This window comes from Streptomyces sp. PA03-5A (assembly GCF_033792725.1).
Lineage (GTDB): Bacteria > Actinomycetota > Actinomycetes > Streptomycetales > Streptomycetaceae > Actinacidiphila.
The window spans coordinates 57,672-105,405 of sequence record NZ_JARAVL010000022.1 but is presented as its reverse complement, the minus strand read 5'-3'; the positions used below and the strand labels follow the sequence as shown (position 1 = coordinate 105,405).

The following is a 47,734-nucleotide window of genomic DNA, read 5'->3' as shown; positions in this document are numbered from 1 at the left end:
CCGGCCGGCACGTAATTCCTGCGGGGGGTTCCCCGCAGGACGGTTCCGCCAGGCTCTCCGGGCCAGCCCCGGAGGGAACCGGCAGACGATCAGGAGATAGACGTGATCCAGCAGGAGTCGCGACTGCGTGTCGCCGACAACACGGGCGCGAAGGAGATCCTTTGCATCCGTGTCCTCGGTGGCTCCGGTCGCCGCTACGCAGGAATCGGTGACGTCATCGTCGCCACCGTCAAGGACGCGATCCCCGGTGGCAACGTGAAGAAGGGCGACGTCGTCAAGGCGGTCGTCGTGCGCACCGTCAAGGAGCGCCGCCGTCCCGACGGTTCGTACATCCGCTTCGACGAGAACGCGGCCGTCATCCTCAAGAACGACGGTGACCCCCGCGGCACCCGTATCTTCGGCCCCGTGGGCCGGGAGCTGCGCGAGAAGAAGTTCATGAAGATCATCTCGCTCGCGCCGGAGGTGCTGTAACCGATGAAGATCAAGAAGGGCGACCTGGTCCAGGTCATCACCGGTAAGGACAAGGGCAAGCAGGGCAAGGTCATCGCGGCCTACCCGGCTGAGGACCGTGTCCTGGTCGAGGGTGTCAACCGGGTCAAGAAGCACACCAAGGCCGGCCAGACCGCGCGTGGTTCGAAGACCGGCGGCATCATCACGACGGAGGCTCCCGTCCACGTCTCCAACGTCCAGCTGGTCGTGGAGAAGGACGGCAAGAAGGTCGTGACCCGCGTCGGCTACCGCTTCGACGACGAGGGCAACAAGATCCGCGTTGCCAAGCGGACGGGTGAGGACATCTGATGACTGCCACCACTTCGCCTCGTCTGAAGGCGCGCTACCGCGAGGAGATCGCGGGCAAGATGCGTGACGAGTTCCAGTACGAGAACGTCATGCAGATCCCCGGTCTCACCAAGATCGTGGTCAACATGGGTGTGGGCGACGCCGCCCGCGACTCCAAGCTGATCGAGGGCGCGATCCGCGACCTCACCACGATCACCGGCCAGAAGCCGGCCGTCACCAAGGCCCGGAAGTCCATCGCGCAGTTCAAGCTGCGCGAGGGTCAGCCCATCGGCGCCCACGTCACCCTCCGCGGTGACCGCATGTGGGAGTTCCTGGACCGTCTGCTGTCGCTCGCGCTCCCGCGCATCCGCGACTTCCGCGGTCTGTCGCCGAAGCAGTTCGACGGCCGAGGCAACTACACCTTCGGTCTCACGGAGCAGGTCATGTTCCACGAGATCGACCAGGACAAGATCGACCGCACCCGGGGTATGGACATCACCGTGGTGACCACGGCGACCAACGACGCTGAGGGCCGCGCGCTCCTCCGTCACCTCGGCTTCCCGTTCAAGGAGGCGTGAGCCGTGGCGAAGAAGGCTCTTATCGCGAAGGCCGCCCGCAAGCCCAAGTTCGGCGTGCGTTCCTACACGCGCTGCCAGCGTTGTGGCCGTCCGCACTCCGTGTACCGCAAGTTCGGCCTGTGCCGCGTGTGCCTTCGTGAGATGGCGCACCGCGGTGAGCTGCCGGGCGTGACCAAGAGCTCCTGGTAACCACCAGGGGCTCTCGGTAAGCAGATGAGTGGCGGGAGCCCAGCCCTGCATACCGTAAGGTAGAAGGGTTGGGCGCCCGCCGCCCATGACCGTCTTACTACGCCGTAGGTCCCCGCGCCGCACCCGTCCCCAGTCTGATGGGGGAGAGGGATGGCGCATATAGGAAACCCCGGCGAGAGAGGCCTAAGGCCATCACATGACCATGACTGACCCGATCGCAGACATGCTGACGCGTCTGCGGAACGCGAACTCCGCGTACCACGACGAGGTCACCATGCCGTTCAGCAAGATCAAGTCGCACATCGCGGAGATCCTCCAGCAGGAGGGTTACATCACCGGCTGGAAGGTCGAGGACGCCGAGGTCGGCAAGAACCTCGTTCTCGAGCTGAAGTTCGGTCCGAACCGCGAGCGCTCGATCGCCGGCATCAAGCGCATCAGCAAGCCCGGTCTGCGGGTCTACGCAAAGTCCACCAACCTGCCGAAGGTGCTCGGCGGCCTGGGCGTGGCGATCATCTCCACCTCCCACGGGCTCCTCACCGACAAGCAGGCAAACAAGAAGGGCGTGGGTGGGGAAGTCCTCGCCTACGTCTGGTAGTCGGGAAACGGAGGTATAGCCATGTCGCGTATTGGACGGCTGCCCATCCCGGTTCCCGCCGGCGTGGACGTCACCATCGATGGCCGGACGGTCTCGGTGAAGGGCCCCAAGGGTTCCCTGACCCACACCGTTGCCGCGCCGATCGAGATCGTCAAGGGCGAGGACGGCACCCTGCAGGTGTCGCGTCCGAACGACGAGCGCCTGAACAAGGCCCTGCACGGCCTGTCGCGCACGCTGGTGGCGAACATGATCACCGGCGTGACCGCGGGCTACGTGAAGAAGCTCGAGATCAGCGGTGTCGGTTACCGCGTCCAGGCGAAGGGCTCCAACCTGGAGTTCGCCCTGGGCTACAGCCACCCGATCGTCGTCGAGGCCCCCGAGGGCATCTCCTTCAAGGTCGAGAGCCCCACCAAGTTCTCGGTCGAGGGCATCGACAAGCAGAAGGTCGGCGAGGTCGCCGCGAACATCCGCAAGCTGCGGAAGCCCGACCCGTACAAGGCCAAGGGTGTCAAGTACGAGGGCGAAGTCATCCGCCGCAAGGTCGGAAAGGCTGGTAAGTAAGCCATGGCATACGGTGTGAAGATCGCCAAGGGCGATGCTTACAAGGGCGCCGCCAAGAAGCGCCGCCACATCCGCGTCCGCAAGCGGATCTCGGGCACCGAGGCGCGTCCGCGCCTGGTCGTGACCCGCTCCAACCGCGGTATCACGGCGCAGGTCATCGACGACCTCAAGGGCCACACCGTGGCCTCGGCGTCGCACCTGGACACCTCCATCCGAGGCGTCGAGGGTGACAAGACCGAGCAGGCCAAGAAGGTCGGCCAGCTGGTCGCCGAGCGCGCCAAGGCGGCCGGTGTCGAGACCGTCGTGTTCGACCGTGGTGGCAACCGGTACGCCGGGCGCATCGCCGCCCTTGCCGACGCCGCCCGCGAAGCCGGGCTCGGTTTCTGAGCCGGTTCCGTAGCTAGCGGAAACAGAGAGAGGTAATCCAATGGCTGGACCCCAGCGCCGCGGTGGCGGTGCCGGTGGCGGCGAGCGGCGGGACCGGAAGGGCCGTGACGGCGGCGCAGCTGCCGCCGAGAAGACCGCGTACGTTGAGCGCGTCGTCGCGATCAACCGCGTCGCCAAGGTTGTGAAGGGTGGTCGTCGCTTCAGCTTCACCGCGCTGGTCGTGGTGGGCGACGGTGACGGCACCGTGGGTGTCGGTTACGGCAAGGCCAAGGAGGTGCCGGCCGCCATCGCCAAGGGTGTTGAGGAGGCCAAGAAGCACTTCTTCAAGGTCCCCCGTATCCAGGGCACCATCCCCCACCCCATCCAGGGCGAGAAGGCCGCGGGCGTCGTCCTGCTCAAGCCTGCTTCCCCCGGTACGGGTGTGATCGCCGGTGGTCCGGTGCGCGCCGTTCTGGAGTGCGCCGGCATCCACGACGTCCTGTCGAAGTCGCTCGGCTCCGACAACGCGATCAACATCGTGCACGCCACGGTGGCCGCTCTCCAGGGGCTGCAGCGCCCCGAGGAGATCGCCGCCCGTCGTGGCCTGCCCCTCGAGGACGTGGCCCCCGCGGCTCTGCTCCGGGCGCGTGCTGGGGTGGGTGCGTAATGGCTCGCCTCAAGGTCACGCAGGTCAAGTCGTACATCGGCAGCAAGCAGAACCACCGTGACACCCTGCGTTCGCTCGGCCTGAAGCGGCTGAACGACGTTGTGGTCAAGGAGGACCGCCCGGAGATCCGCGGCATGGTCCAGACCGTCCGCCACCTCGTCACGGTCGAGGAGGTTGACTGACATGGGCACCGACAACACGTCGAACCCGCTGAAGGTCCACAACCTCCGTCCGGCCCCCGGTGCCAAGACCGCCAAGACCCGTGTGGGTCGTGGTGAGGCGTCCAAGGGCAAGACGGCCGGTCGTGGTACCAAGGGCACGAAGGCCCGCTACCAGGTTCCGGCACGCTTCGAGGGTGGGCAGATGCCCCTCCACATGCGTCTGCCGAAGCTCAAGGGCTTCAAGAACCCGTTCCGCACCGAGTTCCAGGTCGTGAACCTGGACAAGCTGACCGCGCTCTACCCCGAGGGTGGCGAGGTCACGGTGGCCGACCTGGTCGCCAAGGGTGCCGTGCGGAAGAACCAGCTCGTCAAGGTGCTGGGCACCGGCGAGGTCTCCGTGGCGCTGCAGGTGACCGTCGACGCGGTCTCCGGCTCCGCCAAGGAGAAGATCACCGCCGCGGGCGGCTCGGTCACCGAGCTCGTCTGAGAGTGATGCCACATCCAGCCGGGGATGTTCCGCACTTTCGTGCGGGGCATCCCCGGTTGGTCATTCCGGGGACGGACGCTCGCCGGTAAGGTGGGCCGGGCTGGTCTTGCGGAGCCTGTGCGCTGACGCGGGTCAGGCAACCCCCATCGTTTTGCAGTTCGACCATTCGTAGCTTTCAACACCGTCACCTCCCGCCGAAGAAGCGGGGGGCGCAGGAGGCACCGTGCTCACCGCGTTCGCCCGGGCGTTCAGGACGCCCGACCTGCGCAAGAAGCTGCTGTTCACGCTGGGCATCATGGTGCTGTTCCGGCTGGGAGCGCACATTCCGATCCCTGGGGTCGACTACCAGGTGGTCAACTCCTGCATCAAGGCGGTCGGCGGGAACCAGGGCCTCTTCGGCCTGGTGAACCTCTTCAGCGGCGGCGCGCTTCTGCAGCTCACGATCTTCGCGCTCGGCATCATGCCGTACATCACCGCGAGCATCATCCTGCAGCTGCTCACCGTGGTCATCCCGCGCCTGGAAGCCCTCAAGAAGGAGGGCCAGGCCGGCCAGACCAAGATCACGCAGTACACGCGCTACCTCACCGTGGCGCTGGCGATCCTGCAGGGCACCGGCCTGGTGGCCACCGCCCGTTCCGGCAGCCTCTTCCAGCAGTGCCCCGACCGCTTCAACATCGTCCCCGACCAGTCGATCTTCACCACGATCACGATGGTCATCACGATGACCGCGGGTACCGCCCTCATCATGTGGCTGGGCGAGCTCATCACCGACCGCGGCATCGGCAACGGCATGTCGATCCTGATGTTCCTGTCGATCGCGGCCGGCTTCCCCGGCGCCCTCTGGGCGATCAAGAAGTCCGGGAAGATCGCGGACGGCTGGGTCGAGTTCGGCGCGGTCATCCTGGTGGGTCTGGCGATGGTCGCCCTCGTCGTCTTCGTCGAGCAGGCGCAGCGCCGCATCCCCGTGCAGTACGCGAAGCGCATGATCGGCCGTCGTTCGTACGGAGGAACGTCCACCTACATCCCGCTGAAGGTGAACCAGGCGGGTGTGATTCCCGTCATCTTCGCGTCATCGCTCCTGTACATCCCGTCACTGGTCGTCCAGTTCAGTGGATCCACGTCTACCTGGGCAAACTGGGTCAGGGACAACCTGGTCAAGGGTGATCACCCGATCTACATCACCGCGTACTTCCTGCTGATTGTCTTCTTTGCCTTCTTCTACGTGGCCATCTCGTTCAACCCCGAAGAAGTCGCGGACAACATGAAGAAGTATGGTGGGTTCATCCCGGGCATCCGGGCTGGTCGTCCCACCGCGGAGTACCTCAGCTACGTGCTCAACCGCATCACGTGGCCGGGCGCGATGTACCTGGGTCTGATCGCCTTGGTGCCCACCGTGGCGCTGGTGCTGTTCAACGCGAACCAGAACTTCCCGTTCGGCGGGACGAGCATCCTGATCATCGTGGGTGTCGGCCTGGAGACCGTGAAGCAGATCGAGAGCCAGCTTCAGCAGCGTAACTACGAAGGGTTCCTCCGCTGATGCGCATCGTCCTCGTCGGGCCCCCCGGGGCCGGCAAGGGTACGCAGGCTGCGTACCTTGCCAGGAACCTGTCGATCCCGCACATCTCCACGGGCGACCTCTTCCGGGCGAACATCAGCCAGGGCACGGAGCTGGGCCGCAAGGCCCAGGAGTACATGGACGCCGGCCGGCTGGTACCCGACGAGATCACCATCGGCATGGCCAAGGACCGCATGCTGCAGCCGGACGCCGGGAACGGCTTCCTGCTCGACGGCTTCCCGCGGAACGTGGGCCAGGCGCAGGCGCTCGACAAGATCCTCGCCGAGGCCGGGATAGCGCTGGACGCGGTGCTGGACCTCGAGGTTCCCGAGGAGGAGGTCGTCAAGCGGATCGCCGGTCGCCGGCTGTGCCGCAAGAACGGCAGCCACGTCTTCCACGTGGTGTACAACCCGCCGGCCGATGAGAACGTCTGCGACGAGTGCGGCGGCGAGCTTTACCAGCGGTCGGACGACACCGAGGAGAAGGTGCGGGTCCGGCTGGAGGAGTACCACAGCAAGACCGAGCCGATCATCGACTACTACAAGCAGCAGGGCCTGGTGCGCACCATCTCGGCCCTGGGCAAGGTCGCCGAGGTGACCAAGCGGGCGATGGACGCGCTGCACGACAAGAAGGACTCGGGCGACAGCGCCGCCTGAGCACATGCGTGACCGGTACGGCCGCGGTGTCCCCCAGGACCCCGCGGCCGTACCGTTGAGGTATCCGGTGGGACGAAGGAAGGCCAGGACCGATGGTGGAGATCAAGAGCCCCGAGCAGATCGCGAAGATGCGCGCGGCCGGCCTGGTCGTCGCCGCGATCCACGAGGCCACCCGTGAGGCGGCCGTCCCGGGGGCCACCACCAAGGACCTGGACGACGTGGCCCGCAAGGTCCTCGCCGACCACGGGGCCAAGCCGAACTTCCTGGGGTACGGTGGTTTCCCCGCCACCATCTGCACCTCCGTGAACGACGTCGTCGTCCACGGCATCCCGGACACCGCGACCGTCCTGAAGGACGGCGACGTCATCTCGATCGACTGCGGCGCGATCGTCGACGGCTGGCACGGCGACGCCGCGTACACGGCGTTCGTGGGCAGCGGCCACGCTCCGGAACTGGTGGAGCTCAGCCGGGTGACCGAGGAGTCCATGTGGGCCGGCATCGCCGCCTTCCGCAAGGGTGACCGTCTGGTCGACATCTCCCGTGCCATCGAGACGTACATCCGCAGGCAGCCGAAGCCCGGCGGCGGCAAGTACGGGATCATCGAGGAGTACGGCGGCCACGGCATCGGTTCGCAGATGCACATGGACCCCCACCTGCTGAACTACGTGTCCCGCAAGCGCGGCAAGGGCCCCCGCCTGGTGCCCGGCATGTGCCTGGCCATCGAGCCGATGGTCAGCCTCGGCACCCCGCTCACCCACGTCCTCGAGGACGAGTGGACGGTCAAGACCGACGACGGCACCTGGTCCTCGCACTGGGAGCACTCCGTCGCGCTCACCGAGGAGGGCCCGCTGGTCCTGACCGCCCGCGACGGCGGCAAGGCCAAGCTGGCGGAGTACGGGATCACGGCCGCGCCGGACCCGCTCGCCTGAGCGCCCCGCCCGCCGCGCTTACCGATCATCTTTCGCGGGCATACACCCCGGATTCGTCTTTCCAGATCGGCTGACGTAGACTGTCACGTCGGCCCGCGTATGCCTTCAGGCATGCCAAAAGCCGACCAAGGTAGCCGATCCCGAAAGCAGGACATGGCCAAGAAGCAAGGCGCCATCGAAATCGAGGGCACCGTGATCGAGTCTCTGCCGAACGCTATGTTCAAGGTGGAGCTGCAGAACGGTCACAAGGTCCTCGCGCACATCAGTGGCAAGATGCGCATGCACTACATCCGCATCCTTCCCGATGACCGGGTCGTTGTGGAGTTGTCCCCTTACGACCTCACGCGCGGACGGATCGTCTACCGCTACAAGTAGATCTCAAGACCCGGAGAACCTGACATCCCATGAAGGTCAAGCCGAGCGTCAAGAAGATCTGCGACAAGTGCAAGGTGATCCGCCGTCACGGCCGGGTCATGGTCATCTGCGACAACCTGCGCCACAAGCAGCGCCAGGGCTGACGCACGCCGACCTGCACCTCGCAGTTCTTCGCGCGACGCGAAACACATGTACATACGCAGCGCCCGTCCGGCCGGAACGCTCCGGCTGACGGCACCTCCGGCGGGGGCCGGAGACCTGATCCGTACCTGGTACGGCGGTCAGGAACGGCGCTGTGGAAGACCCCCGGACACCAACAGGAGCCATTGAATGGCACGCGTTTCAGGTGTCGACATCCCGCGCGAGAAGCGTGTGGAGGTCGCCCTCACCTACGTCTTCGGCATCGGCCGCACCCTGGCCAAGGAGACCCTCGCCGCCACCGGCGTGAACCCGGACACCCGGGTCCGCGACCTGGACGAAGAGGACCTGGTCAAGATCCGCGAGTACGTGGACGCCAACATCAAGACCGAGGGTGACCTCCGTCGCGAGATCCAGGCGGACATCCGTCGCAAGGTCGAGATCGGCTGCTACCAGGGCCTGCGCCACCGTCGCGGCCTGCCGGTCCACGGCCAGCGGACCCACACCAACGCCCGCACCCGCAAGGGCCCGCGTCGCGCCATCGCCGGCAAGAAGAAGCCGGGCAAGAAGTAGTCCTCAGCGGACGCTCGTCAGCGGTCTTCGCTGTAGGACCGACCACCTCCACCGGGAGTAACCACATATGCCTCCGAAGGGCCGTCAGGCCGGCGCCAAGAAGGTGCGCCGCAAGGAGAAGAAGAACGTCGCTCATGGGCACGCCCACATCAAGAGCACGTTCAACAACACCATCGTTTCGATCACGGACCCGTCCGGCAACGTGATCTCCTGGGCCTCTGCCGGCCACGTCGGCTTCAAGGGCTCGCGCAAGTCGACCCCGTTCGCCGCGCAGATGGCCGCCGAGTCGGCCGCGCGCCGCGCGCAGGAGCACGGCATGCGCAAGGTCGATGTGTTCGTCAAGGGCCCCGGCTCCGGCCGTGAGACCGCGATCCGCTCCCTCCAGGCCACCGGCCTCGAGGTCGGCTCGATCCAGGACGTCACTCCGACCCCGCACAACGGATGCCGCCCGCCGAAGCGCCGGCGCGTCTGATCAGCAATCCGCTGAGCAGGTAGGAGACAAACAGGAATGGCGCGTTACACCGGGGCCGACTGCAAGCGTTGCCGTCGGGAGAAGCAGAAGCTCTTCCTCAAGGGGAGCAAGTGCGAGAGCGCGAAGTGCCCGATCGAGATCCGTCCTTACCCCCCGGGTGAGCACGGACGCGGGCGCACCAAGGACAGCGAGTACCTGTTGCAGATGCGCGAGAAGCAGAAGTGCGCGCGCATCTACGGTGTCCTTGAGAAGCAGTTCCGCGGGTACTACGTGGAGGCGAACCGCAGGTCCGGCAAGACCGGTGAGAACCTGCTCCGCATCCTCGAGTCCCGGCTGGACAACGTGGTCTACCGGGCGGGCTTCGCCAAGTCGCGTGATCATGCGCGGCAGCTGGTCCGTCACGGCCACTTCCTCGTGAACGGCGTCAAGACCGACATCCCGTCGGCCCGTGTCGTCGCGAACGACATCGTCGAGGTCCGCGAGTCCTCCCGTAACCTGACGCCCTTCGTGGTGGCCCAGGGGGAGGCCGGCGAGAGGACCGTCCCGGCCTGGCTGGAGGCGATCCCCTCGCGTCTGCGGATCCTCGTGCACAACCTGCCCGAGCGCCCGGTCATCGACACCCAGGTGCAGGAGCAGTTGATCGTCGAGCTCTACTCGAAGTAGCAGCGCTCACGGTCCCGGGCGGTGCGGTGCTCCTGGCGCCGCGCCGCCCGTACCCTTGAAGCCTCGGCATCAAATAGTGGGTGCCGAAGACTGGAGGCATCACCCCATGCTGATCGCTCAGCGCCCTTCGTTGGCCGAAGAGGTCGTCGACGAGTTCCGTTCCCGGTTCGTGATCGAGCCGCTGGAGCCGGGCTTCGGCTACACCCTCGGCAACTCGCTCCGCCGTACGCTCCTCTCCTCGATCCCGGGTGCCGCCGTCACCTCGATCCGGGTCGACGGCGTCCTGCACGAGTTCACCACCGTGCCGGGTGTCAAGGAGGACGTCACCGACCTCATCCTCAACATCAAGCAGCTCGTCGTCTCCTCGGAGCACGACGAGCCCGTCGTGATGTACCTGCGCAAGCAGGGCCCGGGTGTGGTCACCGCCGCCGACATCGCGCCCCCGGCCGGTGTCGAGGTGCACAACCCCGACCTCGTCCTGGCCAGCCTGAACGGCAAGGGCAAGCTGGAGATGGAGCTGACCGTCGAGCGCGGTCGCGGCTACGTCTCGGCCGTCCAGAACAAGCAGCAGGGCCAGGAGATCGGCCGCATCCCGGTCGACTCCATCTACAGCCCGGTGCTCAAGGTCACCTACAAGGTCGAGGCGACCCGTGTCGAGCAGCGCACCGACTTCGACAAGCTGATCGTCGACGTCGAGACCAAGCAGGCCATGCGTCCGCGCGATGCGATGGCCTCGGCCGGCAAGACCCTGGTCGAGCTGTTCGGGCTCGCCCGCGAGCTCAACGTCGACGCCGAGGGCATCGACATGGGCCCGTCCCCCACGGACGCCGCCCTGGCGGCGGACCTCGCGCTCCCGATCGAGGAGCTCGAGCTCACCGTCCGTTCCTACAACTGCCTCAAGCGTGAGGGCATCCACTCCGTGGGTGAGCTCGTGGCACGCTCCGAGGCCGACCTGCTCGACATCCGCAACTTCGGTGCGAAGTCGATCGACGAGGTCAAGGCGAAGCTGGCCGGCATGGGCCTGGCCCTGAAGGACAGCCCGCCCGGATTCGACCCGACCTCCGCCGCCGACACCTTCGGTGCGGACGACGACGTCGACGCCGGTTTCGTGGAGACCGAGCAGTACTGATCTGACTGCCCCCAGGCGTCCGCCTGGGGGGCCTGACACCGGTACCTGACACGGCCGGTGCAGAGATTGAGGAGAAACACCATGCCGAAGCCCGCCAAGGGTGCCCGTCTGGGCGGCAGCGCCGCGCACGAGCGTCTGCTTCTCGCGAACCTCGCGAAGTCGCTGTTCGAGCACGGTCGCATCACCACCACCGAGGCCAAGGCGCGCCGTCTGCGTCCGGTCGCGGAGCGCCTGATCACCAAGGCGAAGAAGGGCGACATCCACAACCGTCGCCTGGTACTGCAGACGATCACGGACAAGGGCATCGTCCACACGCTCTTCACCGAGATCGCCCCGCGGTACGAGAACCGCCCGGGTGGTTACACCCGCATCACCAAGATCGGTAACCGCCGCGGCGACAACGCGCCGATGGCCGTCATCGAGCTGGTGGAGGCGCTGACCGTGGCCCAGCAGGCCACGGGTGAGGCGGAGGCCGCGACCAAGCGCGCGGTCAAGGAGGCCGAGGCCAAGACCGAGGCTCCGGCCGAGGTCGAGGACAAGGCCGAGGCCACCGAGGCTCCGGCCGAGGAGTCCAAGGACGCCTGACGTCCTGACCGGACGGGCCCGCACCCAGATCTCTGGGGGCGGGCCCGTCCGCGTGTTTGAGAGGATCTGCGGGTGAGTGTGGCGAGCGATGAGGTGGAGCCCGGGTACGTCCGGGTGCGGCTGGACCTGGCGTACGACGGGGCCGAGTTCTCCGGCTGGGCGAAGCAGCGAAACCGGCGGACCGTGCAGGGGGAGCTGGAGTCGGCCCTGCGGACGGTGCTGCGGCTGCCCGAGCCGGTCGAGCTGACCGTCGCCGGGCGTACGGACGCGGGTGTGCACGCCCGCGGGCAGGTCGCGCACGTCGACCTGCCGGTGGACGTCTGGGCGGCGGAGGGCGGCAAGCTGCTGCGCCGGCTGGCGGGACGGCTGCCCTGGGACGTACGGGTGTGGAAGGTCTCGCAGGCCCCGGCCGGCTTCAACGCGCGCTTCTCCGCGATCTGGCGCCGCTACGCCTACCGGGTCGGCGACCACCAGGGCGGGGTCGACCCCCTGCTGCGGGGGCACGTGCTGTGGCACGACCGGCCGGTGGACGTCGACCTGATGAACGAGGCGGCGCGCAAGCTCCTCGGCGAGCACGACTTCGCGGCCTACTGCAAGAAGCGGGAGGGCGCGACGACCATCCGCACCCTCCTGGAGCTGCACTGGGAGCGGGACGCCTCCGGGCTGGCGGTGGCGACCGTACGGGCGGACGCCTTCTGCCACAACATGGTGCGCGCCCTGGTCGGGTCGATGCTGCTGGTCGGCGACGGCCACCGGCCGGCCGGTTTCCCCGGGGAGGTGCTGGCGGGACGGGTCCGGCACTCGGCGGTCAACGTGGTGCGGCCGCACGGGCTGACCCTGGAGGAGGTCGGCTACCCGGCGGACGAGCTGCTGGCCGCGCGCAGCCGCGAGGCCCGCAACATGCGTACCCTGCCGCTGCCGCGCGCCTGAGGGGCGGCGCCGCGGCGCACCGGGCCGCCGCCGGCCCGTGCGTTCATCTGCGGCGCCGCAGTGCCGTGACCACCTGGGTGAGGACGTAGCCCGAGCCCAGGGACGTCAGCACCAGCGGGACGGGGCGGAGGCGGTCGTGGAAGGCGCCCCACCAGGAGAAGCAGGCGGCCGGGACGAGCAGCAGCAGGTAGAGCGCGCGCATCGCCCACCAGCGGGCGGGGAGGCGCACCGGCGTGCCCCGCGGGGGGAGCGGCATCGCGCCCGTCTCCGTGGTGAGGGTGTCCCTGACCCCGGAGAGGAAACCGCGCGGGGCGAGCACCCGGGCGCCGGGCACCCCGTCGAGCGCGGCCGGACGCTCCCCGAAGCCCTCCGGCAGCACCGGCAGGCCCAGTGCCGCCACCGTGTCCGCGAGCCGCCGCCCCGGGGCGTCCATGCCGCGCAGCAGCGCCGTGAGGGGCCGTGCGTCGTGGACGCCGTAGGCCGCGGCGAAGGCGGCGGCCGTGGCGCCGGCGGCGTCCAGCGAGGGTACGGGCGCCCCCGGTGCCCACTCGTGCGCGGCGACCTTCCTGCCCCTGGCGTACAGCGTGATCCCGTACCGGTCGCCCGAGCGCTGCAGGACGACCGCGGGCCACTTCTCGCCCGCCGTGAACAGGTCGACCGCGCCCGCCAGACTGCCTTCCCCGGTCAGCTCGACATGGGTGAAGTCCGCCCCCGCCGGGGCCAGCCGCAGCCCGGTCCGGCACAGCAGCGCCGCTTGCGCGACGGCGGTGAGCGGTGCGGAGGCCACCGCCAGGGCGCGCGGCGCCCAGTCGGGGGCGTCGGCCGGTACGGGGACCGCGGGCGGGGTGCCGAAGAACGGCGTGCGGGTGGCGACCTGCATCCGCACCCCGGTGCGGAAGTCCAGGAACTCCTGGCGGGGGTCCGCGCCCAGGTGGGCCCAGGGGAAGCTGGTGGCGTGCACGCCGATGTCGCGGAAGACGCGCAGCGCCTCCTCCCAGCGGCCCGCGCGCATCAGCATCAGCGCCAGGTGGTTGCGGAACCCCGCAGCCTCCGGGTCGCCGGGGTCGTACCAGCCGGACAGCTCCAGGGCGCGGTCCACGGCGGCGGCGATGCGGGCGGGCTCGACGGCGTCCGCGCCGGACGCGTCGTCGGCGGCGGGTCCGCCCGCGACGATCTCGTACTCGACGGCCGCGAGCAGCGGCAATGAGTTGATCTTCGAGCCGGGCAGCGCCTCCTCGGCGGCCTGCTCGGCGAAGTCGAACATCTCGCGGTGGGTCCCGTACCACTTGGCGCACAGGTACTGCAGGGCGGAGGCGTGACAGCCGTAGTGGTGCGGGGCGCGCTCGACGGCCTCGGTCCAGTACGCGTCGAAGATCTCCCGCGAGGACTGCATGCCCCGCGCGTGGGTGAGCGCGACGCGCCACGGCACGGGGTCGGCTGGGTTGAGCTCGGCGGCGGCGCCGATCACCGGCACCGCGTCCTTGAGCAGCGCGAAGAAGGCCTTGAACTGCTCCGGCGAGACCTCGGAGGCACGGGCGCCGCTGCGTATCTCCCAGGCCTGGAGGACGCACAGGTCGGCCTTGACCAGCGCCGCGTCCGGGTCCTCGGGCGCGGCGGCGAGCCAGGCGTCCAGCCACCCGGGGTTGTGGAGCGCGAACTGCGCCAGCTCGCAGACGTAGGTGTCGCGCAGTTCCCACTGGCAGCCCAGCCGGGTCGCGGACAGCAGCTCCCGGGCGGGCCCGTGGTCGCCGGTCCCCGCCGCGGCGAGCGCGCCGCGCAGCGGGACGCCGGGGACGTCCAGGACGACGGCCTCGTCCGGTGGCAGGCCGGCCCCGACGGCGGCGCCGTGGCGGAGCATGCGGGGCAGGGTCAGCAGCGTGCGCAGGGAGGGCATGGGCGGGGTCAGCAGGCCGGCGAGCCGGCCTCGGCGGGGCAGCGGCCGGAGCCGCCGGAGCCGACCCGTCCGAGGACCACGTGGCGCCGCTCCCGGGGGACGCCCGGGACGCCCTGCCGTCCCGGCGGTGCGGTCCATCCCTCGTCCGGGTGGTACGGCTGCAGCGGCCCGTCAGTCATGGCGCGGATTCTATAGAGGAGAAAACCAGTTTGGCGGCGGGCGACCGTGCTACGAGAATCCACGGCATGGGACATGTGGACGTTGCGCATCTGGAGTACTACCTGCCGGACGGCCGGGTGTTGCTGGGCGACGTCTCGTTCCGGGTGGGCGAGGGCGCCGCGGTGGCCCTCGTCGGGGCGAACGGCGCCGGCAAGACGACCCTCCTGCGGCTGATCTCCGGTGAGTTGAAGCCGCACGGCGGCACGGTCACGGTGAGCGGCGGGCTGGGGGTCATGCCGCAGTTCGTCGGCTCGGTGCGGGACGACCGCACCGTGCGGGACCTGCTGGTGTCCGTGGCGACGCCGCGGATCCGCGAGGCAGCCGCCGCGGTCGACGCCGCCGAGCTGGAGATCATGGCGCAGGACGACGAGGCCGCCCAGCTGGCCTACGCGCAGGCGCTCAGCGACTGGGCCGAGGCCCGCGGCTACGAGGCCGAGACGGTCTGGGACATGTGCACCACGGCCGCGCTGGGGGTTCCGTACGAGCGGGCCCAGTGGCGCGAGGTGCGGACGCTGTCGGGCGGCGAGCAGAAGCGGCTGGTGCTGGAGGCGCTGCTGCGCGGCACCGACGAGGTGCTGCTGCTGGACGAGCCGGACAACTACCTCGACGTCCCCGGGAAGCGCTGGCTGGAGGAGCAGCTGCAGCAGACCAGGAAGACGGTGCTGTTCGTCTCCCACGACCGGGAGCTGCTGGCCCGCTCCGCCGAGAAGATCGTCAGCGTGGAGCCGGGACCGGCCGGCTCGGACGTGTGGGTGCACGGCAGCGGCTTCGCCACGTACCACGAGGCGCGGCGCGAACGCTTCGCCCGCTTCGAGGAGCTGCGACGGCGCTGGGAGGAGGAGCATGCCCGGTTGAAGAAGCTCGTGCTGACCCTCCGTCAGCAGGCGGCGATCAGCCCCGACATGGCCTCCCGCTACCGGGCCGCGCAGACCCGGCTGCGGAAGTTCGAGGAGGCGGGGCCGCCGCAGGAGCCGCCGCGCGAGCAGGACATCCGCATGCGGCTGTCCGGCGGGCGCACCGGCATGCGCGCCGTCACCTGCGGGCGGCTGGAGCTGACCGGGCTGATGAAGCCGTTCGACCTGGAGGTCTTCTACGGGGAGCGGGTGGCCGTCCTCGGTTCGAACGGCTCGGGCAAGTCGCACTTCCTGCGGCTGCTGGCCGGCGACCCCGGCGTGCGGCACACGGGGGAGTGGAAGCTGGGTGCGCGGGTCGTGCCGGGGCACTTCGCGCAGACGCACGCGCACCCGGAGCTCGCGGGGCGCACCCTCGTCGACATCCTGTGGACCGAGCACGCGCGCGACCGCGGCAAGGCGATGTCCGCCCTGCGGCGCTACGAGCTCGACCGGCAGGGCGACCAGCGCTTCGACCAGCTGTCGGGCGGGCAGCAGGCGCGCTTCCAGATCCTGCTGCTGGAGCTGGCCGGGGCGACGGCACTGCTGCTGGACGAGCCGACCGACAACCTGGACCTGGAGTCGGCGGAGGCGCTGCAGGAGGGGCTGGAGGCGTTCGACGGGACCGTGCTCGCGGTGACGCACGACCGCTGGTTCGCCCGCAGCTTCGACCGGTACCTGGTCTTCGGTGCGGACGGGGTCGTCCGGGAGGCGCCGGAGCCGGTGTGGGACGAGACACGGGTCGCGCGGGAGCGGTGACCGGGGCCTCGGGGCCGGGGGCCCGGGGCCGGCGCCCCCGAGGCGGGCGGGCGGGGGCGGCCGGTGCGGGCACGCCCCCGCACCGGCTGTTTTGACCCGAACGGGCAGCCGCGGGTATTCTGCAGGTTCGTTATGCGTATTGGCTTGCTCGTTCTCACGTGAGAGGCCGCTACGCCGGTCCACCGGGCCGATGACCAGCGTTCACCTCGCGGTATGCGTCGCCGCAGGGTGACAGGGCTGTCGTGATCGTCCGGGTGGCCTTGTCAGTACCCACTCACTGAAGAAGCGAAGGCTACGACCGTGCGTACGTTCAGCCCCAAGCCCGGCGATGTCCAGCGCCAGTGGCACGTCATTGACGCGCAGGACGTCGTCCTGGGCCGTCTGGCGTCCCAGACCGCGTCCCTCCTGAGGGGCAAGCACAAGCCGATTTATGCGCCCCACGTCGACACCGGTGACTTCGTCATCATCATCAACGCCGACAAGGTGCACCTCTCCGGTAACAAGAAGCAGCAGAAGCTGGCCTACCGCCACTCGGGCTTCCCGGGCGGTCTGCGTTCCGTCCGCTACGACGAGCTGCTCGACAAGAACCCCGAGAAGGCCATCGAGAAGGCCGTCAAGGGCATGCTGCCCAAGAACAGCCTGGGCCGCCAGATGCTCTCCAAGCTGAAGGTGTACGCGGGTGCCGAGCACCCGCACGGTGCCCAGCAGCCGGTTCCGTTCGAGATCAGCCAGGTCGCGCAGGGCTAGTCCCGGCCACCACCGATACACAGAAAGCATCTGAGGAGCATCGTGGCCGAGACCACCCCTGAGACCCCTCTCGTCGAGGACGGCGAGATCGTGGAGACCATCGAGATCCCGGAGGAGTACACCTCCGAGTCCCTCGCCTCCCGCTTCGGCGAGCCCCAGCCGGCCGCCGGCACGGGCCGCCGCAAGGAGTCCGTCGCCCGCGTCCGGATCATCCCGGGCTCCGGCAAGTGGACGATCAACGGTCGCACCCTTGAGGAGTACTTCCCCAACAAGGTGCACCAGCAGGAAGTCAACGAGCCGTTCAAGATCCTTGAGCTCGACGGCCGTTACGACGTCATCGCGCGCATCAACGGCGGCGGCATCTCCGGCCAGGCCGGTGCGCTGCGCCTGGGCGTCGCCCGTGCGCTGAACGAGGCGGACGTCGACAACAACCGCGGCCCGCTCAAGAAGGCCGGCTTCCTGACCCGTGACGCTCGCGAGATCGAGCGCAAGAAGGCCGGTCTGAAGAAGGCCCGCAAGGCGCCGCAGTACAGCAAGCGCTAAGCATCACGCGCGCGCTGCACTGCACGTACGCCCCGGAGGCACTTTGTGCGTCTCCGGGGCGTACGCATTCCGGGGGGTATAGACGTATAACCGGATGGACGCCCGGCGAGTACGGGGCGGAGCACGGCAACATCTCGGAGGTAACGACGTGGGACGACTCTTCGGTACGGACGGTGTGCGCGGTGTCGCGAACGCGGATCTGACGGCTGAGCTGGCGCTCGGACTGTCGGTCGCGGCGGCGCACGTGCTCGCCGAGGCGGGCACGTTCGAGGGCCACAAGCCGGTGGCCGTGGTGGGACGGGATCCGCGTGCGTCCGGAGAGTTCCTGGAGGCCGCGGTGGTGGCCGGGCTCGCCAGCGCCGGCGTCGACGTGCTGCGGGTGGGCGTGCTGCCGACCCCGGCCGTGGCCTACCTCACCGGCGCGCTCGGCGCGGACCTGGGCGTGATGCTCTCCGCGAGCCACAACCCGATGCCCGACAACGGCGTCAAGTTCTTCGCCCGGGGCGGCCACAAGCTCGCGGACGAGCTCGAGGACCGCATCGAGTCCGTCTACGAGGAGCACCGCACCGGCGCCCCCTGGGACCGCCCCACCGGCGCCGGCGTGGGCCGCGTGCGTGAGTACGACCAGGGCTTCGACCAGTACGTCGCCCACCTGATCGGCGTCCTGCCGAACCGCCTGGACGGCCTGAAGATCGTCCTGGACGAGGCCCACGGCGCCGCGGCCCGCGTCTCGCCCGAGGCCTTCGCCCGGGCCGGCGCCGAGGTGGTCACCCTCGGTGCCCAGCCGGACGGCCTCAACATCAACGACGGCTGCGGTTCCACCCACCTGGACCTGATCAAGGCCGCCGTCATCGAACACGGCGCGGACCTCGGCATCGCCCACGACGGCGACGCCGACCGCTGCCTGGCCGTGGACCACCAGGGCAACGAGGTCGACGGCGACCAGATCCTGGCCGTCCTGGCCGTCGCCATGCGCGAGGCGGACCGGCTGCGGAAGAACACCGTCGTCGGCACGGTCATGTCCAACCTGGGGTTCAAGCTCGCCATGGAGCGCGAGGGCATCGAGCTGATCCAGACCGCCGTCGGCGACCGCTACGTGCTGGAGTCGATGAAGGAGCACGGCTACGCGCTCGGCGGCGAGCAGTCCGGCCACGTGATCATCCTCGACCACGCCACCACCGGCGACGGCACCCTCACCGGCCTCATGCTGGCCGCCCGGGTCGTCTCCACCGGCCGTTCGCTGGCCGAGCTGGCCACCGTCATGGAGCGGCTGCCGCAGGTCCTGGTCAACGTCCGGGACGTCGACAGGAGCCGTGTCGGGTCCTCCAGCGAGCTGTCCGCGGCCGTGGCCGAGGCGGAGGCCGAGCTCGGCAGCACCGGCCGCGTGCTGCTGCGCCCCTCCGGCACCGAGCCGGTGGTCCGCGTCATGGTCGAGGCCGCCGACATCGACCACGCCCGCTCGGTGGCCGGCCGGCTCGCCGACGTCGTGAAGTCCGCGCTCGGCTAGACCGAGGACGCGTCCGACACCGTACGCCGCCGCCTGCGCTGCATCGCCCAGAAGCCCTTCTGGGCGAGCAGCGTCAGGACGCCCGCGATGACGATCCCCGCCAGGTTGACGCCCAGTTGCGCCGAGGAGCCCCACAGCTCGCGGTAGTCGCCGTAGGTCAGGGCAAGGGCGGCGTTGGCGGCCGCCGGGACGGTGGTCACCGAGATCGCCACGCCGACCAGGGCGCCGGACTTGGCGGAGGTCAGCGAGAGGATCCCGGCGATCCCGGCGAGGAACGCCACCACGAAGGAACTGGCGTCCGGCTGCCAGATGAAGGCGGTCGACGGATGCGGCGCCGTGAAGTCGGCCACGCCGAAGACGCCCAGGACGTCCATCAGGTAGGCGAAGCCGCCGGTGAGCACCATCGCCACCGGGAAGCCCACCAGCAGCGCCACCAGCGAGCGCCGGGCCAGCCGCCCGTGGCGCTGGACCAGACCGGTGCACACCCCCGCCAGCGGGCCGAACTCCGGGCCGACCACCATCGCGCCGACGATCAGGATCGCGCTGTCGAGCATCACGCCGCAGGCCGCCAGCATCGTGGCCAGGGCCAGGAACGCCAGATAGGTGACGGTGAGGGTGGACTCCTCGTGGGTCGCGTCGGTCAGCGACTCCCACAGCACGGCGTCCGCGCCCTCCCCGGGCGCGTCCTCCTCGGCCTTCTCGGCGCGGGCCGACAGCGACAGGTCGATGTGCTCCACCGCGATCGAGCCCGTGTCGGCGACGCCCATGCGCCGCAGGGCCCGCAGCAGTTCGTCGCCCGCCTCGCGCGCCACGTCGCACATGACGATGTCCCCGCGCGGGTTGCGGGCCGCTCCGGGCAGCACGGCGAGGTGGGTGGCGCCCACGGTCCCCTCGACGAGGGACACGACCTCGTCGGTGCTCCCCTGCGGGACGATCATCCGGAGATGCAGCATGCGGGGCAGGCTACCCGGCGGCCGGTGGACTACAGCTTGCGCAGGGAGAGTTTCTGCACCTTGTGGTCGGGGCCCTTGCGCAGGATCAGGGTCGCGCGGCCGCGGGTGGGCAGCACGTTCTCCAGCAGGTTGGGCTGGTTGATGGCGCGCCAGGTGTGACGGCCGTACTCCATGGCCTCCACCTCGGAGACCTCGGTGTAGCGGTGGAAGTACGACAGCGGGTTCTGGAAGGCGGTCTCGCGCAGCTGGCGGAAGCGCGCCAGGTACCACTGCTCGATGTCCTCGGTGCGCGCGTCCACGTACACGCTGAAGTCGAAGTAGTCGGCGAGCGCGACCCGGGTGCGGCCGTCCTTGCCCGGCAGGGCGGGCTGCAGGACGTTCAGGCCCTCGACGATGAGGATGTCCGGGCGCCGGACGACCAGCTCCTCGTCGGGCACGATGTCGTAGATCAGGTGCGAGTAGACGGGCGCGCGCACCTCGTCCTTGCCGGCCTTCACGTCGGCCACGAAGCGCGTCAGGGCGCGCCGGTCGTACGACTCGGGGAAGCCCTTGCGGGACATCAGCCCGCGACGCTGGAGCTCGGCCTTGGGGAGCAGGAAGCCGTCGGTGGTGACCAGTTCCACCCGCGGGTGCTCCGGCCAGCGGGCGAGCAGCGCCTTCAGGATGCGCGCGGTGGTCGACTTGCCGACCGCGACGCTGCCGGCGACCCCGATGACGAAGGGCGTGCCGGTCTGCGAGCCGTGGCCCTCCCCGGTGTCGTCGAGGAAGGTGTTGACGGCGCCGCGCAGTCCGTGGGTGGCGCCGACGTAGAGGTTGAGCAGCCGCGACAGCGGCAGGTAGACGTCGATCACCTCGTCCAGGTCGATGACGTCGCCGAGACCGCGCAGGCGCTCGACCTCGTCCGCGGTGAGCGGCAGCGGCGTGCGGTCGCGCAGCGCGCTCCACTCGGCCCGCGTCAGGTCGACGTACGGCGTGGGCTCGGCGCGGCGGCGCGTCGGGTGGGGGGAAATCGTCGGCGGCACGGATTCATTGTTGCGCCGCGGTGAACTGCGCTCACGCCGGGGTCGGCCGGGCCGGCGCCGGCGCCGTCGTCAGCGGTATGTCAGCCCGTTGTCAGTGGCGTCCGGGACAGTGGTGCGCAACGGAGCAACACCGAGCGAACCATGACGGGGAGGACATCGCGGATGAGCTACGCGATCCAGGCGGAGGGCCTGGTCAAACGCTTCAAGGAGACCACGGCCCTGGCCGGCGTGGACCTGGCCGCGCGCAGCGGCACGGTGCTCGGCGTGCTCGGCCCCAACGGGGCGGGGAAGACCACGGCGGTGCGCATCCTGGCCACCCTGCTGCGGCCGGACGCCGGCCGGGCGCTCGTCGGCGGCCACGACGTGGTGCGGGAGGCCGGCGCCGTACGCGCGCTCGTCGGGCTCACCGGGCAGTACGCGGCCGTGGACGAGATGCTCACCGGCCACGAGAACCTGCTGATGATCGCCCGGCTGCTGGGCCTGCCGCGCCGTGAGGCCCGCGCCCGGGCGACGCGGCTGCTGGAGGAGTTCCGGCTCGCCGACGCCGGCGGCCGGGCCGCCAAGACGTACTCCGGCGGCATGCGGCGCCGCCTCGACCTTGCCGCCAGCCTGGTCGGCCGGCCGCGGGTGCTCTTCCTCGACGAGCCCACCACCGGCCTGGACCCGCACAGCCGCAACGAGCTGTGGGACATCGTCCGTGGCCTGGTCGGGGACGGTACGACGGTGCTGCTGACCACGCAGTACCTGGAGGAGGCCGACCAGCTCGCCGACGACATCGCGGTCATCGACCGCGGCCGGGTGATCGCCGAGGGCACCCCCGACGGGCTCAAGGAGCAGGTCGGCGGCCAGGTTCTGCAGGTGCGGCCGATGGCCGCGGCGGAGCTGGAGAAGGTCCACGCGATGGTCTCGGTGGTCGCCGGGCCCGGCGCGAAGATCGAGTCCGGCCTGGTCACCGCTGCGGTGAACGACCCGGAGCTGATGCCCGCCGTCGTACGGCGGCTGGACGAGGCCGGGGTGCGGGTGAGCGAGCTCACGCTGCGCCGCTCCAGCCTCGACGAGGTGTTCCTGTCCCTCACCGGGCACCGCGCGGTGAAGGAGACGACGACGGACGAGGACAAGACGGAGGCCCTGGTATGAGCGCCGTGACCGCGGACCTGATGCCGGTCGCCAAGGTCCGGCTCCGCGACGGGCTGCAGCAGACCTGCACCCTCGCCTGGCGCAACCTGGTGCAGATCAAGCACAACCCGATGGAGCTGATGGACCTCAGCGTCCAGCCCGTCATGTTCGTGCTGCTCTTCACCTACGTCTTCGGCGGCCAGATGGCCGGATCGCCCGACGCCTACCTGCAGTACGCGCTGCCCGGGATCATCGTGCAGAACGCCCTCTTCGCGACCATGAACACCGCGATGGGCCTCAACATCGACCTCACCAAGGGCGTCCTGGACCGGTTGCGCTCGCTGCCGATCGCCCGTTCCGCGCCGCTCATGGGGCGGGTCGTGGCGGACCTCGGCAAGCAACTGTGGTCGCTGCTGCTGATGCTGGGCCTGGGCGTGCTCATGGGCTTCGACGTGGACGGCGGCGTGCCCGGCGTACTGGGCGCGGCGGGCCTGCTGCTGGCCTTCGCGGTCGCCATGTCCTGGATGACGCTGCTGATCGGGATGCTGGTCTCCGAGCCGGAGAAGGTGATGACCTTCGGCTTCGTGCTGGTCATGCCGCTCACCTTCACCTCCAGCGCCTTCGTGCGCGCGGACACCATGCCCGGCTGGCTCAGGGCGTGGGCGGACGTGAACCCGGTCACCCGCCTGGCCGACGCCGTACGGGGATTGATGACCGGCTCCGGTGCGGTCGCCGGACCGGTCATGTGGTCGCTGCTGTGGGCCGCGGGGATCGCGGTGGTCTTCGTCCCGCTGGTGATGCGCGCCTACCGCGCGCGCAGCTGAACGCGCTTCCCGGGATGCCCCGGACCGTCCCGGTCCGGGGCCCACCGGCGTCCGCCGTCGGGTTCGACGTCCGCCGTCCGCCGCCTAGAGTTCTTCCCATGTGCGGAATCGTTGGATACGTGGGCGGCCAGTCCGCCCTCGACGTCGTCATCGCGGGTCTGAAGCGCCTGGAGTACCGGGGGTACGACTCGGCGGGCGTCGCCGTCCTCGCCGACGGCGGGCTCGCCGCGGCCAAGAGGGCCGGGAAGCTCGCCAACCTGGAGAAGCTGCTGGACGAGCGTCCGCTGCCGAGCGGCCCCGCCGGGATCGGGCACACCCGCTGGGCCACCCACGGCGGCCCCACGGACGCCAACGCGCACCCGCACCTGGACAACGCGGGCCGGGTCGCCGTCGTCCACAACGGCATCATCGAGAACTTCGCCGCCCTGCGCGCCGAACTCGCCGAGCGCGGCCACGACCTGCTCTCCGAGACCGACACCGAGGTCGTCTCCCACCTCCTCGCCGAGGCCTACTCCTCCACCGGGGACCTCGCCGAGGCCATGCGCCAGGTCTGCGGCCGCCTCGACGGCGCCTTCACCCTGGTGGCCGTCCACGCCGACGAGCCCGACGTCGTGGTCGGCGCCCGCCGCAACTCCCCGCTCGTCGTGGGCGTCGGCGACGGCGAGAACTTCCTCGCCTCCGACGTCGCGGCCTTCATCGCGTACACCCGCGAGGCCATCGAGCTCGGCCAGGACCAGGTCGTGGAGCTGCGCCGCGGGGGCGTCACCGTCACCGACTTCGAGGGCAAGCCCGCCGACGTCCGGCCGTACCACATCGACTGGGACGCCTCCGCCGCCGAGAAGGGCGGCTACGACTACTTCATGCTCAAGGAGATCGCCGAGCAGCCCAAGGCCGTCGCCGACACGCTGCTGGGCCGGATCGACGCGAGCGGACTGCTGACCCTCGACGAGGTACGGATCCCCGCCTCCGTGCTGCGCGAGGTCGACAAGATCGTCATCGTCGCCTGCGGCACCGCCTTCCACGCCGGAATGATCGCCAAGTACGCGATCGAGCACTGGACCCGCATCCCCTGCGAGGTGGAGCTCGCCAGCGAGTTCCGCTACCGCGACCCGATCCTGGCCCCGCGCAGCCTGGTGGTCGCCATCAGCCAGTCCGGCGAGACCATGGACACCCTCATGGCCCTGCGGCACGCCCGCGAGCAGGGCTCCAAGGTGCTGGCCATCTGCAACACCAACGGCTCCACCATCCCGCGCGAGTCCGACGCGGTGCTCTACACCCACGCCGGCCCCGAGGTCGCCGTCGCCTCCACGAAGGCGTTCCTCACCCAGGTCGTCGCCTGCTACCTCGTCGCCCTCTACCTGGGCCAGGTGCGCGGCACGAAGTGGGGCGACGAGATCCTCGCCGTCATCCGCGAGCTCTCCCAGATCTCCCGTCAGGTCGAGCAGGTCCTGGAGACCATGGAGCCGGTCCGCGAACTGGCCCGCTCCCTCAAGGACAAGAACACCGTCCTCTTCCTCGGCCGCCACGTGGGCTACCCCGTCGCCCTGGAGGGCGCGCTCAAGCTCAAGGAACTCGCCTACATGCACGCCGAGGGCTTCGCCGCCGGCGAGCTCAAGCACGGCCCCATCGCGCTGATCGAGGAGGACCTCCCCGTCGTCGTGGTCGTGCCGTCGCCGCGCGGGCGCTCGGTGCTGCACGACAAGATCGTCTCCAACATCCAGGAGATCCGGGCCCGCGGGGCGCGCACCATCGTCATCGCGGAGGAGGGCGACGAGTCCGTCGTCCCCTACGCCGACCACCTGGTGCGGGTGCCGCAGACCCCGACGCTGCTGCAGCCGCTGGTCGCGACGGTGCCGCTGCAGGTCTTCGCGTGCGAACTGGCCACGGCCCGCGGCAACGAGGTCGACCAGCCGCGGAACCTCGCGAAGTCCGTCACGGTCGAGTGAGCACGCCGTGATCATCGGGGTGGGCATCGACGTCGCCGAGATCGACCGCTTCGAGCAGTCCCTGGAGCGCACGCCCGGTCTGGCCGAGCGGCTCTTCCTCCCCGGCGAGCTCCACCTCCCCAGTGGGGCCCGCCGGGGCGGCGCCTCCCTCGCGGCGCGGTTCGCCGCGAAGGAGGCGGTCGCGAAGGCGCTGGGGGCGCCCGGTGGGCTGCACTGGTCGGACGCGGAGGTCGTCACGGAGGATTCGGGGCAGCCGCGGCTCATCGTCCGGGGGACGGTGGCGGCGCGGGCCGAGCAGTTGGGGGTGCGGACGTTCCACGTCTCGCTCAGCCACGACGCGGGGGTCGCGTCCGCGGTGGTCATCGCCGAGGGCTGACCCGGTCCGGCCTACCCCGTGTCGCCGCGTGCGGGGCGTTTGTTCTTGCGGTTTCCCTTGCGGCCGGGTGTCTGTGTGCGGGTTGCCTACGCCTGCGGCGGGCATCCCCCGCCCGCCCTCCCTCCCCCAGCCTTCGGCGGGGGGACCCCCATCCGGCGCGGTCGGTGCGGGTCTCGCAACGTGTGCCTGAGTCGGGGCCGCGCCGGCGCACTCCCCCAGCCTTCGGCCGGGGGCCCCCACAGCGCTCGCGGTTTACCCCGACATCGTTTGGCACCCGGGTCCGCCGCTCGTCTCCCCCAGCCTTCGGCCGGGGGGACCCCCATGGGCGCACCCCGCCGCACCCCCTCCCGTTGTGTGGGCGCATGACGGCCGGTGGGGGTGAGTAAGGCACTTGCGGCAACCCCGGACCGCTCTCTGAACCTCGTCCGGCCGTTAGTCGCCTCGACCGGCAGGAGGGGGTGTGGCGGGGTGCCCCCGCAGGCGACGAGCGGTGGGCGCGGGGCCGGATGTTGTGGGGCAGCGCCGCGAGCGCCGAGGTGGGGGTCCCCCCGGCCGAAGGCTGGGGGCGTGCCCCGGCGCGGCACCGACCCCACGACGACCGCGCGAGGCGGTCACTGACCGCGCCGGATGGGGGTCCCCCCGCCGAAGGCTGGGGGAGGGCGGGAGGGCGGGTGGACGCCTGCCGCAGGCGCAAACAACCCGCACACAAACACCCGGGCAGCCCGGCGCAGCCGCCCGCAGGCGGTACGCACCCGCGCACAGCCACCGGCCGGGCAGAGACGGACCGCGCACGGCGCGCAACCACGGCCCCGCGGTGGGAACATGGCCCCATGCGGGTGGCGTACAGCGTGGAGACCGTACGGGCGGCGGAGCGGGCGCTCATGGCGCGGGTTCCGGAGGGGGCTCTGATGCAGCGGGCGGCGGCCGGGCTGGCGGCCGCGTGCGCGAACGCGCTCGGCACCGGGGGCGGGGTCTACGCGGCCCGCGTCGTCGTGCTGGCCGGGAGCGGGGACAACGGCGGCGACGCGCTGTACGCGGGGGCGCGCCTGGCGCGGCGCGGGGCGGGGGTGACCGCCGTCCTGGTGGCGCCGCAGAAGGCGCACCGCGGTGGCCTGGCGGCCCTGCGCGCCGCGGGCGGCCGTGCGGTCGCCCCGGACGACGTGGACGCGGTGGCCCTGATCCACCGCGCCGACCTCGTGCTGGACGGCATCGTGGGCATCGGGGGCAAGGGCGGGCTGCGCCCCGAGGCGGTGCCGCTGGCGGAGGCCGCGCACGCGTCCCGGGCGGTCGTGGTCGCCGTGGACCTCCCCAGCGGGGTGGACGCCGACAGCGGCGAGGTCCGGGGCGTGGCGGTGCGGGCCGACATGACGGTGACGTTCGGGACGTACAAGCCGGGCCTGTTCGTGGACCCGGCCGCCGAGCACGCCGGCGCCCTGCGCCTGGTGGACATCGGCCTCGGCCCCTGTCTGGACGGCACCGCGCCCGACCTGGAGGCGCTGCAGCACGCCGACGTCGCCGCCCTCCTGCCGGGCCCGGACGCCGAGAGCGACAAGTACCGGCGTGGCGTGATCGGCGTCGTCGCGGGCTCGGAGCGCTACCCCGGGGCCGCCGTGCTCGCGGTGGCGGGGGCGCTGCGGGCGGGCGCGGGGGCCGTGCGGTACGTGGGCCCGGGGGCGCGGGCCGTGCTGGCCCGCTTCCCGGAGACGCTGGTGTCGGCCGGGCCGCCGCACAAGGCCGGCCGGGTGCAGGCCTGGGTGGTGGGCCCCGGGCTGGGCGACGGGCCGGAGGCGCGGCGCTCGGTGGACGACGTGCTCGCCTCGGACGTGCCCGTGCTCGTCGACGCGGACGGCCTGCGGCTGCTGGACCGGGCCGTGGTGCGCTCCCGCGCCGCGGGCACCGTGCTGACCCCGCACGCGGGGGAGGCGGCGGCGCTGCTCGGTGTGGCCCGCGAGGAGGTGGAGGCGGCGCGGCTGGACCATGTACGGAGGCTGGCCGAGGCGTTCGGCGCGACGGCGCTGCTGAAGGGCTCCACGACGCTCGTCGCGTCCCCGGAGCCGGGGGTGCCGGTCCGGGTCAATCCCACGGGGACGTCCTGGCTGGCCACGGCCGGCAGCGGTGACGTGCTCTCCGGTATCACCGGGTCCCTGCTGGCCGCCGGGCTCGCCCCGCGCGACGCGGCTTCCGTCGGCGCCTACCTGCACGGTCTGTCGGCGCGGGTCGCCGCGGGCCCGGTGGGCGCGCCGATCGCCGCGCACGACGTGGCCGCCGCCCTTCCTGACGCCTGGCGCGACATCAGGTCCTGATCCGCCGTCAATCAACTGGGCGAAACGGGTGGAGTCCGCCGACGTGGTGTTCCGCCGGGCGGCCGCACGTCAATTTGTGTGTTCATGGGAACGTATGCCAGAAGCAGGGTCCGGTTGCTCACCGCGGCAGTGGTCGCCCTTGCCGCACTCGGTGCGCACACGACGGCCGCCGCGGACGACGACTGGCCGGTGCCGGTGGACCGGCTCGTCCCCGGGGTCCCCTTCGGCCCTGCCGCCTCCCGGCAGGTGGACACCCCCGACCAGGGTGCGCTGCCCCGCACGATCGGCATGGCGCCGACCGGGCCCACGCGCAGCGCCGTGCTCTCCGAGGACGAGGGCGAGGACTGGGTGGATCCGCAGCTGGTGGAGTTCGTGCCCGCCAAGGACGTCGAGCGGGCGCGTACGTTCCAGCAGGAGCGGGCCGCCGAGGAGGAGGACCAGGACCCGTACTACGAGGAGGACGAGGAGGACGGGTCGAACCCGGAGCCCGCCGAGTACTGCACGTCCTTCACCGGCCCCTACCAGCGCGAGGTCGAGAAGCGGCTGCGGCTGCGTGTGAACGGCAGGCAGTCCGAGGCCGACTGCTCGGAGATCCGCCGTTACCAGAAGTCCAAGGGCATCGTGCCCGCCACCGGCTTCGCGGGCCCCACCACCTGGGGCTACCTCCGTCTCGACGAGGCCACCAGGAAGGGCCCCAACGCCTCCCGCCGGTGCCCGGCGCCGGCCCGGGGCAAGCGCATCGTCTGCATCGACCTCAACCGCCAGCTGTTGTGGGTGCAGAGCAGCAGCACCAAGGTCGTCTTCGGCCCCGTCGCCATCCGCAGCGGCCGCACCGGCTACCTCACCCGTACCGGCCGCTTCTCCGTCTACTGGCGCCACAAGGACCACGTCTCCGACATCTACGACGCCCCGATGCCCTACAGCCAGTTCTTCAGCGGCGGCCAGGCGATGCACGCCACTCCCGGGAGCGTCTACAAGGCGCCCGGATCGCACGGCTGCATCAACCTGTCCAACCGCAACGCGCGCCTGCTGTGGAACGTCCTGAAGATCCAGGAGGCGGTGTACGTGTGGGGCAGGAAGCCCGCCACGTGACGGCGGCACGGGGCCGGCCTGAGACACTGGGCGCGATGGATGAGACGAATCTGCGCGCCCAGGCCACGATCGACCTCGCCGCCCTGCGGTCCAACGTCGCGGCGCTGCGCGCCCGCGCACCCCGCTCCGGGCTGATGGCCGTGGTCAAGGCGGACGCCTACGGCCACGGGATGGTGCCGTGTGCCCGGGCCGCCCTGGAGGCGGGCGCGGGCTGGCTCGGCACGGCGACGCCCGACGAGGCGCTGGCCCTGCGCGCAGCCGGGATCACGGCCCCCGTGCTGTGCTGGCTGTGGACGCCGGGAGGGCCCTGGCGGGCCGCCGTGGAGGCGGACGTCGACGTGACGGTCAGCGCGCCGTGGGCGCTGCGCGAGGTCGCGGAGGCCGCCGCGGCCGCGGGCCGGACCGCGCGCGTCCAGCTGAAGGCCGACACGGGTCTGGGCCGCAACGGCGCCCAGCCCGCGGAGTGGCCCGACCTCGTCGCCGCCGCCCGCGCCGCCGAGACCGAGGGCCTGGTCAAGGTCACCGGGCTGTGGTCGCACTTCGCGTGCGCCGACGAGCCCGGCCACCCCTCCATCGCGGCGCAGCTCGCCGTCTTCCACAGCGCTCTGGAGACCGCGGAGCGCGCCGGGTTGCGCCCCGAGGTCCGGCACATGGCGAACTCCCCGGCCACGCTGACCCTGCCCGAGGCGCACTTCGACCTGGTCAGGACCGGGGTGGCGATGTACGGGATCTCGCCGGTCCCGCAGGTCGGCGGCCCGGCCGACTTCGGGCTGCGCCCGGTGATGACGCTGTCGGCGCGACTGGCCTCGGCCAAGCGCGTCCCCGGCGGCCACGGGGTCTCCTACGGGCACCACTACACGACGCCCGGCGAGACGACCCTCGCCCTGGTGCCCGTCGGGTACGCCGACGGCGTCCCGCGGCACGCCTCGGGCACCGGCCCGGTGCTGGTGGCGGGCAAGTGGCGGACGGTCGCCGGGCGGGTGGCGATGGACCAGTTCGTGGTCGACCTCGGGGGCGACGGGGCCGACGCGGGTGACGAGGCAGTACTGTTCGGCCCTGGTGACCGCGGTGAGCCGACCGCCGAGGACTGGGCACGGGCGGCGGGCACCATCGCATACGAGATCGTCACTCGGATCGGGACCCGGGTGCCGCGCGTCTACGTGGGTACGTAAACGCGTAGCCAAGGGGAAGCAGCGATACGACCATGACCGAGAGCGGTAGGGCAACGGGGGCGGCGATCGAGGCGGTGGCCGAAGCGGCCGCCGCTTCCGGTCGCTGGCAGCGCGCCGGGATCGTCGGCGCGGCCGTGGGCGTCGTCGCGGCGGGTGCCGCCGCGGGGGTGGCGCTGGAGCGGGCCACGGTGGGCCGGGGGATGCGCAAACGCGCCCGGCTCGCCCTCGACCTGGCCGGGCCGTACGGCTCGCTGCGCGGGATGCCGGGCAGGGTCGCCGCGGAGGACGGCACCGAGATCTACTACGAGGTCGAGGAGGCGGACCCGGCGGCGATCGACGCGGCCGCGCCGACGCGACGCTGGCAGTTCTTCCGCCGCAGCGGCCAGGCGCCGCCGCTGACCGTGGTCTTCAGCCACGGGTACTGCCTCAACCAGGACTCCTGGCACTTCCAGCGCGCCGCGCTGCGCGGGGCGATACGCGCCGTCTACTGGGACCAGCGCAGCCACGGCCGCTCCGGCCGGGGCAAGGACCAGGCGGACGGCGAGCCCGCCACGATCGACCAGCTCGGCCGCGACCTGAAGGCGGTGATCGACGCCGCCGCGCCGGAGGGCCCGTTGGTGCTCGTCGGGCACTCCATGGGGGGCATGACGGTCATGGCGTTCGCCGACCAGTTCCCCGAGGTGGTGGCCGAGCGCGTGGCCGGCTTCGCCTTCGTCGGCACGTCCTCCGGCAAGCTGGCCAGCGTGACGCTGGGCCTGCCGGCGGCCGGCGCGCGGGCGCTGCGGGCGCTGGCGCCGGGGGTGCTGCGGATCCTGGGCACCCAGGTCGACCTGGTGGAACGGGGGCGCCGGGCGACGGCCGACCTCTTCGCCGGGATCATCAAGCGCTACTCCTTCGGCTCCGAGGTGGACCCGGGCGTCGCGCGCTTCGCCGAGCGGATGATCGAGTCGACCCCGATCGACGTCGTCGCCGAGTTCTACCCGGCCTTCACCGAGCACGAGAAGAGCGAGGCCCTGGACGTGCTGGACGGCCTGCCCGGGCTCGTACTGGCCGGGGACAAGGACCTGCTGACGCCCAGTGAGCACAGCCGGGCCATCGCCGAGCGCCTGCCGGACACCGAGCTGGTGGTGGTGCCCGGGGCCGGGCACCTGGTGATGCTGGAGCACCCCGAGCTGGTCAACACGCACCTGGCGGCGCTGCTCGCCGAGGCGGCCGACGCCTCGCGCGCAGCGGTCCCGCAGGCGCTGCGCGAACTGGCGGTGCCGCCGCCCGCCGGGCCGGGCAGGGCGGACCGCGTGGTCTCCGGCGGCGCGTAGCATTCGGGCACATGGGCATGGAAGCCATCGGCATGGAAGCGATCCGGGTCACCGTCAAGACCCCCGACCAGATGCGCGAGCTGGGGCGCCGTCTCGCGCCGCTACTGCGCGCCGGCGACCTCGTCGTCCTCAGCGGTGACCTGGGAGCGGGCAAGACCACGCTGACCCGTGGCCTGGGCGAGGGCCTGGGCGTCCGGGGCGCGGTGACGTCGCCGACCTTCGTGATCGCGCGGGTGCACCCCTCGCTGGGCGGCGGCCCCGCCCTGGTGCACGTGGACGCGTACCGGCTGACCGGCGGCCTCGACGAGATGGAGGACCTGGACCTCGACGTCTCGCTGCCGGAGTCGGTGGTCGTGGTCGAGTGGGGCGAGGGCAAGGTCGAGGAGCTCTCCGACGACCGGCTGCAGCTGGTGATCCACCGCGCGGTGGGCGAGGTCGCCGCGAACGGGCAGGAGGACCACGACGTGCGCGAGGTCGTCGTGACCGGGGTCGGCGGGCGCTGGGCCGGTGAGGACCTGGCGGGCCTCGGCGTCTGAGCGCGTAACCGTTCCGACAAGGTGTCGGGAAGATGTTGCGTACGGCACGTCCCCCGTGTTCTGCTGGAGTCCAGGAGTCGGTTAGGGCTGCCTAACCCGACCCCCGTCGGACCCAGGAGGCATCCATGTCGGCCCACACGGCCCCGGAGCCGGAGCCGGGTTACTCGATGCAGGCGCTGCTGGCGGCGGCCGCGGCGGCGAACGCGGTGTGCACCCCGCCGGGGGAGCCCGAGGAGCCGGAACCGGACACGGCGCAGGACGAACCCACGCGGCGCCCCGAGGCGGACGCGGCCTAGGCGCACGCCGCCCAGGCGGAGGCCGGCCGGACCGGTCCGGCCGGGCAGCGGGACACGAGGTGCCCGCCCGCCGGGTGAACCCGGGAGGCGTTCACTCGTCCGGGGGAAATCAGCGCACGACGACGATCTTGGTGTTCACGGTCGCGAACTTCCACAGCGCCGCCCCGTCCTTCCGCTTCTCGCGGATGCCGCCGGTCTGCTGACCCGGGGGCGGGGCGTCGGGCAGGGAGCCGTCCTTCGCCGCGCTGAAGCCGATCACCACGCTGTCCACGGTCGTGAACCGCACCACGTTCTCGACGGCCACGCCGTCGCCGCCGACGCTGGCGGCGCTGCGGGAGGTCACGGAGTAGGTGCCGGGGGCGGGGTCCACGGTGCCGGGGACGACCCCGTACGTGGTGCGCACCTTCCCGTCGTCGCCGACCAGCCACACGCGGTCCGCGCGCAGCGAGTACACGACCCTGCTGCCGGTGCCGGAGGCCGCGGGGAGCTCGTCCGTCCGCTTCGGCGAGGGCGAGGCGGAGGCCGCCAGGGAGGTGTCGCGGCCGCCGGTGTCCGTGGGACGGACGCCCTTGGTCATCTCACTGGCGGAGCTGGAGGCCTGGACGGCGAGCACGCCGACGGCGGCCAGAGCGGCTGCGGTCAGTCCGGTCACGATCGTCCCTGAACCGATCCTTGCCACGGCTTTCCTCCGGAGGTGGGCGTCACGCTGGGTTGACGTTAGCAGCCGGGCCGCACGCCGACGGGAGCGCCGTCCCGGGCCGCGGTGGTGCCCCCGTCCTGGCAGGGCCACCCCGGTGAACGCCGTAGGCTGAACGCGTGCTGCTGCTTGCCTTCGATACCGCAACCCCCGCCGTGACGGTCGCCCTGCACGACGGCCGACGCGTGCTCGCCGAGTCGACGGAGATCGACGCGAGACGGCACGGGGAGCTGCTGATGCCCGCCGTGGACCGTGTGCTGCGGGAGGCGGGGACCGGACTGGGCGACGTGACCGGGATCGTGGTCGGGGTCGGCCCCGGCCCGTACACGGGGCTGCGCGTCGGGCTGGTGACTGCGGTCTCCTTCTCCGACGTGCTCGGCGTCCCCGTCCACGGGATCTGCACCCTCGACGGGCTGGCCTACGCCGCCGGGATCGAGGGGCCGTTCGTCGTGGCGACGGACGCGCGCCGCAAGGAGGTCTACTGGGCCCGGTACGAGGGCCCGCGGGCCCGGGTGACCGACCCGGCCGTGGACCGGCCCGGCGACATCGCCGGCGAGGTCGCCGGGGTGCCCGCGGTCGGCGCGGGCGCCGCCCTCTACCCCGAGGCCTTCACCGACGTCCGCCCGCCCGCCGACCAGTCCGCCGCCGCGCTGGCCGCGCTCGCCGCCGTGAAGCTGGCGGACGGCGAGGACTTCCTCCCCGCGCTGCCGCTCTACCTGCGCCGCCCGGACGCCCAGGTGCCGGCCGGTTACAAGGCGGTCCTGCCGAAGTGACCGCGCTGATGCGCGAGATGCGCTGGTGGGACCTGGACCCGGTGATGGAGCTGGAGCACCGGCTCTTCCCGGACGACGCGTGGTCGCGCGGCATGTTCTGGTCCGAACTGGCCGACGCGCGGCACCCGTCGGCGACCCGGCACTACGTCGTGGCCGAGGACGAGGCCGGGCGGATCATCGGCTACGGGGGCCTGGCCGCCGTCGGCGGCACCGGGGACGTGCAGACCATCGGCGTCGCCCCCGAGCAGTGGGGCACCGGCCTCGGCGCGCTGCTGCTCGGGGAACTGCTGCGCCAGGCCACCGCCTTCGAGTGCCACGAGGTGCTGCTGGAGGTGCGGGTCGACAACGTCCGCGCCCAGCGGCTGTACGCGCGCTTCGGCTTCGAGCCGATCGGCTTCCGCCGCGGCTACTACCAGCCGGGCAACGTCGACGCGCTCGTGATGAGGCTCGGCGAGCTGCCGGCATCCCCTGACGTACCGGGACTACAAGGAACAGAGACCACCCATGGCTGACGAGCCCCTTGTCCTCGGCATCGAGACGTCCTGCGACGAGACCGGTGTCGGCATCGTGCGCGGGCACACCCTGCTGGCCGACGCGATCGCGTCCAGCGTGGACGAGCACGCCCGTTTCGGCGGCGTCGTCCCCGAGGTCGCCAGCCGCGCGCACCTGGAGGCGATGGTCCCCACGATCCAGCGCGCGCTGAAGGAGGCCGGCGTCGCCGCCTCCGACCTCGACGGGATCGCCGTCACCGCCGGCCCCGGACTCGCGGGCGCGTTGCTGGTCGGCGTGTCCGCGGCCAAGGCGTACGCCTACGCGCTCGGCAAGCCGCTGTACGGGGTCAACCACCTGGCCTCCCACATCTGCGTGGACCAGCTGGAGCACGGGCCGCTGCCCGAGCCGACGATGGCGCTGCTGGTGTCCGGCGGCCACTCGTCGCTGCTGCTGGCCCCTGACATCACCGGCGACGTGCGCCCGCTGGGCTCCACCATCGACGACGCGGCGGGCGAGGCCTTCGACAAGGTCGCCCGCGTGCTGGGCCTCGGCTTCCCCGGCGGCCCGGCCATCGACCGCGCGGCCCGCGAGGGCGACCCGGACGCGATCCGCTTCCCCCGCGGCCTGACCGGCTCCCGCGACCCGCTCTACGACTTCTCCTTCTCCGGCCTGAAGACGGCCGTGGCCCGGTGGATCGAGTCCAAGCGCCGGGAGGGCGTGGAGGTGCCGGTCGCGGACGTGTCCGCGTCCTTCCAGGAAGCCGTCGTCGACGTCCTCACCCGCAAGGCGATCCGGGCCTGCAAGGACAACGCCGTCGACCACCTGATGATCGGCGGCGGCGTCGCGGCCAACAGCCGGCTGCGCTCGCTGGCGCAGGAGCGCTGCGAGGACGCGGGCATCGTCCTGCGCGTGCCGCGCCCCAAGCTGTGCACCGACAACGGCGCCATGGTCGCGGCCCTCGGCGCGGAGATGGTGGCCCGCGGCCGGCCGTCCTCCACGTGGGACCTGCCGGCGGACTCCTCGCTGCAGGTGACGGACGTGTCCGTGCCCGGCCACACGCACGACCACGACCACGACCATCTCCACGAGCTCAGCAAGGACAACCTCTACTCGTGACCGTCGCCCTGATGTGGGAGGCCCGCGCCGTCGAAGGGCGCGGGCCCGAGCTGCTGGCGTGGGCCCGCGAACGGACGCTGTCCCCGGCCCCGCTGCGCCGCGAGACCTTCTCCGCCCCCCAGGACCGGGTCCTGGTCATCACCTGGTGGGACGCCCCGTACGACGCGGAGCTGCCCGAGCTGCCCGAGCCCGGCAACGGCCTGGCCCGGCGGGCCGTCCACCGCTGGCGCTTCGAGTCGGTGGGGGACACGGCCTAGCCCCGGGGGGCGGGAGGGCCGGTCGTATGATGAGTCCGGCGTCGATCGCAACCGGGCTTCTGCTCGGCGCCGCCCCCGAGCAGGCGTCCTGCCGGACGACCGGTGTCCGGGAGGCGTTCTCGCAGGTGGCGAAGTAGTGACCGATTCCGGCTGTGCCGTCCTCTTCGATCTCGACGGCGTCCTCCTCGACAGCCGGCGGGCGATGCGACAGGCGATCCTCGACGTCGCCCGCGCCGCCCTGGGCGAGCCCGTCGACGAGAGCCGTCTGCCGGCCGGACTCGACCACCTTCCCCATCACGAACTCCTGGCGCGTCTCGGCGTGACCGACGAGGAGACCGTGTTCGGAGCCTCCTGGGAGGACGCGCTCACCCTCGCCACGTGGGGTGCGTCGCCGTTCCCGGGCGCCGTCGGCGTGCTGCGCGACCTCGCGGCCTCCGGTACGGCGATCGGGGTGGTGACCATGCAGCCCGCGAGCCGGGTGGCGCGGCTCGTCCCCGCGGAGCTGTCCGCGCACTTCGGCGTGGTGGTCGGATGGGGCGACGCGGCGCCCAAGCCCTCCGGGGAGGGGATCCTGCTCGCGCTCGACCGTCTCGGGGTGCCGCCCGGCCGTGCCTGCTTCGTGGGCGACAGCCCTTCCGACGTCGTCGCCGCGGCGTCCGCCGGGATCCCGTCGATCGGCGCGGTCTGGGGGTACACCGGCCCCGCGCTGGGAAGCTGCGACCCCACCGTCCTCGCCGGCGCCCTCACCGACGTGCCGGGCGCCGCGCGGCGCCTGCTGCGGCGGACGTAGCGCCTCAGCCGCGGACCGGGCCGCCCACCAGCATGCTCGGGGCGCCCGCGACACGGGTGAGGAAGACCGTGGCCGCGTGGGGGCCCTGGGGCTTGACGCGGCGGCGCACCTCCTCCGGCTCGACGGCCGAGCCGCGCTTCTTGACGGTCAGCACGCCGACCTCGCGTTCGCGCAGCAGGGCCTTGAGCCGCTTGAGGTTGAAAGGCAGCACGTCGGTGATCTCGTAGGCGGTCGCGTACGGCGTCGTGTGCGGCTCGTCCGAGGTGACGTACGCGATGGTCCCGTCGATCAGCCCGCCGCCGACCTGCGCCGCCACGTCGGCCACCATGTGGGCCCGGATGACCGCGCCGTCCGGCTCGTACAGCCAGCGCCCCACGGGGCGCACCTGGGGGTCGGGCAGCCCGGCGGCGGGCAGCGTGGCGCCCGACGGCAGGAGGGTCGCGCGGCGGGCGCCCGGTGTGGTGCCGAACCACAGCACGGCCTCCTTCACGTCGCCGTGGTCGGAGACCCATTCCGCCTCGGCGTCCTCCGGCACGGCCTCGTGCGGGATCCCCGGCGCCACCTTCACGGCGGCCAGCGGCGCCCTCCGCGCCGCCGCCACCGCCCACGACAGCGGCGGGGAGTACGCCTCGGGGTCGAAGATCCTGCCCCGTCCGCCACGCCGGGCGGGGTCGGCGAACACCGCGTCGAAGCCGTCCGTGGCGGTCTGCGTCACATCGGCGCAGCGCACCTCGATCAGGTCGGCCAGCCCCAGCGCCTCGGCGTTCGCCCGCACCACCGCGCAGGTCAGCGGGGAGCGGTCGACCGCCAGCACCTTCACCCCGGCGCGGGCCAGCGGGACGGCGTCCCCGCCGATCCCGCAGCACAGGTCCGCCAGCCGCCGCACCCCGAGCGCGGCGAACCGCTCCGCCCGGTGCCGGGCGACGGAGGCGCGCGTCGACTGCTCGACCCCGTCGGGTGTGAAGTACATCCGGTACGCGTCCTCCCCGAACTTCGCCGCCGCCCGCTGCCGCAGCCGGGCCTGCGTCAGCGCCGCCGCCACCAGCCCGGCGTCGTGCTCCCGCCGCAGCCGTGTCGCGGCCGCCAGTTCGGCGGCGGGGTCGTAGTCCCGCAGGGAGGTCAGCAGCGACTGCCCCTCGTCGGTCAGGAGAGCCGAGAACGCGTCAAGATCCACGCCGTCCATTGTCCCGCGGCACCGGTGCGTGCTGGACTTGCCCGGTACGTGGAGGACGAGGGGGGACGGATGACGGCCGTGCTCAGCACGGAATGGGACTCCTTACGGCAGCGGGCCACGCTGAGCGCCGGAGCACCCGGCGGCGCCGCCCCGGTGGAGCGTGTGGACGCGCGGACCCGGGCGGAACTGCTCGGGCGGCTGCGCTGGGAGGTCCTCCAGGGCGGCGGCCTCTTCCTGGCCTACTCCCAGTTGCTCGACGGCGCCGCCTTCGCCGTGCTGCGGCCCGCCGAACTCCTCGACGAGCTCGCGCTGCGCGCCGTCGGCGGCGGGGCGATGATGCCGATCCGGGTCAACGCCCGCGACGCGGACCTGGCGGGGCAGCTCGTCGCACTCCTCTCCCGCGGCTTCCTCTTCTCCTCCCTGCCGCTCCCCGACGACCGGTGCCTGCGCCTGCAGCACGAGCTCGCCGTCCGCGCCGACCCGGCCGCCGCCGCCGCGAGGCTCGCGGCGGAGGGTCCGGCCGCCACGGCGGACCGGCTGCTCGCGGCGACCGGGGTCCTCGGCACCCCGTTGCGGCGGCGCATGGTCACCCGCTGGGACGACTGGCTGCAGGCGGCAGGACGCGGCCAGCTGGAGGTCAGCCCGCTGCGGCCGGCCGACTACGGGGCCGCGTACGCCGTGCAGCCCCCGCCCCCGCCCGGGGCGCTCGCCGGTGACGCGGGACGGGCCGTGCTGGCCGCGTGGACCGGCGGGGAGCTCGACGTGGACGGCATGCCCCACCGCAGCCGCGTGCACGAGCGGCTGGACGCCTTGCTGCACGACCCCGACCCGGACGTGCGGGCCGACGGGCGGACGCTGCGCGACGCCTTCGACGAGACGTACTACCGGGCGATCGCCGCCGGTGAGGGGTGCGCGCTCGGGGTGAGCGCCACCCGGCACGGCGTACCGCGGGCGGAGGCCGAGGCGCTGGGGGAGCGGACCCAGGTGGTGGCCTGGCCGACCCGCTTCGAGCTGCGGCTCGGGCTGCTGACCGCGGCGCAGTGGCAGCGCTTCACCGACGACGCCGCGGACGCCCTCGCGGCGTGGTGGGAGCGGCAGGACCTCGCCGCGCTCCAGGAGGTCGGCGACCTGCTCGGCGGACGGACCAAGGAGCCCCCGGAAGGCCGCGGGGACGAGGTGCCGGTGACCCGCGTGCGGCGCGTCGCGCGGGCGGTCCGCGGGCTCGGCGCCGAGTCCCTGGCGGCGGGCGGGCTGAGCGCCGCCGCGGGGGTGCTCGGCCAGGGGGCGCTCGGTTCGTTCGCGGCCGGCGCGGCCGGTGCCCTGACGCCCGTGCTCGTCGCCGCCGTGACCGCGGGGCTGCCGCGCCTGCGGGACTACCGGGGCCGGTACGACGTGATGGAGTTCCCGGCGACCCCGCGGGGGGCGGTCTGATGGACGGCGAGGCGGCACGTACCGGGAGCCGCAAGGCGTACGGCGACGCCGAGGGCGGGCGGTGGTGCGAGGTCCACCTCGACACCTACCGGCTGCCGTCCGGGGCGGAGGTCGAGCTGCACCGGGTCCGGGTCGGCGGCGGTCGCACAGGTGTCGTGGTCCTCGCCCGGCGGGGTGAGGACGTGCTGATGGTCCGTCAGTGGCGGCCTGCGGTGGGACGCTGGGCCTGGGAGCTGCCGCGCGGCTTCGGCGAGGCCGACCCCGCCGCCGACGCGCTGCGCGAGCTCGCCGAGGAGACCGGGCTGGTGGGCTCGGCGGCGACGGTGGTGGCGGTCCTGGACGTCGACTCCGGGCTGCTGGAGAGCCAGGTGGCCGTCGTCGAGGTGGCCGTCGCCGGGGACGCCGTGGCCGGGCCCGGTGCCGCCGGGGACGGCGAGGTCGCCGAGGCGCGCTGGTGGGGCCCGGACGACATCGCGGGGGCGGTCCGCTCGGGCGAGCTGCGCGACGGGTTCACCCTTGCCGCGCTCGGCGCGTGGAGCGCCGTCCGCCGGTGAGCGGCACGGGCGCGCCGGGCCCGGAACCGCGCGTCCGGGCACCCCGTTCCCCCGGGGGAGCGCGGATCGTGCGGCGCGGCGTTGGCACTCCGCTTGACCGAGTGCTAAGCGCGTCCTAATCTCGGACCTGGCACTCAGCCATGCCGAGTGCCAGAACAAACGCGACGGGCAGGTCCGGCACCCGCGACGACGGGCCTACCAGGTCGCCACCCCAGACAGACACTCCCGTGAGCCCTTTGAAGGGGGAGGTCGGATCGTGACGACCACCAGCACCAAGGTTGCCATCAAGCCGCTCGAGGACCGCATCGTGGTCCAGCCGCTGGATGCCGAGCAGACCACCGCCTCCGGCCTGGTCATCCCGGACACCGCCAAGGAGAAGCCCCAGGAGGGCGTCGTCCTGGCCGTCGGCCCGGGTCGCTTCGAGGACGGCAACCGCATCCCGCTCGACGTCAAGGTCGGCGACATCGTGCTGTACAGCAAGTACGGCGGCACCGAGGTCAAGTACAGCGGCGAGGAGTACCTCGTCCTCTCGGCTCGCGACGTCCTCGCGATCGTCGAGAAGTAAATCCGGCGCCGCTCGTAACCGAGAAATGCCGTGACCACGCCCCGGGCACACCGAGTCCTCGCACGGACCGGGGACCCGGGGCGCGGTCTTTGACGAGAACCCAAAGACGAGGAATTCCGCCGGTATGGCCAAGATCCTGAAGTTCGACGAGGACGCCCGTCGCGCCCTCGAGCGTGGCGTCAACAAGCTCGCCGACACCGTGAAGGTGACGATCGGCCCCAAGGGCCGCAACGTCGTCATCGACAAGAAGTTCGGCGCCCCGACCATCACCAACGACGGTGTGACCATCGCGCGTGAGGTCGAGATCGACGACCCGTACGAGAACCTCGGCGCGCAGCTGGTGAAGGAGGTGGCGACCAAGACCAACGACATCGCGGGTGACGGCACCACCACCGCCACCGTGCTCGCCCAGGCGCTGGTCCGCGAGGGTCTGCGCAACGTCGCCGCCGGCGCCTCCCCGGCCGCCCTGAAGAAGGGCATCGACGCCGCCGTCAAGGCCGTCTCGGACGAGCTGCTCGCGACCGCCCGCCCCATCGAGGGCAAGGACGACGTCGCCGCCGTCGCCGCGCTGTCCGCCCAGGACAAGCAGGTCGGCGAGCTGATCGCCGAGGCGATCGACAAGGTCGGCAAGGACGGTGTCATCACCGTCGAGGAGTCCAACACCTTCGGCCTGGAGCTGGACTTCACCGAGGGCATGGCCTTCGACAAGGGCTACCTGTCGCCGTACTTCGTGACGGACCAGGAGCGCCAGGAGGCCGTCCTGGAGGACCCGTACATCCTCATCACCCAGGGCAAGATCTCCTCCATCCAGGACCTGCTCCCGCTGCTGGAGAAGATCCTGCAGGCCGGTGCCTCCAAGCCGCTGCTGATCATCGCCGAGGACGTCGAGGGCGAGGCCCTGTCGACCCTGGTGGTCAACAAGATCCGCGGCACCTTCAACGCGGTCGCGGTCAAGGCCCCCGGCTTCGGCGACCGCCGCAAGGCCATGCTCGGTGACATCGCCACCCTCACCGGCGGCACCGTCGTCGCCGAGGAGGTCGGCCTCAAGCTCGACCAGGTCGGCCTGGACGTGCTCGGCACCGCCCGCCGCGTGACCGTCACCAAGGACGACACCACCGTCGTCGACGGCGCCGGCGAGTCCTCGGAGATCACCGGCCGGATCAACCAGATCAAGGCCGAGATCGCCTCGACCGACTCCGACTGGGACCGCGAGAAGCTCCAGGAGCGCCTCGCCAAGCTGGCCGGCGGCGTGTGCGTCATCCGCGTCGGCGCGGCCACCGAGGTCGAGCTCAAGGAGAAGAAGCACCGTCTGGAGGACGCCATCTCCGCGACCCGCGCCGCGGTCGAGGAGGGCATCGTCTCCGGTGGTGGCTCCGCGCTCGTCCACGCGGTCAAGGTGCTGGACGACAACCTCGGCAAGACCGGCGACGAGGCCACTGGTGTGGCGGTCGTCCGCCGCGCCGCGGTCGAGCCGCTGCGCTGGATCGCCGAGAACGCCGGCCTGGAGGGCTACGTCATCACCTCCAAGGTCGCCGAGCTGGAGAAGGGCCACGGCTTCAACGCCGCGACCGGCGAGTACGGCGACCTGGTGAAGTCCGGCGTCATCGACCCGGTCAAGGTCACCCGCTCCGCCCTGGAGAACGCCGCCTCCATCGCCTCCCTGCTCCTCACCACCGAGACCCTCGTGGTGGAGAAGAAGGAGGAGGAGCCCGCCGAGGCCGGTCACGGTCACGGCCACGGCCACTCCCACTGAGCTGGACCGCGAAGGCCCCCGTTCCCGGCCGGGAACGGGGGCCTTCGGGCTGTGACGGCCAGGGACGGCCAGGGACGGCCCACGCCGCCTCGACGGCCGGTCTCAGTCGCGGGGGTAGGCCGGACCGAAGCGCCTCCCCGCCTTCGACGAGACGCGGCCGAGCGCCCCGCTCGGCGCCAGCCTGGCCGCCGCCACCGCGACCTTGTAGCGGGGGTCGGGCACGCTGAGGGAGCGGCCGCGGGCCAGGTCGCGCAGGGCCGCGGCGACCACCTTGTCGGCGTCCAGCCACGCCCAGGAGGGGATGCCGCCGGTGTCCATCCCGGCCCGCTGGTGGAACTCGGTGCGGACGAAGCCCGGGCACAGCGCCAGCAGCCGCACCCCGGTGCCCGCCAGGTCGCGGGCCACGCCCTGGGTGAAGCTGACGACCCACGCCTTGCTGGCCCCGTACGTGCCGCGCGGCACGAAGGCCGCCACCGAGGCCACGTTGATCACGAAGCCGCGCCCGCGCTCCCGCATGGCGCCGGTCGCGGCGCCGGTCAGCCGCAGCACCGCCTCGCAGTGCACCTTGAGCATGGTCAGCTCATCGGCCATCGGCACGTCGCCGAAGCCGCCCCGGTTGCCGAAGCCCGCGTTGTTGACCAGCACGTCGACCGGGCGTTCGCGGTCGCGGAGCCGTGCCTCGACCGTCTCGATGCCCTTGTCCGCCGACAGGTCGGCGGGCAGCACCTCGACGGTCACCCCGTACGCGCGCCGCAGGTCCTGCGCGCACTCCTCCAGCCGCTGCTCGTCGCGGGCGACCAGGACGAGGGCGTGACCGTCCCCCGCCAGCCGGCGCGCGAACGCCGCGCCGATCCCCGCGGTGGCTCCCGTGATCAGTGAAGTCGTCATGCCCCGCAGGCTAGTGAGCCCCCGTACGTCCGCGGGCCGCGGCGCGCACGTCCTGCGGGAGCGCGTCCGCCGCCAGCAACCGGGGGAGCAGCGCGGGCTCCAGGGTGACCGCGCGGAAGGTCAGCGCGACGGTGACCTCGTGGTCCGGGCGGTGGACGACCTCGACCCGGTCGCCCGCCCGGACCTCCCCGGGTTCCGCGACCCGGAGGTAGGCACCGGGCAGCGCGGCGCGGGTGAACGTCTTGATCCAGCCGCCCTGTTCCAGCCAGCCCTGGAATGTGGCGCAGGGGATCCGGGGGCAGGACACCTCCAGGACGGCGCCGCCCGGTCCGCCGATCCGCCAGCGTTCCCCGATCAGGGCCTGGTTGACGTCCAGCCCCGAGGTGGTCAGGTTCTCCCCGAACATGCCGTTGCGCAGCGGCAGGTCGAGTTCGCGTTCCCAGGTGTCGAGGTCCTCGCGTGCGTAGGCGTAGACCGCCTGGTCGGTACCGCCGTGGTGCGCCACGTCGTACACCCGGTCGCCGGCGAGGCCGACCGCGCCGGTGCCCTTGGGGCCCGGTGCGGTCACCGCCACCGGGCCCGGCACCGGGAGCTTGTCGATGCCGGTCGTCCCGCTGGTCTTCCACGGGTTCGGACGGGGCCGGCCCACGTTCACCGAGAGCAGCTTCATCCCGTGACCGTACGGCTCCCGCCCTGCACCCGGCGAGGTCTTTTCCGGCGACCGGCACCAGCCGCCACGAGCCCCGCCCTCCGGGCGGACGGCGCTATTCATCAGACACGCCCTAGCCCGCGAGCACCCGGAGCAGCCGGTCGACGTCCGCCTCGGTGTTGTACAGGTGGAAGGCCGCCCGCAGGTTCCCCGCGCGGGCCGAGACGCGGATGCCGGCGGCGGCCAGCCGCTCCGCCGCGTCGCCCAGGCCCGGGACGGCCACGATCGCCGAGGCCTGCGCGCCGGAGGGCACCGGCTTGTGGCCGAGCCCCAGCAGGCCCGCCCGGAAGCGCTCGGCCAGCGCGACGTCGTGGGCGCCGATGGCCTCGACGCCCAGCTCCTCGACGAGCCCCAGCGAGGCCGCCCCGGCCAGGTACGGCAGCAGCGGCGGCATCACGTCGAACCGCCGGGCGGAACGCGCGAGGTGCGCGACCGGCCCGTAGCAGTCGCCCCAGGGGTCCTCGGCCGCGTACCAGCCGGCGAAGTGCGGCGACAGCCCGTCCTCGGCGCCCTCCCGCACGGTCAGGAAGGACACCCCGCGCGGGGCGAGCAGCCACTTGTAGCCGCCGCACACGACGTAGTCGAGGCCGTCCGCGCGCAGCGGGAGCCAGCCGACCGCCTGGGTGGCGTCGACGAGCACGCGCGCCCCGTGCCGCGACGCGGCCTCGCGGACCGCCGCGAGGTCGGCGACCCGGCCGTCCGCGGACTGCACCGCGCTGACCGCGACGAGGCCGGTGGTGGGACGTACGGCGTCGGCGAGCGCCTCCAGGGGCACGGTGCGCATCACGACGTCGGCGCGGGAGGCGAAGGGGTTGACCAGCGAGCTGAAGTCGCCGTCGGCCAGCACGACTTCGGCCCCGGCGGGGAGGGCCGCGGCGATCATGCCGACGTGCGTGGTGACCGAGGAGCCGACCGCGACGCGGTCGGCGGCGACCCCGGTGAGGCGGGCGTAGGCGGCGCGGGCGGCGCCCAGGACGCGCTCGTCGCGCACCCAGTCGTCGGTGCCGTCGGACCAGGCGGCCACGGCGGTGCGCAGCGCCTCGACGGAGCGGAGCGGGCCGATGCCCGAGGAGGCGGTGTTGAGGTAGGTGATCCCGGCGTCCAGCGCGAATTCCCCGGCGATGTCCATGGTTCCTCAGCCTGCGCCCCGGGCTGCCCAAAGTCCATCATCGATCACTGAACGCCACCCCCAAGGAACGCTTGTGCTCGGGGCGTGTTCGAGGCCCGCCACCTCCGTGTGCTGCGCGCCGTGGCCCGTACCGGCTCGCTGTCGGGCGCCGCGCGGGAGGGCTGCACCCAGCCGGCGCTCAGCCAGCAGATGAAGGCGCTGGAGCTCGCCGCGGGCACCCCGCTGCTGGTCCGCGGTGGGCGGACCACCCGGCTGACCGAGGCGGGCGAGGCGCTGACCCGGCACACGAGCGGCATCCTGGCGGGGCTGGCCGCCGCGGAGGAGGAGGTCGCGGCCATCGGGGGCCTGCGCGCCGGGCGGGTGCGGTTGGTGACGTTCCCGAGCGCGGGGCCGTCCCCGGTTCCCACCGCGCCGGCCGCGATGCGCGCCGCGCACCCGGACGTACGGATCACGCCGGCCCAGGCGCAGCCGCCGCGGGCGGTGGAAATGCTGCGTGCCGGTGAGTGCGAACTGGCGCTGGCCTACCGCTACGAGGACGAGGGCGAGGGCGGCGGCGATCGGGCGGCCGCGTGGGAGGGGCTGCTGGTGCGGCCACTGCTGTCCGACCGGCTCTTCGCGGTGCTCCCCGCCAGGCACCCGCTGGCGCGCGGGGGTGGTCCGGTGCGGTTGTCCGACCTCGCGGACGAACCGTGGATCGCGGGCTGCCCGCACTGCCGCCGGCACCTGGTCGAGCTGTGCGGGCGGGAGGGTTTCGAGCCGCGCATCGACTTCGCCACGGACGACTACCCGGCGGCCGGTCGGCCTGGTGGCCTCGGGCATGGACGTCTCGGCGCAGCCGGGCCTCGCGCTGGAGGCGGTACGGCTGCGCGCAGTGGCCGTGCGCGAACTCCGGCCGGCCGTACGCCGTGACGTGGCCGCGGTGACGCTGCCCGACCTGGCCCAGGTGCCGGCCGTCGACATGATGCTGGGGCGGCTGCGTCTCGCGGCTCTGCGCGACCGCCCTTCGGTCTGAGTCCGCGCGCAGGCGGACGTCCGTCGTTGTGGTGAAACGTTTCCTCTGTGGCTGATGTCCGGTGGGTCAGTGACTGCCGGTGGCGTGCGAGCTCATGACCCGGTTGCGGGACCGGCCCATCATCTCCTCGCGCTCGTCCTCGGTGAGTCCGCCCCAGACCCCGTAGGGTTCGCGGACCGTCAGAGCGTGCGTCGCGCATTCGGCGCGGACGGGGCAGCGCATGCACACCTCCTTCGCCGCCGCCTCACGCGCGCTCCGGGCAGCGCCGCGCTCTCCCTCGGGGTGGAAGAACAGGGAGCTGTCGACACCGCGGCAGGCGGCGACGAGCTGCCAGTCCCAGAGGTCGGCGTTCGGGCCCGGGAGGCGGGAGAAGTCTGCCATTGCTCATCTCCTCGAGAGGTGGGCTGCAGGGACACCGTCCAGGCGCGAAGCTCTGGGAGGGTGCTGTCGACGTTACATCTACTGTCGAAGTAGATGTAAATATGATTCATCACAAAATCGCCAACGAACTCCCGCCATGCGGGTAAAAAGCCTCCAAACAGGCAAAATCTGACATTGCCCCCCGGTCGGCGGCTGATGTGTGCTGCAAGCGGGCGCCCGTTGTGCGGGTTTTTGGGGCCCGGCGAACAGCCGCGACCTGCGACGTTGCTGATCCGTGTCGGTCCGCGCACGGAGAGTGCGGGAGTCGGCCGCCAAACTCCGTAACTCTTTCGAGTGAGGGTCGTTGAAGGTGCGGAAGTGGTTGGCGGTCGAACTAATCGGGCAGGCGCCCGAGGCCGTCATCCCCACCGGTGAACGATTCGTACAGCCTGGAGGCTCAACGTGACGCGGATCAGCTGCGGAGGACGGTCATGACTTCCGTTCTCGTCTGCGACGACTCCCCGCTTGCCCGAGAGGCCCTGCGCCGCGCGGTAGCGACCGTGCCCGGCGTGGAGCGTGTGACGACCGCGGCCAACGGCGAGGAAGTCCTCCGCCGCTGGGGCGCCGACCGCTCGGACCTCATTCTCATGGACGTCCGGATGCCCGGCCTCGGCGGTGTCGAGACCGTACGGCGGCTGCTGTCCGCCGACCCCGGCGCCCGCATCATCATGCTCACGGTCGCCGAGGACCTGGACGGGGTGGCCCTCGCGGTCGCCGCAGGTGCCCGCGGGTACCTGCACAAGGACGCCTCGCGCGCCGAGTTGCGGGCCACGGTCACGCAGGCGCTGGCCGACCCGACCTGGCGGCTCGCCCCGCGCCGGCTGCGCTCGGCCGAGATGGGCGCCGCCCCGACCCTGACCGCCCGCGAGATCCAGGTGCTGGAGGGCATGAGCCACGGCCGCTCCAACGCCGAGATCGGCCGCGAGCTCTTCCTCTCCGAGGACACCGTCAAGACGCACGCACGACGCCTGTTCAAGAAGCTCGGCGCCTCGGACCGGGCCCATGCGGTGGCGCTCGGCTTCCGCTGGGGCCTGGTGCGCTGAGGCAGCGGCTTCGAGGGCTGGAGGGGCCGATGAGCTGTGGGGCAGCTGTGCGGCTGCCCCGCTCGTACCGGTTTCCGCGCCGAGGGCGCATGCTTGAGGCATGGACTCTCGGGGACACGGTCGGGCGGGGCGGCGGGTGCATGACATGACTACGGCCGGTGCGGTCCCTCGGAACGCTCCGCACGGCGCGCCGCATAACGCTTCGGAGCACAACCACGGGTGTGAGCCCACGGAGCGGCCCGCGGCGATGCACTATGGACGGATGCGCGACGAGGCCACCGGCAATGAGACAGCCATAGGGGCACTCGTACGTCGAGCCGTGGACGGCGACGAGCAGGCGACGCACGATCTGCTCGCCCATGTGCACCCGCTCGCCGAGCGCTACTGCCGTACGAGGCTGTCGCGGCTGCCGGGTGGCGCGCGCCACTTCGTGGACGACCTCGCGCAAGAGGTCTGCCTCGCGGTGCTGTGCGCCCTGCCCCGCTACCGGGACCAGGGCCGGCCCTTCGAGGCCTTCGTCTTCGGCATCGCCGCGCACAAGGTCGCGGACCTCCAGCGGGCCGCCATGCGCGGTCCGGGCTCGACGGCCGTGCCCTCCGACGAGATGCCCGAGCAGCCGGACGACTCGCTCGGGCCCGAGGAGCGGGCGCTGCTCAGCAGCGACGCGGAGTGGGCGAAGAAGCTGCTCGCCAACCTCCCGGAGCACCAGCGGGAGCTGGTGCTGCTCCGCGTCGCCGTGGGCCTCACGGCGGAGGAGACCGGTCAGGTGCTCGGCATGTCGCCGGGCGCCGTCCGGGTGGCGCAGCACCGCGCGCTGTCCCGGCTGCGGGCGCTGGCGGAGGAAGCCGCCGCGGGTGCTCCCGGTCTGAGCGCCTAGCGCACCCCGCCCCCGGCCCCCACACCAGGGGCGGAATTGGTTTCGCGCGGGAGCCATTAGCATTGAACATCTCGCCGGGCAAGACCATGGGGAAGGTGTCATGACACTGAACGCCGACGGAGTAGCCGAGAAGTTCGGGCTGCTCGGACTCACCTAC

57 protein-coding genes and 1 pseudogene (1 of these 58 running past the window's edge) are annotated in these 47,734 nt (G+C 72.0%); 48 read left to right on the top strand and 10 right to left on the bottom strand.

The window, feature by feature from the left end:
• Positions 1-102: 102 nt before the first annotated feature.
• From rplN to truA, 21 genes are all read left to right on the top strand, one after another.
• Positions 103-471: a 50S ribosomal protein L14 gene (rplN, locus tag PV410_RS26570; protein WP_055718836.1), complete on the top strand. Its 369-nt coding sequence runs from the start codon at positions 103-105 to the stop codon at positions 469-471.
• A gap of 3 nt (positions 472-474) precedes the next feature.
• Entirely contained in the window at positions 475-798 is a 324-nt protein-coding gene (rplX, locus tag PV410_RS26565; RefSeq protein WP_431944472.1) for a 50S ribosomal protein L24, read from the top strand.
• Entirely contained in the window at positions 798-1,355 is a 558-nt protein-coding gene (gene rplE / locus PV410_RS26560; RefSeq protein WP_018558880.1) for a 50S ribosomal protein L5, read from the top strand. Before rplX ends, rplE begins: the two co-directional genes overlap by 1 nt.
• 3 nt (positions 1,356-1,358) lie before the next feature.
• Positions 1,359-1,544, top strand: a complete 186-nt coding sequence (locus PV410_RS26555) for a type Z 30S ribosomal protein S14 (protein ID WP_059127180.1) — start codon at positions 1,359-1,361, stop codon at positions 1,542-1,544.
• A 196-nt stretch (positions 1,545-1,740) separates the two neighbouring features.
• Positions 1,741-2,139, top strand: a complete 399-nt coding sequence (gene rpsH, locus PV410_RS26550; protein ID WP_326572868.1) for a 30S ribosomal protein S8 — start codon at positions 1,741-1,743, stop codon at positions 2,137-2,139.
• 21 nt (positions 2,140-2,160) lie between these two features.
• Complete coding sequence (rplF, locus tag PV410_RS26545) at positions 2,161-2,700, top strand: 50S ribosomal protein L6 (RefSeq protein ID WP_500328147.1); 540 nt, start codon at positions 2,161-2,163, stop codon at positions 2,698-2,700.
• Between the two features lie 3 nt (positions 2,701-2,703).
• On the top strand, positions 2,704-3,087 hold the full coding sequence (rplR, locus tag PV410_RS26540) for a 50S ribosomal protein L18 (protein WP_499513428.1): 384 nt from the start codon (positions 2,704-2,706) through the stop codon (positions 3,085-3,087).
• 40 nt (positions 3,088-3,127) lie between these two features.
• The gene (rpsE, locus tag PV410_RS26535; protein ID WP_319658494.1) at positions 3,128-3,733 is read left to right on the top strand and encodes a 30S ribosomal protein S5; all 606 of its coding nucleotides are present in this window, start codon (positions 3,128-3,130) and stop codon (positions 3,731-3,733) included.
• Positions 3,733-3,915 carry a 50S ribosomal protein L30 gene (gene rpmD, locus PV410_RS26530; RefSeq protein WP_087927574.1) on the top strand — a complete coding sequence of 61 codons (183 nt, stop codon included), beginning with the start codon at positions 3,733-3,735 and terminating at the stop codon, positions 3,913-3,915. Before rpsE ends, rpmD begins: the two co-directional genes overlap by 1 nt.
• A 1-nt stretch (position 3,916) precedes the next feature.
• Entirely contained in the window at positions 3,917-4,381 is a 465-nt protein-coding gene (rplO, locus tag PV410_RS26525; protein ID WP_384295517.1) for a 50S ribosomal protein L15, read from the top strand.
• Between the two features lie 223 nt (positions 4,382-4,604).
• Positions 4,605-5,918, top strand: coding sequence for a preprotein translocase subunit SecY (secY, locus tag PV410_RS26520; RefSeq protein ID WP_500328144.1), 1,314 nt, complete (start codon positions 4,605-4,607; stop codon positions 5,916-5,918).
• Positions 5,918-6,592, top strand: coding sequence for an adenylate kinase (locus PV410_RS26515; RefSeq protein WP_500328143.1), 675 nt, complete (start codon positions 5,918-5,920; stop codon positions 6,590-6,592). Before secY ends, PV410_RS26515 begins: the two co-directional genes overlap by 1 nt.
• Positions 6,593-6,684: 92 nt before the next feature.
• Entirely contained in the window at positions 6,685-7,521 is an 837-nt protein-coding gene (gene map / locus PV410_RS26510) for a type I methionyl aminopeptidase (protein ID WP_499513432.1), read from the top strand.
• 153 nt (positions 7,522-7,674) lie between these two features.
• The gene (infA, locus tag PV410_RS26505) at positions 7,675-7,896 is read left to right on the top strand and encodes a translation initiation factor IF-1 (protein ID WP_003956442.1); all 222 of its coding nucleotides are present in this window, start codon (positions 7,675-7,677) and stop codon (positions 7,894-7,896) included.
• Positions 7,897-7,925: 29 nt separating this feature from the next.
• A complete protein-coding gene (gene rpmJ / locus PV410_RS26500; RefSeq protein WP_003956441.1) occupies positions 7,926-8,039 on the top strand; it encodes a 50S ribosomal protein L36 in 114 nt (37 codons plus the stop codon).
• Between the two features lie 187 nt (positions 8,040-8,226).
• Complete coding sequence (gene rpsM, locus PV410_RS26495) at positions 8,227-8,607, top strand: 30S ribosomal protein S13 (RefSeq protein WP_499513433.1); 381 nt, start codon at positions 8,227-8,229, stop codon at positions 8,605-8,607.
• A 67-nt stretch (positions 8,608-8,674) separates the two neighbouring features.
• Positions 8,675-9,079 (top strand): 30S ribosomal protein S11, encoded by a 405-nt coding sequence (gene rpsK, locus PV410_RS26490; protein WP_018558890.1) that lies wholly within the window; start codon positions 8,675-8,677, stop codon positions 9,077-9,079.
• 36 nt (positions 9,080-9,115) lie between these two features.
• Positions 9,116-9,742 (top strand): 30S ribosomal protein S4, encoded by a 627-nt coding sequence (gene rpsD, locus PV410_RS26485; RefSeq protein WP_500328141.1) that lies wholly within the window; start codon positions 9,116-9,118, stop codon positions 9,740-9,742.
• A 106-nt stretch (positions 9,743-9,848) separates the two neighbouring features.
• Positions 9,849-10,871, top strand: coding sequence for a DNA-directed RNA polymerase subunit alpha (locus PV410_RS26480; RefSeq protein WP_499513435.1), 1,023 nt, complete (start codon positions 9,849-9,851; stop codon positions 10,869-10,871).
• 81 nt (positions 10,872-10,952) lie between these two features.
• Entirely contained in the window at positions 10,953-11,456 is a 504-nt protein-coding gene (gene rplQ, locus PV410_RS26475; protein ID WP_499513436.1) for a bL17 family ribosomal protein, read from the top strand.
• Positions 11,457-11,528: 72 nt separating this feature from the next.
• Positions 11,529-12,386, top strand: coding sequence for a tRNA pseudouridine(38-40) synthase TruA (gene truA, locus PV410_RS26470; RefSeq protein WP_500328139.1), 858 nt, complete (start codon positions 11,529-11,531; stop codon positions 12,384-12,386).
• A 43-nt stretch (positions 12,387-12,429) separates the two neighbouring features.
• Here the strand turns inward: truA and PV410_RS26465 are convergent, their stop codons facing one another.
• Together PV410_RS26465 and PV410_RS26460 are read right to left on the bottom strand one after the other, a co-directional pair.
• Entirely contained in the window at positions 12,430-14,280 is a 1,851-nt protein-coding gene (locus tag PV410_RS26465; protein WP_500328138.1) for a hypothetical protein, read from the bottom strand.
• Positions 14,281-14,288: 8 nt separating this feature from the next.
• Positions 14,289-14,459, bottom strand: a complete 171-nt coding sequence (locus tag PV410_RS26460; protein ID WP_500328136.1) for a hypothetical protein — start codon at positions 14,457-14,459, stop codon at positions 14,289-14,291.
• A gap of 66 nt (positions 14,460-14,525) precedes the next feature.
• On the opposite strand from PV410_RS26460, the gene PV410_RS26455 reads away from it, so the two are divergent.
• The 4 genes from PV410_RS26455 (at position 14,526) to glmM (ending at position 18,945) form a co-directional block, all read left to right on the top strand.
• On the top strand, positions 14,526-16,148 hold the full coding sequence (locus PV410_RS26455) for an ATP-binding cassette domain-containing protein (protein ID WP_500328135.1): 1,623 nt from the start codon (positions 14,526-14,528) through the stop codon (positions 16,146-16,148).
• A gap of 300 nt (positions 16,149-16,448) precedes the next feature.
• A complete protein-coding gene (rplM, locus tag PV410_RS26450) occupies positions 16,449-16,895 on the top strand; it encodes a 50S ribosomal protein L13 (protein ID WP_089229083.1) in 447 nt (148 codons plus the stop codon).
• A gap of 42 nt (positions 16,896-16,937) precedes the next feature.
• On the top strand, positions 16,938-17,438 hold the full coding sequence (gene rpsI / locus PV410_RS26445) for a 30S ribosomal protein S9 (RefSeq protein WP_319140461.1): 501 nt from the start codon (positions 16,938-16,940) through the stop codon (positions 17,436-17,438).
• A 148-nt stretch (positions 17,439-17,586) separates the two neighbouring features.
• On the top strand, positions 17,587-18,945 hold the full coding sequence (gene glmM, locus PV410_RS26440; RefSeq protein WP_499513441.1) for a phosphoglucosamine mutase: 1,359 nt from the start codon (positions 17,587-17,589) through the stop codon (positions 18,943-18,945).
• Here glmM and PV410_RS26435 read toward each other — a convergent pair.
• Entirely contained in the window at positions 18,942-19,898 is a 957-nt protein-coding gene (locus tag PV410_RS26435; protein ID WP_500328133.1) for a DUF389 domain-containing protein, read from the bottom strand. The two genes, glmM and PV410_RS26435, sit on opposite strands and share 4 nt — an antisense overlap.
• 29 nt (positions 19,899-19,927) lie before the next feature.
• Positions 19,928-20,920 carry a type I pantothenate kinase gene (gene coaA, locus PV410_RS26430; protein WP_500328131.1) on the bottom strand — a complete coding sequence of 331 codons (993 nt, stop codon included), beginning with the start codon at positions 20,918-20,920 and terminating at the stop codon, positions 19,928-19,930.
• Positions 20,921-21,082: 162 nt separating this feature from the next.
• Here coaA and PV410_RS26425 point away from each other — a divergent pair, with 162 nt between their 5' ends.
• From PV410_RS26425 to PV410_RS26380, 10 genes are all read left to right on the top strand, one after another.
• On the top strand, positions 21,083-22,057 hold the full coding sequence (locus PV410_RS26425; RefSeq protein ID WP_500328130.1) for an ATP-binding cassette domain-containing protein: 975 nt from the start codon (positions 21,083-21,085) through the stop codon (positions 22,055-22,057).
• Positions 22,054-22,860 carry an ABC transporter permease gene (locus PV410_RS26420; protein WP_500328129.1) on the top strand — a complete coding sequence of 269 codons (807 nt, stop codon included), beginning with the start codon at positions 22,054-22,056 and terminating at the stop codon, positions 22,858-22,860. Before PV410_RS26425 ends, PV410_RS26420 begins: the two co-directional genes overlap by 4 nt.
• Before the next feature lie 98 nt (positions 22,861-22,958).
• Positions 22,959-24,806: a glutamine--fructose-6-phosphate transaminase (isomerizing) gene (gene glmS, locus PV410_RS26415; protein ID WP_500328128.1), complete on the top strand. Its 1,848-nt coding sequence runs from the start codon at positions 22,959-22,961 to the stop codon at positions 24,804-24,806.
• A gap of 7 nt (positions 24,807-24,813) precedes the next feature.
• Complete coding sequence (locus PV410_RS26410; RefSeq protein ID WP_500328127.1) at positions 24,814-25,182, top strand: holo-ACP synthase; 369 nt, start codon at positions 24,814-24,816, stop codon at positions 25,180-25,182.
• Between the two features lie 830 nt (positions 25,183-26,012).
• Complete coding sequence (locus PV410_RS26405; protein ID WP_500328126.1) at positions 26,013-27,485, top strand: NAD(P)H-hydrate dehydratase; 1,473 nt, start codon at positions 26,013-26,015, stop codon at positions 27,483-27,485.
• A 114-nt stretch (positions 27,486-27,599) separates the two neighbouring features.
• Positions 27,600-28,577 (top strand): L,D-transpeptidase, encoded by a 978-nt coding sequence (locus tag PV410_RS26400; protein ID WP_500328125.1) that lies wholly within the window; start codon positions 27,600-27,602, stop codon positions 28,575-28,577.
• Between the two features lie 35 nt (positions 28,578-28,612).
• Positions 28,613-29,749, top strand: a complete 1,137-nt coding sequence (alr, locus tag PV410_RS26395) for an alanine racemase (protein WP_500328124.1) — start codon at positions 28,613-28,615, stop codon at positions 29,747-29,749.
• A gap of 32 nt (positions 29,750-29,781) precedes the next feature.
• The gene (locus tag PV410_RS26390) at positions 29,782-31,065 is read left to right on the top strand and encodes an alpha/beta fold hydrolase (RefSeq protein ID WP_500328123.1); all 1,284 of its coding nucleotides are present in this window, start codon (positions 29,782-29,784) and stop codon (positions 31,063-31,065) included.
• Between the two features lie 11 nt (positions 31,066-31,076).
• Complete coding sequence (tsaE, locus tag PV410_RS26385) at positions 31,077-31,601, top strand: tRNA (adenosine(37)-N6)-threonylcarbamoyltransferase complex ATPase subunit type 1 TsaE (protein WP_499513452.1); 525 nt, start codon at positions 31,077-31,079, stop codon at positions 31,599-31,601.
• Positions 31,602-31,726: 125 nt separating this feature from the next.
• Positions 31,727-31,897 (top strand): hypothetical protein, encoded by a 171-nt coding sequence (locus PV410_RS26380; protein WP_500328121.1) that lies wholly within the window; start codon positions 31,727-31,729, stop codon positions 31,895-31,897.
• Positions 31,898-32,006: 109 nt separating this feature from the next.
• On the opposite strand, the gene PV410_RS26375 is transcribed toward PV410_RS26380, so the two are convergent.
• Positions 32,007-32,549, bottom strand: coding sequence for a hypothetical protein (locus PV410_RS26375; protein ID WP_500328120.1), 543 nt, complete (start codon positions 32,547-32,549; stop codon positions 32,007-32,009).
• Between the two features lie 164 nt (positions 32,550-32,713).
• Here PV410_RS26375 and tsaB point away from each other — a divergent pair, with 164 nt between their 5' ends.
• The 5 genes from tsaB (at position 32,714) to PV410_RS26350 (ending at position 36,022) form a co-directional block, all read left to right on the top strand.
• Positions 32,714-33,367 carry a tRNA threonylcarbamoyladenosine biosynthesis protein TsaB gene (tsaB, locus tag PV410_RS26370; protein ID WP_499513455.1) on the top strand — a complete coding sequence of 218 codons (654 nt, stop codon included), beginning with the start codon at positions 32,714-32,716 and terminating at the stop codon, positions 33,365-33,367.
• 8 nt (positions 33,368-33,375) lie between these two features.
• Positions 33,376-33,879, top strand: a complete 504-nt coding sequence (gene rimI / locus PV410_RS26365) for a ribosomal protein S18-alanine N-acetyltransferase (RefSeq protein ID WP_500328203.1) — start codon at positions 33,376-33,378, stop codon at positions 33,877-33,879.
• Positions 33,872-34,975, top strand: a complete 1,104-nt coding sequence (gene tsaD / locus PV410_RS26360; RefSeq protein ID WP_500328118.1) for a tRNA (adenosine(37)-N6)-threonylcarbamoyltransferase complex transferase subunit TsaD — start codon at positions 33,872-33,874, stop codon at positions 34,973-34,975. Before rimI ends, tsaD begins: the two co-directional genes overlap by 8 nt.
• A complete protein-coding gene (locus tag PV410_RS26355) occupies positions 34,972-35,232 on the top strand; it encodes a hypothetical protein (protein ID WP_500328116.1) in 261 nt (86 codons plus the stop codon). The genes tsaD and PV410_RS26355 overlap by 4 nt, the downstream gene beginning before the upstream one ends.
• Positions 35,233-35,368: 136 nt before the next feature.
• Entirely contained in the window at positions 35,369-36,022 is a 654-nt protein-coding gene (locus PV410_RS26350) for an HAD family hydrolase (protein ID WP_500328115.1), read from the top strand.
• A gap of 4 nt (positions 36,023-36,026) precedes the next feature.
• Here the strand turns inward: PV410_RS26350 and PV410_RS26345 are convergent, their stop codons facing one another.
• Positions 36,027-37,205: a THUMP-like domain-containing protein gene (locus PV410_RS26345; protein WP_500328113.1), complete on the bottom strand. Its 1,179-nt coding sequence runs from the start codon at positions 37,203-37,205 to the stop codon at positions 36,027-36,029.
• A 60-nt stretch (positions 37,206-37,265) separates the two neighbouring features.
• Here PV410_RS26345 and PV410_RS26340 point away from each other — a divergent pair, with 60 nt between their 5' ends.
• From PV410_RS26340 to groL, 4 genes are all read left to right on the top strand, one after another.
• Entirely contained in the window at positions 37,266-38,627 is a 1,362-nt protein-coding gene (locus PV410_RS26340; RefSeq protein WP_500328111.1) for a hypothetical protein, read from the top strand.
• Positions 38,627-39,181 (top strand): NUDIX domain-containing protein, encoded by a 555-nt coding sequence (locus tag PV410_RS26335; protein ID WP_500328110.1) that lies wholly within the window; start codon positions 38,627-38,629, stop codon positions 39,179-39,181. Before PV410_RS26340 ends, PV410_RS26335 begins: the two co-directional genes overlap by 1 nt.
• Before the next feature lie 256 nt (positions 39,182-39,437).
• Positions 39,438-39,746 carry a co-chaperone GroES gene (groES, locus tag PV410_RS26330; RefSeq protein ID WP_319158003.1) on the top strand — a complete coding sequence of 103 codons (309 nt, stop codon included), beginning with the start codon at positions 39,438-39,440 and terminating at the stop codon, positions 39,744-39,746.
• 124 nt (positions 39,747-39,870) lie between these two features.
• Positions 39,871-41,499, top strand: a complete 1,629-nt coding sequence (gene groL / locus PV410_RS26325; protein WP_500328108.1) for a chaperonin GroEL — start codon at positions 39,871-39,873, stop codon at positions 41,497-41,499.
• Between the two features lie 102 nt (positions 41,500-41,601).
• On the opposite strand, the gene PV410_RS26320 is transcribed toward groL, so the two are convergent.
• The 3 genes from PV410_RS26320 to PV410_RS26310 form a co-directional block, all read right to left on the bottom strand.
• A complete protein-coding gene (locus tag PV410_RS26320; RefSeq protein WP_500328107.1) occupies positions 41,602-42,387 on the bottom strand; it encodes an SDR family NAD(P)-dependent oxidoreductase in 786 nt (261 codons plus the stop codon).
• A gap of 10 nt (positions 42,388-42,397) precedes the next feature.
• A complete protein-coding gene (locus tag PV410_RS26315; protein WP_500328105.1) occupies positions 42,398-43,057 on the bottom strand; it encodes an MOSC domain-containing protein in 660 nt (219 codons plus the stop codon).
• Positions 43,058-43,169: 112 nt separating this feature from the next.
• Positions 43,170-44,225: an aminotransferase class V-fold PLP-dependent enzyme gene (locus PV410_RS26310; RefSeq protein WP_500328104.1), complete on the bottom strand. Its 1,056-nt coding sequence runs from the start codon at positions 44,223-44,225 to the stop codon at positions 43,170-43,172.
• An 84-nt stretch (positions 44,226-44,309) separates the two neighbouring features.
• On the opposite strand from PV410_RS26310, the pseudogene PV410_RS26305 reads away from it, so the two are divergent.
• Positions 44,310-45,237, top strand: a pseudogene (locus tag PV410_RS26305) (LysR family transcriptional regulator).
• Between the two features lie 66 nt (positions 45,238-45,303).
• Here PV410_RS26305 and PV410_RS26300 read toward each other — a convergent pair.
• On the bottom strand, positions 45,304-45,618 hold the full coding sequence (locus PV410_RS26300) for a WhiB family transcriptional regulator (RefSeq protein ID WP_319138961.1): 315 nt from the start codon (positions 45,616-45,618) through the stop codon (positions 45,304-45,306).
• 470 nt (positions 45,619-46,088) lie between these two features.
• Here PV410_RS26300 and PV410_RS26295 point away from each other — a divergent pair, with 470 nt between their 5' ends.
• The 3 genes from PV410_RS26295 to guaB form a co-directional block, all read left to right on the top strand.
• On the top strand, positions 46,089-46,700 hold the full coding sequence (locus tag PV410_RS26295; RefSeq protein WP_003948568.1) for a response regulator transcription factor: 612 nt from the start codon (positions 46,089-46,091) through the stop codon (positions 46,698-46,700).
• 262 nt (positions 46,701-46,962) lie between these two features.
• Complete coding sequence (locus PV410_RS26290; RefSeq protein ID WP_499513466.1) at positions 46,963-47,577, top strand: sigma-70 family RNA polymerase sigma factor; 615 nt, start codon at positions 46,963-46,965, stop codon at positions 47,575-47,577.
• Between the two features lie 100 nt (positions 47,578-47,677).
• A protein-coding gene (gene guaB, locus PV410_RS26285) for an IMP dehydrogenase (RefSeq protein ID WP_500328102.1) crosses the window boundary here: on the top strand, positions 47,678-47,734 show its beginning. 1,446 nt of this gene lie beyond the right edge of the window; 57 of the gene's 1,503 nt are visible here — the first part of the coding sequence; it begins with the start codon at positions 47,678-47,680; its stop codon lies beyond the right edge, outside the window.

Coding starts and splice junctions, on each gene's coding strand:
- infA (WP_003956442.1), top strand. CDS start 7,675: ATGGCCAAGAAGCAAGGCGCCATCGAAATCGAGGGCACCGTGATCGAG.
- PV410_RS26405 (WP_500328126.1), top strand. CDS start 26,013: ATGCGGGTGGCGTACAGCGTGGAGACCGTACGGGCGGCGGAGCGGGCG.
- PV410_RS26340 (WP_500328111.1), top strand. CDS start 37,266: ATGACGGCCGTGCTCAGCACGGAATGGGACTCCTTACGGCAGCGGGCC.
- rplE (WP_018558880.1), top strand. CDS start 798: ATGACTGCCACCACTTCGCCTCGTCTGAAGGCGCGCTACCGCGAGGAG.
- tsaE (WP_499513452.1), top strand. CDS start 31,077: ATGGGCATGGAAGCCATCGGCATGGAAGCGATCCGGGTCACCGTCAAG.
- groL (WP_500328108.1), top strand. CDS start 39,871: ATGGCCAAGATCCTGAAGTTCGACGAGGACGCCCGTCGCGCCCTCGAG.
- map (WP_499513432.1), top strand. CDS start 6,685: ATGGTGGAGATCAAGAGCCCCGAGCAGATCGCGAAGATGCGCGCGGCC.
- rplQ (WP_499513436.1), top strand. CDS start 10,953: ATGCCGAAGCCCGCCAAGGGTGCCCGTCTGGGCGGCAGCGCCGCGCAC.
- PV410_RS26460 (WP_500328136.1), bottom strand. CDS start 14,459: ATGACTGACGGGCCGCTGCAGCCGTACCACCCGGACGAGGGATGGACC.
- alr (WP_500328124.1), top strand. CDS start 28,613: ATGGATGAGACGAATCTGCGCGCCCAGGCCACGATCGACCTCGCCGCC.
- rpsK (WP_018558890.1), top strand. CDS start 8,675: ATGCCTCCGAAGGGCCGTCAGGCCGGCGCCAAGAAGGTGCGCCGCAAG.
- rpsH (WP_326572868.1), top strand. CDS start 1,741: ATGACCATGACTGACCCGATCGCAGACATGCTGACGCGTCTGCGGAAC.
- rpsM (WP_499513433.1), top strand. CDS start 8,227: ATGGCACGCGTTTCAGGTGTCGACATCCCGCGCGAGAAGCGTGTGGAG.
- PV410_RS26465 (WP_500328138.1), bottom strand. CDS start 14,280: ATGCCCTCCCTGCGCACGCTGCTGACCCTGCCCCGCATGCTCCGCCAC.
- PV410_RS26295 (WP_003948568.1), top strand. CDS start 46,089: ATGACTTCCGTTCTCGTCTGCGACGACTCCCCGCTTGCCCGAGAGGCC.
- PV410_RS26310 (WP_500328104.1), bottom strand. CDS start 44,225: ATGGACATCGCCGGGGAATTCGCGCTGGACGCCGGGATCACCTACCTC.
- glmS (WP_500328128.1), top strand. CDS start 22,959: ATGTGCGGAATCGTTGGATACGTGGGCGGCCAGTCCGCCCTCGACGTC.
- PV410_RS26315 (WP_500328105.1), bottom strand. CDS start 43,057: ATGAAGCTGCTCTCGGTGAACGTGGGCCGGCCCCGTCCGAACCCGTGG.
- rpmD (WP_087927574.1), top strand. CDS start 3,733: ATGGCTCGCCTCAAGGTCACGCAGGTCAAGTCGTACATCGGCAGCAAG.
- tsaD (WP_500328118.1), top strand. CDS start 33,872: ATGGCTGACGAGCCCCTTGTCCTCGGCATCGAGACGTCCTGCGACGAG.
- rplF (WP_500328147.1), top strand. CDS start 2,161: ATGTCGCGTATTGGACGGCTGCCCATCCCGGTTCCCGCCGGCGTGGAC.
- PV410_RS26480 (WP_499513435.1), top strand. CDS start 9,849: ATGCTGATCGCTCAGCGCCCTTCGTTGGCCGAAGAGGTCGTCGACGAG.
- PV410_RS26335 (WP_500328110.1), top strand. CDS start 38,627: ATGGACGGCGAGGCGGCACGTACCGGGAGCCGCAAGGCGTACGGCGAC.
- rplO (WP_384295517.1), top strand. CDS start 3,917: ATGGGCACCGACAACACGTCGAACCCGCTGAAGGTCCACAACCTCCGT.
- PV410_RS26515 (WP_500328143.1), top strand. CDS start 5,918: ATGCGCATCGTCCTCGTCGGGCCCCCCGGGGCCGGCAAGGGTACGCAG.
- rplR (WP_499513428.1), top strand. CDS start 2,704: ATGGCATACGGTGTGAAGATCGCCAAGGGCGATGCTTACAAGGGCGCC.
- PV410_RS26345 (WP_500328113.1), bottom strand. CDS start 37,205: ATGGACGGCGTGGATCTTGACGCGTTCTCGGCTCTCCTGACCGACGAG.
- PV410_RS26435 (WP_500328133.1), bottom strand. CDS start 19,898: ATGCTGCATCTCCGGATGATCGTCCCGCAGGGGAGCACCGACGAGGTC.
- PV410_RS26455 (WP_500328135.1), top strand. CDS start 14,526: ATGGGACATGTGGACGTTGCGCATCTGGAGTACTACCTGCCGGACGGC.
- rplX (WP_431944472.1), top strand. CDS start 475: ATGAAGATCAAGAAGGGCGACCTGGTCCAGGTCATCACCGGTAAGGAC.
- rpsE (WP_319658494.1), top strand. CDS start 3,128: ATGGCTGGACCCCAGCGCCGCGGTGGCGGTGCCGGTGGCGGCGAGCGG.
- PV410_RS26390 (WP_500328123.1), top strand. CDS start 29,782: ATGACCGAGAGCGGTAGGGCAACGGGGGCGGCGATCGAGGCGGTGGCC.
- rpmJ (WP_003956441.1), top strand. CDS start 7,926: ATGAAGGTCAAGCCGAGCGTCAAGAAGATCTGCGACAAGTGCAAGGTG.
- PV410_RS26380 (WP_500328121.1), top strand. CDS start 31,727: ATGTCGGCCCACACGGCCCCGGAGCCGGAGCCGGGTTACTCGATGCAG.
- rpsD (WP_500328141.1), top strand. CDS start 9,116: ATGGCGCGTTACACCGGGGCCGACTGCAAGCGTTGCCGTCGGGAGAAG.
- rimI (WP_500328203.1), top strand. CDS start 33,376: ATGCGCGAGATGCGCTGGTGGGACCTGGACCCGGTGATGGAGCTGGAG.
- PV410_RS26300 (WP_319138961.1), bottom strand. CDS start 45,618: ATGGCAGACTTCTCCCGCCTCCCGGGCCCGAACGCCGACCTCTGGGAC.
- PV410_RS26425 (WP_500328130.1), top strand. CDS start 21,083: ATGAGCTACGCGATCCAGGCGGAGGGCCTGGTCAAACGCTTCAAGGAG.
- PV410_RS26290 (WP_499513466.1), top strand. CDS start 46,963: ATGCGCGACGAGGCCACCGGCAATGAGACAGCCATAGGGGCACTCGTA.
- PV410_RS26420 (WP_500328129.1), top strand. CDS start 22,054: ATGAGCGCCGTGACCGCGGACCTGATGCCGGTCGCCAAGGTCCGGCTC.
- PV410_RS26320 (WP_500328107.1), bottom strand. CDS start 42,387: ATGACGACTTCACTGATCACGGGAGCCACCGCGGGGATCGGCGCGGCG.